The sequence below is a fragment of the Marinactinospora endophytica genome (genome assembly GCF_054780875.1).
This window is the reverse complement of sequence record NZ_BAAGVM010000014.1, coordinates 167841-218588: the sequence shown is the minus strand read 5'-3', so window position 1 is coordinate 218588 and position 50748 is coordinate 167841. Positions and strand designations below refer to the sequence as shown.

34 protein-coding genes and 1 pseudogene (1 of these 35 cut by a window edge) are annotated in these 50748 nt (G+C 72.9%); 27 read left to right on the top strand and 8 right to left on the bottom strand.

Annotated features, from left to right (window positions below; translation table 11 throughout):
* The first annotated feature begins 435 nt into the window (after positions 1–435).
* The 6 genes and pseudogenes from ACYVHU_RS23425 (at position 436) to ACYVHU_RS23400 (ending at position 7147) form a co-directional block, all read left to right on the top strand.
* On the top strand, positions 436–1776 hold the full coding sequence (locus tag ACYVHU_RS23425; protein ID WP_498949512.1) for an NsdA family TPR-like regulatory protein: 1341 nt from the start codon (positions 436–438) through the stop codon (positions 1774–1776).
* 479 nt (positions 1777–2255) lie between these two features.
* Positions 2256–2834: a hypothetical protein gene (locus ACYVHU_RS23420; protein ID WP_144390012.1), complete on the top strand. Its 579-nt coding sequence runs from the start codon at positions 2256–2258 to the stop codon at positions 2832–2834.
* A gap of 27 nt (positions 2835–2861) precedes the next feature.
* Positions 2862–3504 (top strand): annotated as a pseudogene (locus tag ACYVHU_RS23415) (transposase).
* A gap of 268 nt (positions 3505–3772) precedes the next feature.
* Positions 3773–5047, top strand: coding sequence for a 3-phosphoshikimate 1-carboxyvinyltransferase (gene aroA, locus ACYVHU_RS23410; RefSeq protein ID WP_498949510.1), 1275 nt, complete (start codon positions 3773–3775; stop codon positions 5045–5047).
* Positions 5048–5592: 545 nt separating this feature from the next.
* Positions 5593–6384 carry a 2,3-dihydro-2,3-dihydroxybenzoate dehydrogenase gene (locus ACYVHU_RS23405; protein ID WP_078760968.1) on the top strand — a complete coding sequence of 264 codons (792 nt, stop codon included), beginning with the start codon at positions 5593–5595 and terminating at the stop codon, positions 6382–6384.
* Between the two features lie 94 nt (positions 6385–6478).
* The gene (locus ACYVHU_RS23400) at positions 6479–7147 is read left to right on the top strand and encodes an isochorismatase family protein (protein ID WP_078760844.1); all 669 of its coding nucleotides are present in this window, start codon (positions 6479–6481) and stop codon (positions 7145–7147) included.
* Between the two features lie 754 nt (positions 7148–7901).
* On the opposite strand, the gene ACYVHU_RS23395 is transcribed toward ACYVHU_RS23400, so the two are convergent.
* Positions 7902–9554, bottom strand: coding sequence for a (2,3-dihydroxybenzoyl)adenylate synthase (locus ACYVHU_RS23395; protein ID WP_432940123.1), 1653 nt, complete (start codon positions 9552–9554; stop codon positions 7902–7904).
* 129 nt (positions 9555–9683) lie between these two features.
* On the opposite strand from ACYVHU_RS23395, the gene ACYVHU_RS23390 reads away from it, so the two are divergent.
* From ACYVHU_RS23390 to ACYVHU_RS23315, 16 genes are all read left to right on the top strand, one after another.
* A complete protein-coding gene (locus ACYVHU_RS23390) occupies positions 9684–16211 on the top strand; it encodes an amino acid adenylation domain-containing protein (RefSeq protein ID WP_498949507.1) in 6528 nt (2175 codons plus the stop codon).
* Positions 16212–16289: 78 nt separating this feature from the next.
* Positions 16290–21776 (top strand): non-ribosomal peptide synthetase, encoded by a 5487-nt coding sequence (locus ACYVHU_RS23385; protein WP_432940126.1) that lies wholly within the window; start codon positions 16290–16292, stop codon positions 21774–21776.
* Positions 21773–22918: a saccharopine dehydrogenase NADP-binding domain-containing protein gene (locus ACYVHU_RS23380; RefSeq protein ID WP_078760847.1), complete on the top strand. Its 1146-nt coding sequence runs from the start codon at positions 21773–21775 to the stop codon at positions 22916–22918. The genes ACYVHU_RS23385 and ACYVHU_RS23380 overlap by 4 nt, the downstream gene beginning before the upstream one ends.
* On the top strand, positions 22915–24042 hold the full coding sequence (locus tag ACYVHU_RS23375; RefSeq protein ID WP_078760848.1) for a Gfo/Idh/MocA family oxidoreductase: 1128 nt from the start codon (positions 22915–22917) through the stop codon (positions 24040–24042). The genes ACYVHU_RS23380 and ACYVHU_RS23375 overlap by 4 nt, the downstream gene beginning before the upstream one ends.
* Entirely contained in the window at positions 24039–24824 is a 786-nt protein-coding gene (locus tag ACYVHU_RS23370; protein WP_078760849.1) for a thioesterase II family protein, read from the top strand. Before ACYVHU_RS23375 ends, ACYVHU_RS23370 begins: the two co-directional genes overlap by 4 nt.
* A gap of 27 nt (positions 24825–24851) precedes the next feature.
* Positions 24852–25586: a class I SAM-dependent methyltransferase gene (locus ACYVHU_RS23365; protein WP_498949514.1), complete on the top strand. Its 735-nt coding sequence runs from the start codon at positions 24852–24854 to the stop codon at positions 25584–25586.
* Positions 25583–27421 (top strand): ABC transporter ATP-binding protein, encoded by a 1839-nt coding sequence (locus ACYVHU_RS23360; RefSeq protein WP_078760851.1) that lies wholly within the window; start codon positions 25583–25585, stop codon positions 27419–27421. The genes ACYVHU_RS23365 and ACYVHU_RS23360 overlap by 4 nt, the downstream gene beginning before the upstream one ends.
* Positions 27418–29157 (top strand): ABC transporter ATP-binding protein, encoded by a 1740-nt coding sequence (locus ACYVHU_RS23355; RefSeq protein WP_078760852.1) that lies wholly within the window; start codon positions 27418–27420, stop codon positions 29155–29157. Before ACYVHU_RS23360 ends, ACYVHU_RS23355 begins: the two co-directional genes overlap by 4 nt.
* A 78-nt stretch (positions 29158–29235) precedes the next feature.
* Positions 29236–30465, top strand: coding sequence for a cytochrome P450 (locus tag ACYVHU_RS23350; protein WP_078760853.1), 1230 nt, complete (start codon positions 29236–29238; stop codon positions 30463–30465).
* Positions 30462–30686, top strand: a complete 225-nt coding sequence (locus ACYVHU_RS23345) for a ferredoxin (protein WP_235000826.1) — start codon at positions 30462–30464, stop codon at positions 30684–30686. Before ACYVHU_RS23350 ends, ACYVHU_RS23345 begins: the two co-directional genes overlap by 4 nt.
* Before the next feature lie 46 nt (positions 30687–30732).
* Positions 30733–32244, top strand: coding sequence for an ABC transporter substrate-binding protein (locus tag ACYVHU_RS23340; RefSeq protein WP_078760854.1), 1512 nt, complete (start codon positions 30733–30735; stop codon positions 32242–32244).
* A gap of 74 nt (positions 32245–32318) precedes the next feature.
* Positions 32319–33254, top strand: a complete 936-nt coding sequence (locus tag ACYVHU_RS23335) for an ABC transporter permease (protein WP_235000827.1) — start codon at positions 32319–32321, stop codon at positions 33252–33254.
* Positions 33251–34045 carry an ABC transporter permease subunit gene (locus ACYVHU_RS23330; RefSeq protein ID WP_078760856.1) on the top strand — a complete coding sequence of 265 codons (795 nt, stop codon included), beginning with the start codon at positions 33251–33253 and terminating at the stop codon, positions 34043–34045. Before ACYVHU_RS23335 ends, ACYVHU_RS23330 begins: the two co-directional genes overlap by 4 nt.
* 49 nt (positions 34046–34094) lie before the next feature.
* Positions 34095–35582 (top strand): ABC transporter ATP-binding protein, encoded by a 1488-nt coding sequence (locus ACYVHU_RS23325; RefSeq protein WP_235000828.1) that lies wholly within the window; start codon positions 34095–34097, stop codon positions 35580–35582.
* The gene (locus tag ACYVHU_RS23320) at positions 35575–36318 is read left to right on the top strand and encodes a class I SAM-dependent methyltransferase (protein WP_078760858.1); all 744 of its coding nucleotides are present in this window, start codon (positions 35575–35577) and stop codon (positions 36316–36318) included. Before ACYVHU_RS23325 ends, ACYVHU_RS23320 begins: the two co-directional genes overlap by 8 nt.
* 208 nt (positions 36319–36526) lie before the next feature.
* Positions 36527–37471 carry a DUF2382 domain-containing protein gene (locus ACYVHU_RS23315; protein WP_498949504.1) on the top strand — a complete coding sequence of 315 codons (945 nt, stop codon included), beginning with the start codon at positions 36527–36529 and terminating at the stop codon, positions 37469–37471.
* Here ACYVHU_RS23315 and ACYVHU_RS23310 read toward each other — a convergent pair.
* Positions 37438–38127, bottom strand: a complete 690-nt coding sequence (locus tag ACYVHU_RS23310) for a MerR family transcriptional regulator (RefSeq protein ID WP_078760860.1) — start codon at positions 38125–38127, stop codon at positions 37438–37440. The two genes, ACYVHU_RS23315 and ACYVHU_RS23310, sit on opposite strands and share 34 nt — an antisense overlap.
* 277 nt (positions 38128–38404) lie before the next feature.
* The gene (locus tag ACYVHU_RS23305; RefSeq protein ID WP_235000829.1) at positions 38405–39169 is read right to left on the bottom strand and encodes a ZIP family metal transporter; all 765 of its coding nucleotides are present in this window, start codon (positions 39167–39169) and stop codon (positions 38405–38407) included.
* A 227-nt stretch (positions 39170–39396) separates the two neighbouring features.
* Here ACYVHU_RS23305 and ACYVHU_RS23300 point away from each other — a divergent pair, with 227 nt between their 5' ends.
* Positions 39397–40578 (top strand): GTP-binding protein, encoded by a 1182-nt coding sequence (locus ACYVHU_RS23300; protein WP_432940141.1) that lies wholly within the window; start codon positions 39397–39399, stop codon positions 40576–40578.
* 36 nt (positions 40579–40614) lie between these two features.
* Here the strand turns inward: ACYVHU_RS23300 and ACYVHU_RS23295 are convergent, their stop codons facing one another.
* Positions 40615–41181 carry a TetR/AcrR family transcriptional regulator gene (locus tag ACYVHU_RS23295; protein WP_159457230.1) on the bottom strand — a complete coding sequence of 189 codons (567 nt, stop codon included), beginning with the start codon at positions 41179–41181 and terminating at the stop codon, positions 40615–40617.
* Between the two features lie 82 nt (positions 41182–41263).
* Between ACYVHU_RS23295 and ACYVHU_RS23290 the strand changes: the two genes are divergently transcribed.
* Complete coding sequence (locus ACYVHU_RS23290) at positions 41264–44383, top strand: bifunctional cytochrome P450/NADPH--P450 reductase (RefSeq protein WP_498949502.1); 3120 nt, start codon at positions 41264–41266, stop codon at positions 44381–44383.
* A gap of 447 nt (positions 44384–44830) precedes the next feature.
* Here the strand turns inward: ACYVHU_RS23290 and ACYVHU_RS23285 are convergent, their stop codons facing one another.
* The 3 genes from ACYVHU_RS23285 to ACYVHU_RS23275 are packed head-to-tail and all read right to left on the bottom strand — an operon-like array spanning position 44831 to position 48279.
* Positions 44831–45559 carry a hypothetical protein gene (locus ACYVHU_RS23285; protein WP_200813554.1) on the bottom strand — a complete coding sequence of 243 codons (729 nt, stop codon included), beginning with the start codon at positions 45557–45559 and terminating at the stop codon, positions 44831–44833.
* Positions 45560–45613: 54 nt separating this feature from the next.
* Positions 45614–46516: a 5'-methylthioadenosine/S-adenosylhomocysteine nucleosidase gene (locus ACYVHU_RS23280; protein WP_078760864.1), complete on the bottom strand. Its 903-nt coding sequence runs from the start codon at positions 46514–46516 to the stop codon at positions 45614–45616.
* The gene (locus tag ACYVHU_RS23275; RefSeq protein WP_144390014.1) at positions 46513–48279 is read right to left on the bottom strand and encodes an AbeC-like domain-containing protein; all 1767 of its coding nucleotides are present in this window, start codon (positions 48277–48279) and stop codon (positions 46513–46515) included. Before ACYVHU_RS23275 ends, ACYVHU_RS23280 begins: the two co-directional genes overlap by 4 nt.
* 127 nt (positions 48280–48406) lie before the next feature.
* On the opposite strand from ACYVHU_RS23275, the gene ACYVHU_RS23270 reads away from it, so the two are divergent.
* On the top strand, positions 48407–49087 hold the full coding sequence (locus ACYVHU_RS23270; RefSeq protein ID WP_235000831.1) for an NUDIX hydrolase: 681 nt from the start codon (positions 48407–48409) through the stop codon (positions 49085–49087).
* 92 nt (positions 49088–49179) lie between these two features.
* Here ACYVHU_RS23270 and ACYVHU_RS23265 read toward each other — a convergent pair whose 3' ends face one another.
* Positions 49180–49401, bottom strand: a complete 222-nt coding sequence (locus ACYVHU_RS23265) for a TetR/AcrR family transcriptional regulator C-terminal domain-containing protein (protein ID WP_498949500.1) — start codon at positions 49399–49401, stop codon at positions 49180–49182.
* A 51-nt stretch (positions 49402–49452) separates the two neighbouring features.
* Here ACYVHU_RS23265 and ACYVHU_RS23260 point away from each other — a divergent pair, with 51 nt between their 5' ends.
* Both ACYVHU_RS23260 and ACYVHU_RS23255 read left to right on the top strand, forming a co-directional pair.
* Entirely contained in the window at positions 49453–49632 is a 180-nt protein-coding gene (locus ACYVHU_RS23260) for a hypothetical protein (protein ID WP_498949498.1), read from the top strand.
* 174 nt (positions 49633–49806) lie between these two features.
* On the top strand, positions 49807–50748 hold the 5' portion of the coding sequence (locus tag ACYVHU_RS23255) for a phospholipase D-like domain-containing protein (protein WP_498949497.1). It continues 297 nt past the right edge of the window; 942 of the gene's 1239 nt are visible here — the first part of the coding sequence; its start codon is at positions 49807–49809; its stop codon lies beyond the right edge, outside the window.

Here is a 50748-nt window from a genome sequence, read left to right as displayed (position 1 = left end):
ATCCGGTTTCGTCGCGCCGCTCATCGGGCCGTCTCCTCCAGCATGGCGCGCAGCCGCTCCAGGGTCGGGGCGGTCAGGGACTGGCCGGGGCCGCGCGCGCACCACGAGACGCCGTCGCGGTGGATCACCCAGGCAGGGAAAGCGTCCTGGAGAAGCCGGGTGGTGAGGGCAGGAGGGCGACCGGGCATTCCCGCGAGTTGATCTGCGCAGGGCCGGGCAGGCCCTCGGGAAGGGGGTTCCATCATCGTCTCCTTGGCGTCCTTCGCGCTGACAAGGCCGTAGCCGCCCCCGGGGACAGGGGCACCGGCTGCGGCGGCCCCGTAGGGCTTGCCTCAGGGCCTGTGACCAGTACAGGGCAAACGGCGACCCGCGGGCAGGAGGGTGTGCTATCGAACCTGTTGAACGTGTTGAACGGTTGCCAGAGCGGAGCCCCCCATGCCGCGCACGCCGAACACCCGGCTCGCCTCACTTCTTGCCGAGGCCGAGCTGACCTACGACGCGCTCGCGCGCGCGGTGAACCGGGTGGGTGCCGAGGCCGGACTCGACCTCCGCTACGACCGGACATCGGTCGCGCACTGGCTGTCCGGCGTCCGGCCACGTGGCCAGGTACCGAATGCCATCGCCGAAGCACTCGCCCGACAGTTGCGCCGTCCACTCACACCGACGGACACTGGATTCGCCGTACCTCCTTCTCTTGACGAGATCGGGCTGAATTGGCGCGGTGACGTTGTGGCCTCGTTGGCGGAGCTGGGGAGAGCAGAGATGGACGTGAGCCGTCGAACCGTCCTTCGTCACAGCGTGTACTCCCTGGCCGCCCTGGTCGCCATCCCGAACTGGCAGGAGATCGCGGATCGGTCCCAACACGCCCCTAAGGCCACGCTCGGGCGTGTCGGCCCCGGAGAGATCGAGGCCGTCTCGACGATGGCCGAGGCGTTCTCCACCCTCGACGACAAGTTCGGCGGTGGGCACGCCCGCGCAGCCATGGCCGCCTACATCACCAACGACCTCACCCGGTGGCTGCGGGCCGACGCCTCACCCGAGAACCGGGCGCGGCTGCACGCCGCCGCCGCTGAGTTCCTCTACCTCGCCGGCTTCATGGCCTGGGACGACGAAGCCCACGGTCTCGCGGAGCGCTACTACCTTCAGGCGCTCGGCCTCGCCGCAGAGGCCGGCGACCCGCTGACCTACGCCACGGTGCTGCGTGGCATGAGCATCCAGGCCAGCGCCCTCGGCCACCACGGCGAGGCACTGCACCTCGTGGAAGCCGCCGAGTCCGCGGCGAAGAGCGCCGCGCAGCCACGGATGCGCGCCTTCCTGGCCGGCCAGAGGGCCGTGGCCCAGGCCGCGCTCGGCGATCGCCGTTCCGCCGTCGCCTCCCTCGGCGAGGCGGAACGCGACCTGGAGTCGGCCACCAGCCCGGCCGAGACCTTCGGGTCCTACCACCACGCGGCTTTCTCCTTCCAGGAGGCCCACCTGCGTGCCCACCTCGGCGATGTCGATGGCGCGGTGAAGGCCATGACCGTGTCGAACAGGTGCCGCCCGGCACAAGAACGACGGTCCCGCGCGTTGTCGACGGCGCTCCTGGGCGACTACCGGTTCCGGGCCGGTCACCTGGAAGCGGCCTGCCAGACGTGGCATGACTTCCTCGATGACTACCCGTACCTGTCGTCGGGGCGCGCCGACACCGCCCTGGGCAGGATCCGGCGCAGCGTGAAACGGCACCCGGGCAACGCCGCCGCGGCGGCCCTGTCCCGCAGGATGGACGGCCTGGTGTAGACCAGGGGTGACCTGTCTGGAACCGAATTGCGCTGGGGCATCCTGTGCGCCGTCGGAGCGCTACAAGTGCCACGTCGCCATCGGTGCCAACACCGGCACCTCTGCTGCCGACCAGATCGCGCTCTCGGTGCAACGTGCCGACAACAACTGTCCTGGCGTCACTGAGTCTTGGTGTGTTGGCTTACAACTCAACGATGACTCTGTGGCTGCCGGCCTCGCCACAGACAATGATGCGAACCTGACCCCGCTGTGCATCGGCGCAACGTTGGACCGGAGCAAACCCGCCAACTCCGGGGCCGACGAGTTCATGTACGGCGTTCCCGGCAGCTGGGCAACAGGCAACTCGTCGATCAGGCCCCGACAAATGGGAGGATCGGGATGACGTCATCGAGCGTCAGGTGCTCCTGAGCCTGTTGACCACTGAAATCCAGGCCGACGCCCTCACGCGGGTGTCGGCCTCCTCAAGGAGAAGCCGCCTGATGAAGGACCTGATTTGCAATCTGCTCGTGGGCCTGGCCAAGGTGCTTCTGGGCTTGGCGTTGTTCGTTTCTACCGTGCTCATCGGCGGCGCCGTGGTCTTCAGGATCATGAAGTACTTCCATTTCGGTTGCGCAGGGCCATGGACAGGTGCGGCGCCACATGAAATGGCTTGCGACAATATGGGATACGTGATTCCCGTCTTGTCCATAGGGCTCCTGAGCGGTCTGTTCGCCATCACCTCTTACGTCGTCATCCTGCGGCGGATCCGCAGCCGACCGAGCAGGAAAGCGACCCTCGATCTGCTTGCCGGAATGCTCGTCACACTTCTCGGGATGGTGCTGTTCGCCGCCGCGTTCTTCCTCGGCGGTGTAGCGACCGTACACATCACGGAATACTTCGATATCGGGTGTGTGGGGCCATGGGCAGGAGCGGCGCCGATCGACGTCTCTTGTACTCAAGACGACTACATCCGGCCCATCGCGCTCGGTGGACTCGCCGCCGGATTGATCACTGTCATCACTTACGCCCTGGCCCTTCGACGGCTCCGCGACAACGGAGGACATGAAAAGGAGAGCTAGGGATTCTCCCGCGACCGCCATTCTCGGCTGAGTGCTCTCGGCCGGGACGATGTGATCACGGCGTCGGAGCCGTCCTGGACAGCCCCGTTCACGTGTGCCTTCGGCAAGCCGGTGACCACGCTGCGAGGCGACAGAGCGGACATGGTCGGTAAGGGGCGACCGTGGGGCCTGGTCCTTGGATCAGCCCCGCAAGCGGTTCACCAAGGATGCCGTGTTCATCGTGGACGGCGCCCTGGTGCCCACTCGTGACCACACCGGCGCTGAGCAGCCGAAGAACTACCGCTACTCCGCGAACCACCAGATCGTCATCGACGCCGGTACCCGGCTCGTCGTCGTGGTCGGCCGCCCGCTTCCCGGCGATCGCGGTGACGGCAAAGCCGGGGAGGAGTCCAGGGTCAAGGCCGCCGTCGGCAACACCAGGACGATCGCCGATGGCGACCACCCGGGCACTGGCCCCGTGATGCCTCACCACCGCCGCAATGGCGAGGAGCCTCCGGCTGGAAGCAGGCACCCGACAAGTCCCACCAAGCAGGTCCAGGCCCGCATCGAGCACGCATTCACCCGCATGAAGACCGGGAAGGTCCTCCGCGACCGTCGCCTCAAAGGCGACGGAGTCCACCACGCCATGCGCGGCATCGCCGGCCTGTACAACCTCACTCTCGCCGGATGAACGAGCAGGACACACGGCGGCCGAGCACAGCCGATGCAGCGGGCCTCCGGCAGCGCCTTCCGGGTGTTCACGGCCCACCCCAGGTCCTACGGGCGGGACTCGGCCCGGCCGCCGGGGCGTGGCGCCGGGCGGCGTCCCTGCCCGCAACGGGGCAGGGACGCCGCCTCCTCGGGATCTCCCGTGACCTATCCAGGCGAAACCCCGCTGTGGACGGCGGAGGATCGTTAGCGTGGGGACCGTCGGATCGTCGTGAGGGGAGAGGGCGGTCATGGGCCGGCTGAGGGTGAGCGGGATCCGTGAGGTCAAAGGCGTGGTCCCGGTGCCGGGGGACAAGTCGGTGTCGCATCGGGCGCTGATCCTGTCCTCCCTCGCGGAGGGCGTCAGCACGATCAGCGGGCTGTCCGGCGGGGAGGACGTCGCCGCCACCCGTCGCGCCCTGGTCCGGATGGGCGCGGACATCACGGTGGACGGCGCGCTGGTGCGGGTCGAGGGCGGAGTGCGCGAACCCGACGACGTGCTCGACTGCGGTAACGCCGGGACGGGCATCCGCCTCCTGGCGGGGATGTGCGCGGGCATCGACGGGGTGAGCGTGCTGACCGGCGACCGGTACCTGCGCCGCCGCCCCATGGACCGGATCGCGGTGCCACTGCGGCGGATGGGGGCCCACGTCGACGGCAGGGAGAACGGCAGGGTCGCCCCGCTGGTGGTGCGCGGGGGCGGCCTGCGCGGCATCACCTACGCCTCCCCGGTGGCCTCGGCCCAGGTCAAGTCCAGTCTCCTGCTGGCCGGCCTGTCCGCGCAGGGGTCCACCACGGTGATCGAACCCCATCCGACCCGTCGCCACACCGAGGAGATGCTCACCGCCTTCGGCGTCCGGGTCGAGGTGCGGGAGGAGCGGGTGACCGTCCATCCCGGGCCGCTCACGGCCACCGACGTCGCCGTGCCGGGAGATCCGTCGCAGGCGGCGTTCTGGGTGGTGGCCGGCCTGCTCGGCGGCGAGGTCGAGGTCCCGGGCCTGTACCTGGGGCATGGCCGTGCCGGGTTCCTCGACGTGCTGTCGCGGATGGGGGCCGACCTGGACGTGGACCCCGCGACGGGGACGGTGCGGGCGCGCGCGTCCAGGCTGCGCGGGGCCGACCTGGAGGCGTCCCATGTTCCCGGCGTGGTGGACGAGATCCCGATCCTGGCCGTGGCCGCCGCCGCGGCCGAGGGGTCCACGATCATCTCCGGCGCGGCGGAGCTACGGGTCAAGGAGTCCGACCGGATCGCCTCCACGGTGGCGATGCTGCGCGCCTTCGGGGTGGCGGCCGAGGAACGCCCTGACGGGATGGTGATCCACGGCCGTCCGGCGTTCACCCCGGCCGAGGTGGACTCCCGCGGCGACCACCGCATCGCGATGGCCGCCGCGGTGGCCGCCATCGCCCGCGCCGAGGGCGACACCGCGATCGCGGGGTGGGAGGCGGTGGCCACCTCCTATCCCGGCTTCGCCGAGGACCTGGTGGGCGTGGCCGGGGCGGGGGCGTGCGCCCCGGCCGACGGCTAAGACCCGTTCGGGCGACCGTGACCGCGGCGTTCTCGCCCCCGGCCCCGCGTGAGGTGGCACGGCCATGACGGTGGGCGCCGAAGGCGGGGACGTCGAGGGGTGCGCGCTTCCCTTCGCCCGGGGCGGGGTCCTTGTCGGTTCCGATCCGGTCGCCGGGGCCGCGTGTCGTCTGGCCGTGGCGTATGGACCCCGCCGCTTCGGGGCGATCGTCCCGCTCTCAACGGCCGGGGACCGTCCCGGTGACCGGCGTCCTTTGGCGGGTCGCCGCCCCGTGGCTCCGTCGCGGGGCGGCCCGTCTCGGATGTCCGGATCTCTGAGTCGTTCGGCGCGTGGGCGGGGACGGCCGCCGTCGCGGGGTCCATCGAGGGGCGGACGTCACCGCCTCCCGGGATCGGGGCCGTGACCGTTATCGCCGGGGATCCCGTCCCGAGAGGATCGGTGGGCGCCATCGCCGAGGGCCGACGGAGTGTCGCCTTGACGGTAAATATTGAAAATGATTATCTTTGTCGCGTTTTGGTGGTGAGTGAGGGGCGGTGCCGTCCGCGATGGGCGAGCAGGTGGAAGAGCCCGGCGCGCGCCAGGTCGCGCTGGTGACCGGCGCCTGTGGTGGGATCGGCGCGGCCGTCGTCCGCGGTCTCGTCGCGCGCGGTGCGGCCGTGGCGGCCCTCGACCGCGACGGCCACGGCGTCCGGGAGCTCGCCGCCTCCCTCGCTGAGGAGGGCGCCGAGGTGCTGCCCTTTTCCGTCGACGTCGCCGACCGCGTCGCCGTCGAGGAGGCCGTGGCCCGGGCGGAGGCGCAGGCCGGCCCCCTGACCTCGGCCGTCAACGTGGCCGGCATCCTGTCGCCGGGTTCGGCCCTGGAACCGGCCGAGGACGCCTGGCGCACCGCCTTCGAGGTCAACACCCTCGGCGTGGTCAACGTCTCCACCGCCGTGGCCCGACGGATGGTCCCGCGCCGCTCGGGGGCGATCGTCACGGTCGGTTCCGACGCCGCCCGCATCGCCCGCATCGACATGGCGGCCTACGCCGCGACCAAGGCCGCGGCGGCGCGCTTCACCATGTGCCTCGGCCTGGAACTGGCCCCCCACGGCGTCAGATGCAACGTCGTCTCGCCGGGCTCGACCGACACCCCGATGCGGCGGCTGCTGTGGGGCGACGACGGCGGCGCCGGTTCCGTCGCCGGCGCCCCCGAACGCTTCCGGGTGGGCATCCCCCTGGGGCGTATCGCCGACCCCGCCGACATCGCCGCCGCGGTCCTGTTCCTCCTCTCCCCGCAGGCGCGCCACATCACCATGCACGACCTGCACGTCGACGGGGGAGTGGGGCTCGGCCTCTGACGGGAGGCGAGCGGCTGAAGCACCCCCGGTCCCACCGCCGTGCCGGACCGCGGCGTCCACGGTCCGCGACCGTACCCATCGATGGAAGGAACCCATGACACCCCGATCAGGGAGCGATCACTCGTCGGCGCTGCCGGGCATCGCCGCCTACCCCATGCCCGCCGAGGACGACATCCCGGCCCCACGTGTCGGATGGAGCATCGACACCGACAGGTGCGCGCTCCTGGTCCACGACATGCAGAACTACTTCCTCAACGCCTTCCAGCGCGACGCCGAGCCGATCCCGGAGCTGACCGCCAACATCGCCGCGCTGCTGGAGGGCAGCGCCCGCCACGGGGTGCCACGGATCTACACCGTACAGCCGGGCTCCCAGGAACCGGCCCGGCGCGGCCTGCTGCGTGATTTCTGGGGCGAGGGGCTGCGCGACGAGGCCGCCCACACCTCCATCCCGCAGGAGCTGGCGCCGGCGCCGGAAGACACCGTGCTGGCCAAGCACCGCTACAGCGCCTTCGCGCGCAGCGACCTCCAGGGCGTGCTGCGCCGCATGGGACGCGACCAGCTGGTCATCTGCGGTGTCTACGCCCACATCGGCGTGCTCATGACGGCCTGTGACGCTTTCATGCGCGACATCGAGACGTTCGTCGTGGCCGACGCGGTCGCCGACTTCTCCGCGGAGGACCACGCGATGGCGCTGTCCTATGCCGCGCGCCGCTGTGCCGTCCCGATGAGCACCCGCGCGGCGCTGGCCGCCCTCGACGGCTGACGCAGAGCAGGCCCGTCCACGGCGGGCCACGCGCGGCGGCGGCCCGGTTCCGCCTCCTCGGGAACCGGGCCGCCGTCGCGTCACCGTGTCGTGCCTTCCGACCGGATCCACGTCCCCGAGGCGCGGCGCGGGTCTCGGGCGGGGCCGCCGGCCCTGGCGGGAGACCCGTCCCACCGTCTCGGGCGAGGGGCGTGCCGGGCGTGCCGCCGGCCGTGCCGTGGACCGTTCGGGCGAGCGGCCCCGCCCACGCTCGACCGCGACCGTATGGTTCCCCATCGTCGGGCCGAGGGAGCGGTGAGGGCGCCGTTGCGGCGGCTCCGGCGCGACCCCGCCGACCACAACGGTTCCCGGCTCGTCACAGGGCCGCGCCGGACGGGTCCGGCCCGCCGTCTGCCCTCGGCACCGCCGCCGTTCCCCTCGCCGCTCACGCCCGGACGCGGGGACCGGTGGCGCCGGCTCTCCCGGAGGCACGCCTCGGGCGCGTCCACCGGCGCCGCCGTCCGCCCGCGTGTCGCCCCGCGCGGCGGCGCCATCGCGATCACCGCGCCGGCCGCCCCCGCCACGCCACCCGCGCCGATCCGGCGCGGCCGACCAGGGGCGGTGACCCGCCCGTGGCCGGCGTTCTTCCCGGTGGGGCTCCTCGCCTCCTCCCGGCCGGGGTCCCCGTGGACGTCTCACAGGGGCGGCCGGTCGTGTCAGGTGACCGGCCACCCTCCCGCCCCGGGGGCGAGGGGAGGCGCGGATCAGGCCCGCCTCACCCCGCGCCGGCCGTGGGGGAGGGGACCGTCGGCGTGAGGCCGGCGACGTCGGCGCGCAGCCGCCTCTTGTCGACCTTGCCGATCCCGGTCAGGGGCAATTTGGGGACCGCGCGCACCTCGTCGGGAACCTTGAACGCCGCCAGGCCGCGCTCCAGCAGCAGCCGGCGCACCTCGGAGCGTGAGGGGCAGGGCGCGTCGGTCTCCAGGAACGCCACCGAGCGTTCGCCCAGCTGCGGATCCGGCACGCCCACCAGCGCGGCGGCGCGCACGTCGGGCAGCGCGAGCAGGTGCTCCTCGACCTCGATGGCCGCGATCTTCTCCCCGGCCCGGTTGACCTGGTCCTTGATCCGGCCCACCACGACGAGGTCGCCGCGCGCCGTGCGCACCACGAGGTCGCCGGTGCGGTAGAAGCCGTCGGGGGTGAAGGAGAGGCGGTCGTGTTCCGGCGCCCGGTAGTAGCCGCGCAGGGTGTAGGGGCCGCGGGTCAGCAGTTCGCCGAGGTGTCCCGGCGGGACCGGACGGCCCTCCTCGTCGACGACGAGGATCTCGTCGGCGGGGGAGAGCGGGCGGCCCTGGGTCGTACAGACGACCTCCTCGGGGTCGTCCAGACGGGTGTAGTTGTTCAGCCCCTCGGCCATGCCGAACACCTGTTGGAGCCGGCAGCCCAGTTCCGGCCCGACCCGCCGCGCGGTCGCGTCGTCCAGCCGGGAGCCGCCGACCTGGAGGACCCGCAGGCTGCTCAGATCGCGGGAGGTGCGGCGGGCCTCGTCGAGCCAGTGGGGGACCAGCGACGGGACGAGCGCGGTGATCGTCACCCCCTCGGCCTCGACCAAGGTGAAGGCCGTGGTGGGGCTGGGGTCGGGGCACAGCACCACCGTCCCGCCGGCGGCGAGGGTACCGACGATCCCCGGCGAGACCATCGTGAAGTTGTGCGTGACCGGCAGGACGGCGAGGTAGACCGTGTGCTCGTCCAGGGCGCAGACCTCGGCCGAGGCGCGGGCGTTGTAGTCGTAGTCGGCGTGGGTGCGCGGGATGAGCTTGGGCGTGCCCGTGGTGCCGCCCGACAGCAGTAGCAGGGCGGGGTCACCGGGCGCGGCTCCGCTCGTGACCGCGGGGGCCTCGGCGCCCGCCCGCTCCAGCGCGGCCAGGGAGTGCCCCCCACCGGGGCCGGGGTCGCCCGCGACGACGAGGTGGCGTAGCGACGGGCAGGCGCGCGCCACCTCGCCCGCGCCCGTCCGGGGGTCGTTGCGTCCGCGCCCCTGGGCGACGACGTGCGCGGTGGCGCCGGACAGCCGGGCCAGCGCGGTCAGCTCGGTCGTGCCCAGGGAGGGCAGGGCCAGGATCGGCAGCGCGCCGATCCGCAGCAGGGCGAAGAGCGTGACCACGTACTCCTCGCGGTTGGGGAGCTGGAGCAGCACCCGGTCGCCCCGGTGGATCGGGAGCCCGGCCAGCCCGGCGGCCAGCCGGCCGGCGCGCTCGTCGAGGTCGGCGTAGCTCAGCCGTCCGGATGCCGAGACCAGCGCCGTGCGGTCGCCGTGCTCGGCGGCGCGCTCCCGGAGCAGGTCGTCCAGGGTGCGGTCACGCCAGTAGCCGGCGCGCCGGTATCCGGCCGCGGTCTCCTCGGGCCAGCCGATCACGTCGCTTCTCATGCATATCTCCCGATTCTTCGCGAATCCGGCTCGACTGGGACAAGCCGGCAGTGCTATACATGATGCCGCATAATGAAAACGGTTATCAGTTTCATTTTCGTGAGTGGCGTGCGCTGAGGGGAGTGGGCGGTGTCGGGTCAGGGACGGGCTTTCGCCGGAGAGGTCCGCGCGAGGGTCGCGGAGATCATCGGCATGGACGACTTCGCCGACGGCGACGACCTCTTCGACCACGGTCTGGACTCCCTCGGCCTGATCCGGCTCGCCGGGACATGGCGCGAGCAGGGGGCCGAGATCACCTTCGCGGACCTCGCGGCCGAGCCCACCGTCCGGGCCTGGACCGAACTGCTGGAGACCGCCCCCGCCCCGGCCCCGGCCACCACGCGGACGCCGGCCGAGGACGAGCCGTTCGAACTGGCCACGATGCAGCACGCCTACTGGATCGGCCGCCAGGACGAGCAGCCGCTGGGCGGGGTCGCCGCGCACTTCTACACCGAGTTCGACGGCCACGGGGTGGAGCCCGCCCGGCTCACCGCCGCCGTCGCCGCGGTCGTCGAACGCCACCCCATGCTGCGCGCGCGCTTCCTCGACGACGGGCGTCAGCGGATCGTCCCGCCGGGCGGCCCGGTTCCCGTCACCGTCCACGACCTGCGCGACCTGCCGGCCGCGGCGGTGCGAGAACGCCTCGACGCGATCCGGGACGACGCCACCCACCGGCGCATGGACGTCGCCTCGGGGCGGGTCCTCGACGTCGCGCTGTCCCTGCTGCCGGACGGGGCGACACGGCTGCACGTCGACCTCGACATGATCGTGGCCGACGCGCTCAGCCTGCGTGTCCTGCTCGACGACCTCGTGGCCGCCTACGACGGGCGCCCCCTGCCGCCCCTGGAGTACGGCTTCGCCCGCTACCTGGCCGAACGGGCCTCACGCGACACCGCGGCCAGGCAACGCGACCGCGCCTGGTGGCACGGGCGGCTGGGCGACCTGCCCGCCCCGCCCGAGCTGCCCACCGTGATCGACGCCTCCCGGCCCACCCCCGCCGGCTCGGAGTACGCCCGCTCCACCCGCCTGCACCACCGGCTCGACCCCGAACGGGCGCGCCGGCTGACCGAACGCGCCCGCGCCGCAGGCGTCACCCCCGCCGCCGCGCTGGCCGCCGCCTTCGCCGAGGCGCTGGGCGGCTGGAGCGGCGCGCCCCGCTTCCTGCTCAACCTGCCCCTGTTCGACCGCGCGCCCCTGCACCCCGACATCGACCAGGTCATCGGCGACTTCAGCGGGTCGGTGCTGCTGGCCGCCGACGTCGAGGGCGACCTCCCCTTCACCGAGCGGGCCGAACGGATCCAGCGCGAGTTGCACCAGGCCATCGGCCACGGCGCCTACAGCGGTGTCGAGGTGCTGCGCGACCTCGCCCGCGCCGCGGGCGGTACCCCCGTCCTGGCCCCCGTCGTCTACACCAGCGCGATCGGCCTGGGCCCCCTGTTCACCCGCGCCGTGCAGGAGTGCTTCGGCCGGCCCACCTGGATCATCTCCCAGGGGCCGCAGGTGTGGCTGGACGCCCAGGTGACCGAGTTGGACGGCGGCCTGCTGCTCAACTGGGACGCGCGCGAGAAGGTCTTCGCCCCGGGGGTCCTGGAATCGGCGTTCGCCGCCTACCGCGACCTCGTCGACGCGCTCGTGGACGACCCCGACACCTGGCGGCGGCCCTTCACCACGCCGGGCCGTCCCGAGATCGTCGGCGCGTCCTCCCCGCTCCCGCAGGCGCGTCCGCTGCACGGGAGGTTCTTCTCCCACGCCCGCCGCGCCCCCGACGCCACCGCGCTGGTCGCCTCGGACGGCACCACCCTGTCCTACGGGGAGCTCGCCGCGCGGGCCCTGCGCGTCGCCGGCGCCGTCGCGGCGCGGCTGCCGGTGGGCGGCACCGTCGCGGTCGACCTGCCCAGGGGCTTCGACCAGGTCGCCGCGGTGCTGGGGGTCCTGGCCGCCGGATGCGCCTACCTTCCGGTGGGCCGGGAGCAGCCTCCCGCGCGCCGCGCGCGCGTCATCGGCGTCGGGGGCGCCGGACTCGTCCTGGCCCAAGACGCCCACGCCCCCGGCGAGGGGGACGACGCGCCGCCGGTCCTCGCCGTCGCCGACGCCCTGGCCGCCCCGCCCCTGGCCGCCCCCCGCGACACCGACCCCGACGCGGTGGCCTACGTGCTCTTCACCTCCGGGTCCACGGGGGTGCCCAAGGGGGTGGAGGTGGCGCACCGGGCCGCCGCCCACACCATCGACGTGCTCGCCGAGATCGTCGGGTTCGGCGCGTCCGACCGCACGCTCGCCCTCGCCGAACCCGACTTCGACATGTCGGTCTACGACCTGTTCGCGCCGCTGTCGGCCGGTGGCGCCGCGGTCCTCGTCGAGGGCGACGCCCGCCGCGACGCCACCCGATGGGCCGACACGGCCGCGCGCGGCGGCGTGACGATCCTCAACTGTGTCCCCGCGCTGCTCGACCTGCTGCTGTCGGCGGCCGAGGCCGACATGGCGCCGATGCCGCCGCTGCGCGCGGTCCTGCTCGGCGGCGACCGGGTCGGCGTGGACCTGCCCGGCCGGCTGGGCGCGCTCGCCCCCGGCTGCCGCTTCCTCGCCCTGGGCGGCATGACCGAGGCCGCCATCCACTCCACCCTCCAAGAGGTGGAGCGGGTCGACCCCGCGTGGCGCTCGATCCCGTGGGGACGGCCGTTGCCGGGGGTGGCCTGCCGGGTCGTGGACGCGCGCGAGCGCGACCGCCCCGACCACGCCGTGGGGGAGCTGTGGGTCGGCGGCGCCGGACTGGCCCTCGGCTACCGCGGCGACCCCGACACGACCGCCGACCGGTTCGTCGTGCGCGACGGACGGCGCTGGTACCGCACGGGCGATCTGGTCCGCCGCCTGCCCGACGGGACGCTGGACTTCCTCGGCCGCGCCGACCACCAGGTCAAGGTCCGCGGCGTGCGCGTCGAGCTCGGCGAGGTCGAGGCCGCCCTGACCGCCCACCCCGACATCGCCGGCGCGGTCGCGCTGGTGCTGCCCGACCCCGCGCCGCGCCTGGTGGCGGCCGTCACCGCGGCCCCCGACGCCACGGGCGACCCGGCCGCCGCGGCGGCCGGCCACGCCGGTTCCCTGCTGCCCGCGTCGATGCTGCCCGAGCGGATCGTCACCCTGCCCGAGATCCCCCTGACCGCCAACGGCAAGCCCGACCGCGCCGCCGTCGTCCGCGCGGTGCGCGCCCGCGCGGACGCGGCCACCACCCCCTCGGCGGCGCCCTCCGGCCCGGTCGAGGCCGCCGTCGCCCGGGTGTGGGCTGACCTGCTCGGCCGGTCGCGGGTGGGGCGCGACGACGACTTCTTCGCTCTGGGCGGCGATTCACTGCTGGCCACGCGGGTGGTCGCGGCGCTGCGGGAGGAGGGCTACGCCGACGCCGGCGTCGGCCGCCTGTTCGCCTCCCCCGTCCTGCGCGACTTCGCCGCCGCCCTCGCCCCCCAGGTCGAGGGCCGGCGCGCGGCCCGGGTCGAACCGGACCCCGACCACGCCCACGACCCGTTCCCGCCCACCGAGGTGCAGCGCGCCTACCTGACCGGGCGCAGCCCCGAACTCCCGCTCGGCGGCGTCGGCACCCACCACTACACCGAGTTCGACGGCGCCGAGGTGGACCTGGACCGGCTGGAACACGCCTGGAACGTCCTGGTCCGCCGGCACGGGATGCTGCGGGCGGTCTTCGACGACGACGGCCGCCAGCGCGTCCTGCCCGAGGTGCCCCACGTCCGTATCCCCGTCACCGAGGCGGGGCCCGGCGACCCCGACCACGCCCTGGCCGCGCTGCGCGAGGAGATGGCCCACCGCGTCTTCGAGCCCGGCCGCTGGCCCCTGTTCGACCTGCGCGCCGTCCGCTACGTCCGCGACGGCGTCGAGCGCACCCGCCTGGGGGTCGGCCTGGACTACCTCGTCCTGGACGCGCTGAGCATCATGACGCTCTACACCGAGCTGGGCCGCCTCTACACCGACCCCGACACCGTCCTCGACCCGATCGACGTGACCTTCCGCGACTACGTCACCCAGGTCCACGACGACCCCGCGGCCGTGGAGCGCGCCCGCGACTACTGGCGCGAGCGCGCCGTGCAACTGCCGCCGCCGCCCGCCCTGCCCCTGGCCACCGACCCCGCGACGGTCGCCACCCCCCGCTTCACCCGGCGCAGCGCCCGCCTGGACCCCGGGCAGTGGCGCGCCCTCACCGACCTCGCCCGCGGCGCCGGGATCACCCCGTCGACCCTGCTGCTCGCCTGCTACGCCGAGGTCCTGGGAGCCTGGAGCGGGCAGACCGCCCTGAGCCTGACCCTCACCCTGTTCAACCGCCACGACACCCACCCCCACATCTCCCGGGTCCTGGGCGACTTCACCTCGCTGTCGCTGACCTCCTACCGGCGCGACCCCGGCGAGAAGCTGCTGGACGCCACCCGCTCCCTGCAACGGCGCATCGGCCGCGACCTCGACCACCGCGAGGCGTCGGCCCCCTGGGTGCTGCGCGACCTCGCCCAGCGCACCGGCGTCGCCCACACCGGCGTCCCCGTCGTCTTCACCAGCTCCCTCGGCCTGGGCGGCGACGTCTCCATGGACCTTCCGCCCGCCTTCCCCGAACGGGTCTGGGGACTGTCGCAGTCGCCCCAGGTCCACCTCGACAACCAGGTCCTGGAGATCGCGGGGGGCCTCCAGGTCTACTGGGACGCGGTGGAGGAGCTGTTCCGCCCCGACGTCCTCGACGCCATGTTCGCCGCCTACCTGGAGACGCTGCGCCACCTGGCGCGCACCGGCCGGATCGCGGCGCCACCGGACCTCCTGCCCGCCCGGCAGCGCGAGGAGCGCCGGCAGGCCAACGCCACGAGGGGGCCGGCCCCCCGCGGCCTGCTGCACGACGCGGTGTTCGCCCGCGCCGACCAGCGCGCCACCCGCCCCGCCGTCATCACCGACGACGGTGAGCTCACCCACGGTGAACTGGTCGAACGCGCCCTGCGCATGGCCGCGGGCCTGCGCCGCGCCGGCGTGGAGCCCGGCCAGGCCGTCGCGATCGGCCTGCCCAAGGGCGCCGACCAGGTCTGCGCCGTCCTGGGCGCGCTGGCGGCCGGGGCCGTCTACGTCCCGGTGGGACCCGACCAGCCCGCGCGCCGGCGCGAGCGCATCCACCGCGCCGCGGGCGTCGTGCTGGCCATCGCCGAGGAGGCGACGTCGCCCGGCACCGTCACCCCCGCGCGGCTGCTGAGCGAACCCCCGCTGGAGGCGCCGGTCCGGCGCGACCCCGACGACACCGCCTACGTCATCTTCACCTCGGGCTCCAGCGGGGAGCCCAAGGGGGTGGAGGTCACCCACGCGGCGGCCCTCAACACCGTCACCGACATCAACGAACGTTACGGCGTCGGCCCCGACGACCGGGTGTTCGCCCTGTCCGCGCTCGACTTCGACCTCTCCGTCTACGACCTGTTCGGCCTGCTCGGCGCGGGGGGCGCGCTCGTGCTGCCCGGCGAGGAGGAGCGCAGGGACGCCGCCAGATGGCGCGACCTGGCCGAACGGCACCGGGTGACCGTCTGGAACACCGTGCCCGCCCTGCTCGACATGCTGCTGCTCGCCGCCCAGGACGGCCCCGTTCCCCCGGACCTGCGCCTGGCCCTGGTCTCCGGCGACTGGGTGGGCACCGACCTGGCGCCGCGGCTGCGCGAGGCCACCGGCGGGCGCGTCCGCCTCGTCGCGCTGGGCGGGGCCACCGAGGCGGCGATCTGGTCCAACGCCTTCGACGGGGGGCACGCCCCCGAGGGGTGGCCCTCGGTCCCCTATGGGCGCCCGTTGCGCAACCAGCGCTACCGCGTCGTCGATCCGCACGGCCGCGACTGCCCCGAGTGGGTGCCCGGAGAACTGTGGATCGGCGGCGCCGGGGTGGCCCTGGGCTACCGGGGCGACCCCGACCGCACCGCCGACAGGTTCGTGACCGACGAGGGGGTGCGCTGGTACCGCACCGGCGACCTGGGCCGCTACCGGCCGGGGGCCCTGCTGGAGTTCCTCGGCCGCGCCGACCGGCAGGTCAAGATCGGCGGTCACCGCCTGGAACCGGGCGAGGTGGAGGCCGCGCTGGAGGACCACCCGGCCGTGCGCCGGGCCGCCGTGGTCGCCTCGGGTCCGCGCGAGGCGCGTCGCCTCGTCGCCTTCGTCGTCGCGCGCGGGGACGACGTCGCCCCCGGCGACCTCGCCGCGCACCTGGCCGACCGGGTTCCGGCCCACGCCGTCCCCGCGCTGATCCACGTCCTGGCGGAATTGCCGCTCACCGCCAACGGCAAGGTCGACCTCGCCGCGCTCACCGAACGCGCCGGCGCGGCCGGCCCGCTCCCCCCGACCGCCGCGGCACCGCTGGGCGACGACGTCGAACGCGAGATCGCGCGGGTGTGGAGCGAGCTGGTCGGGGTGCCGGTCGCCGACCGCGAGGCCAACTTCTTCACGCTGGGCGGCACCAGCCTGCTGGCCATCCGGATGATCACCACCGTGCGCGCCGTCCTCGGCGTGGAGGTCCCCACCCGTTCCTTCCTGGCCGCCCCCACCCTCGCCGCGCTCGCCGCCAGGGTCCGCGGCGCCGGAGGCGACCGGGGGGAGACCGGCGTGATCTGACCCTCCGCCCCACCCACGTCCCACCATCCCCGACGGCCCCCGGCCGCCCGCAGAAACCAGGAAGAAGAGGCGAAGCACGTGTCCGCCATCGACGACTCCACCGGCACACTCCCCGCGCTGCTGGCCGACCTGCGCGCCGACGGCGTCCACCTCTGGGAGGACGAGGGACGGATCCGGTTCCGCGCCCCCACCGGCACGCTCACCGAGGAGCGCCGCGCGCTGCTGCGCGCCCACCGCGACGAGATCCTCGCCCTGCTCCGGGCCGAGGCCCGGCCCCGGCTGACCCCCGACCCCGCCGCGCGCCACGAGCCGTTCCCGCTCACCGACGTCCAGGGCGCCTACCTCGTCGGCCGCGGGACGGCCTACGACTACGGCGGCGTGGCCTGCCACGCCTACGCCGAGCTGGAGTTCGACGACCTGGACCCCGAACGGCTCCGCCGCGCCTGGGCCGCCCTGGTGGAACGCCACGACATGCTGCGCGTCGTCGTCGCGGCCGAGGGCCACCAAAGCGTCCTGCCCGAAGCCCCCGGCGAGGCCCTGACCGTCACCGACGTGCGCGGCAGCGATACCACCGTCCACGTCGAGCGCGCCCGCGAACGGCTGCGCGACCTCGTCCCCGACCCGGGCACCTGGCCGCTGGTGCGCCTCCACCTCACCCGCGGCGACGACCGCAGTGTCCTGCACCTGTCGGTGGACCTGCTCGCCGCCGACTACGCGAGCGTGCGGATGCTCCTCGACGAGCTCGCCGCCCTCTACGCCGACCCCGACCACCCGCTGCCGCCCATCGGCGCGACCTTCCGCGACTACGTGCTGGCCCAGCGCGCCCTCAAGGACGGTCCCGGCTACCACCGCGACCGCGCCTACTGGATGGAGCGGATCGAGGACCTGCCCCCCGCCCCCGAACTGCCGCTGCGCGAGCGCGCCATCGACGCGCCCGCCCGCTTCACCCGCCACCGGGCCGCCCTGTCCGCCGCCGAATGGCGGGCCCTGCGCTCCCGGGCCGCCGAACACGGGCTCACCCCCTCGGCGGTCGCGCTGGCGGCCTACGCCGAGACGATCACGCGCTGGAGCCGCCGACCCGACTTCACGCTCAACCTCCCGGTGGCGCGGCGGCTGCCGCTGCACGAGGACGTCGACCGGATCGTCGGCGACTTCACCACCGTCACCCTGCTCGCGGTGCGCTCGGGTGACGGCGCGACCTTCGCCGAGCGCGCCCGGACCCGGCAGGGCCGGCTGATCGAGGACCTCGACCACGCCCTGTACTCGGGGGGCGAGGTGCTCGCCGAGCTGTCGCGCCGCCGCGACGAGCCCGCCGTGCTCATGCCGGTGGTCTTCACCGGCGCGATCGGCGCCGAGGAGCCCGACGCAGCGGGCGGGTCGTGGGCCTCCCGCGAGGTCCACGGCGTCAGCCAGACCCCGCAGGTGTGGGTGGACTGCCAGGTCTCCCTGGAAGAGGGCGGGCTCGGCGTGCGCTGGGACGTGCGCGAGGAGGTTCTGCCCGAGGGGGTCGCCGCCGACGCCTTCGCCGCCTACGTCGACCTGCTGCGCCGCCTCGCCGGCTCCGCCGACGTCTGGGAGGACGCCGACCCGGTCCGCGTCCCGCGCCACCAGCTCGACCTGCGCGCCGAGGTCAACGCGACCGCCGGCCCGCTGCCCGGCGGCCTGCTGCACGAGGGGGCCCTCGACGCCGCGCTGCGCACCCCCGACGCTCCCGCCGTCATCACCCCCGAGGGGACGACCAGCCACGGCGAGCTGTGGGCCCGCGCGGCCGCGGTCGCCGCCGTGCTCGCCGAGCGCGGCTGCCGTCCCGGCGACCGCGTGGCCATCGTCATGGACAAGGGGGTGGAGCAGGTCGTCGCCGCCTACGCCGTCCTGCTCGCCGGCGCCGCCTACGTTCCCATCGACATCGCCCAGCCGGCCCACCGGCGCCGCGTCATCCTCGCCGACGCCGGCATCCGCCACGTCCTCACCCAGTCCTGGCTCACCGGGATCGACGACTGGGCCGACACCGCCGAGCCGATCGCCGTGGACGCCGTTCCCGCCGGGCCGGCCCTCACCGCGCGGCCGCCGCGCGCCGCCGCGCCCGGCGACCTCGCCTACGTCATCTACACCTCCGGGTCCACCGGTGTGCCCAAGGGGGTGATGATCTCCCACCGGGCGGCCCTCAACACCGTCGCCGACGTCAACCGGCGCTTCGAGGTCGGACCCGGCGACCGGATCCTGGGGTTGGCCTCCCTCGGCTTCGACCTGTCGGTCTACGACCTGTTCGGCCCCCCGGCCGCGGGGGGAGCCCTCGTGCTGCCCTCCGCCGAGCGGCGCGGCGACCCCTCGCACTGGGCCGAGCTGGTCGCCGACCACGGCGTCACCCTGTGGAACTCCGTCCCCGCCCAGATGCAGATGCTGGACGACTACCTGGCCTCGGCGGGTGACGCGGACCTGCCCACGCTGCGCCTGGCCCTGCTGTCGGGCGACTGGATCCCGGTCACGCTGCCCGACCGCATCCGCGCCCGCGTCCCCGGCCTGTCGCTGGTGAGCCTGGGCGGCGCGACCGAGGCGGCCATCTGGTCCATCCACCACCCCATCGGCGAGGTGGACCCGGCCTGGCCGAGCATCCCCTACGGCCGTCCCCTCGCCAACCAGACCTTCCACGTCCTGGACGAGCGGATGAACGACCGCCCCGACTGGGTCGTCGGCGAGCTCTACATCGGCGGGGCCGGGGTGGCGCTGGGCTACCTCGGTGATGAGGCCAGGACCGCCGAACGGTTCGTCACCCACCCCCGCACCGGGGAGCGCCTGTACCGCACCGGTGACCTGGGCCGCTACCGGCCCGGCGGCGACATCGAGTTCCTGGGCCGGGAGGACTCCCAGGTCAAGGTCCGCGGCCACCGCATCGAGCTCGCCGAGATCGAGGCGGCGCTGCTGGCCCACCCGGGCGCGGCCGCCGCGGCGGTCCTCGCGGTGGGCGACCGCGACTCCCGCAGGCTCGGGGCGTTCGTCGAGACCGCGCGCCGCGACCACCCCGCCGAGGACACCACGGCCCCGGCCGCCCGCGCCCGCGCGGCGGCCGAGACGGCCACCGCGGGACTGGACCGCGCCGACCTGGGCGTCTTCCTCGACGCGATGGACGAGGCCGCGCTGGCCGCGATCACCCGCACCCTCACCGGCGCGGGCCTGTTCGCCGAGGGGGCATCCCACACCCGCGCGGAGGTCGCCGCGGCCCTGCGCGCCGACCGCCGCCACCACCGCCTCGTCCGGCGCTGGCTGGACGCCCTGCTGCGCGCCGGACGCCTCGGCGAGCAGGACGGCCGGCTCGCCGGGCTGCGCCCGGTCGGCGAGGAGGAGGCGCGGCGGGCCTGGGAACGGCTGGCCGAGCTGGAACGGCGCGTGGACTACGGCACCGAGGTCCTCGACTACATGCGCGCCTGCGCCGAGCACCTGCCCGAACTGCTCAGCGGCGAACTCGACGTGCGCACGCTGCTGTTCCCCGGCGCCGGCCTGGACACCGCCGGCGCGGCCTACCGCGACAACCTCGCCATCCGCCACCTCAACGCCGCCGCGGCGGCGGCGCTGCGCGAGGTCGCCGCGGCGCGCACCGGCGAGGAGCCGCTGCGGGTCCTGGAGATCGGCGCCGGCGTGGGCGGCAGCACCGCCGAGATCGTCCCGGCGCTGGCCGGGCACGACGTCGAGTACCTGTTCACCGACATCTCGCCGTTCTTCCTCACCGAGGCACGCGAACAGTTCGCGGCCTTCCCCTGGGTCTCCTACGGGCTGTTCGACGTCAACCGCGACATCGGCGACCAGGGGCACGCCCCCAACTCCTTCGACGTGGTCGTCGCCGCCAACGTCGTGCACAACGCCATCGACGCCGACGCGGCCCTGCGCCGCCTCCGCGAGCTGCTCGTCCCCGGCGGCCACCTCGTCCTCATCGAGACGACCCGGGAGCACAACCCGTCCCTGCTCGTCTCCATGGAGTTCCTCGACGGATTGGACGGCGGCCACCACGACGCGCGGGCCGCCGCCGACCAGACCTTCCTCACCCGCGAGCAGTGGGCCGCCGCGCTCGCCGGCGCCGGGGCCGTCACCGACCTGGTCCTGCCCGGCGACGACGACGGCCTGGCCCGCACCGGGCAGAGCCTCTACCTGGCCCGGTTCAAGACCGACCGGCAACCGCTCACGGCCGGCGAACTGGCCCGCCACGTCGCGGCCCGGCTGCCCGACTACATGGTCCCGGCCCAGTGGCGGATCCTCGACGCGCTCCCGTTGACCGGCAACGGCAAGGTGGACCGCGCCGCGCTGGCGGCGGCCCTGCCGCGCGAGGACACCCCGACCGCCGTCGCGGCCCTGCCCGCCGAGCCCGCCGACGACCTGGAACGCGCCCTGGCCGACCTGTGGGCCGGCCTGCTGGAGCGCGAGCACGTCGGCCGCGACGACGACTTCTTCGCCCTGGGCGGGGACTCGCTGCTGGTCGCGCGCATGGTGGGCCGGCTGGGCGAGGCCGTCCCGGGCGTCGGCGACATCGAGTGGGAGGTGGTGCTGCGCCACATGCTGCGCCGTCCCACCGTGGCGGGCCTGGCCGCCTACCTGCGTGACCGCGCCACCCCGCACCGCGGCGCGGACGCCGCGCCGGCCGGCCCCTACGTGGCGCTCAACGGTCCGGGCGGCGGCACGGTGACGGCGCTCGTCCACGCCGGGACCGGGACGCTGGTCCCCTACCGGGCGCTGATCACCGAGATCCGGCGCAGGTCGGCCGGCGCCACGACCCTGGCCGGACTGGAACTGCCCGATGTGCCGGTGTTCTTGGAGGCCGATCCCGCCACCGTCATCACCCGGTGGGCGGCCGACTACGCCCACGCGCTGCTGGAACAGGGCGGGCGGCGCTTCCACGTGGTCGGCTACTGTCTGGGCGGGCTGGTGGCGACCGAGGTCGCGCGCACCCTCGCCGAGGCCGGCGCCGAGGTCGCCTCGCTCACCGCGATCAGCACCCACCGCCCGCCCTTCCGCCTCGACGACGAGCTGATCTCGGAGTACGCCTTCGCGGTCATGATGGGCATCGACCCGGTGGCCGTGGGCTTCCCCGCCGACGAGAACCGGGTCTCGGCCGCCTCCGATGTGCTGCTGGAACGGACCCCCGGCCTGCTGCCCGACGGCGCCATCGGCGAACTGACCGGCGAGTACGCCGACGTCGCCGCCTGCTTCCGGGCCCTGGCCGAGGTTCCCCGTGACGTCCGCGTCGAGCGCATGTGCGCGGCCGTTCCGCCCTCGGCGGGCACCTACGAGCCCGAGGCGCTGCACGAGCTGTTCCGCATCTTCCGCCAGAGCGTCTTCGCGATCTCGCGCTATGAGCCCGAGCCCTACGCCGGCGACATCACCTTCCTGCGGCACAGCGGCGCCTACCCCTTCCCCGGCAACAAGGAGAGCGTCACCGACTACTGGGAGCGGCTCGTCCTGGGCGACCTGCGCATCGTCGACGTGGCCGGCGACCACTTCAGCTGCCTGTCCGTCCCCTACGCGCCGGGCGTCGTCAAGCTGCTCGACGAGATCACCGGAGGGGACCTCACCCGATGACCCCCCTCCCCGACACCCCCCTGGTCGGCGTCACCGGGGCCTCGGGCGCCGTCGGCACGGCCGCGGCCCGCTTCCTGCGCGGGCTCGGCCACGCCCGGCTGCGCCTGGGCGGACGCCGCCACGCCCCCCTGGCGGACCTGGCCCGGGAACTGGGGCCGGGCGCCGAAGCGGTCACCGTGGACGTCGAGGACCCCGCGGCGTTGGCGTCCTTCGCCGCGGGCTGCGCGGTGGTGCTCAACTGCGCCGGCCCCTCCTACCGCATCGTCGACCGGGTGGCCCGCGCCGCGCTGGACGCCGGCGCGCACTATGTCGACGTCACCGGGGACGCCCCCGTGCGCCGGCGTTTCGACGCCGACCCGCCGCGCCCGGGACGCGCGGTCGTGCTGTCGGCCGGGGTGCTGCCCGGCCTGTCGGCGCTGCTGCCGCGCTGGGCGGCGCTGCGCGGCCCCGGGCTGCGCAGCGTCGTGGCCTACTGCGGCGGCCTGGAACGGTGCACCCCGGCGGCGGCCGGCGACCTCCTGCTCTCCCTGCCCGGCGCCGACCCGGCCGCCGTGTTCGGCGAGCCGCTGGCCGCCTGGCGCGACGGGCGGCGCGTGTCCCGGGCGCTTCGGGCCGTCGACGAGGCCCAGCCGCCCTTCTTCCCCGCGCCGGCCTTCGTCCAACCCTTCCTGACCGACGAGGCCGCCCGCCTGGCCGCCTCCCTCGGCCTGGCGGAGCTGGAGTGGTACAACGTCCACCCCGGCCCGCGCGCCCGCTCGGTGCTGACCGCCGTGGCCGGGCGGCCGGAGGCGGCCACGGCGCGGACCGCCGAACGGCTGCGCGCGGCGGCCGACCTCGACCTGGCCGGGCGCGTCCCCTACTACCTGCTGGTCCTGCTGCTGACCGACCGGCAGGCGCGCGAGCGCGCGCTGGTGGTGCGACTGTCCGACAGCTATCGCATGACCGGGCGGGTCGGCGCGGTCACGGCCGACGCCGTGCTGCGCGGCGGGATCGGGGCCGGCGTCCACGACGCGGCCGAGGTCGTGGACCCCGACGCGACCGTGCGGCTGCTGTTCGCCGACGCGGAGGCGGGGACCCTGCGCGTGGTCGAAGGGGTGGCCGCGGCGGGGGAGGCGGCCGGGGCCGAGGAGGGGACGCTGTGACCGGCCCGTCCCGACGCCCCCTGCGCACCGTCGTGTGCGGTACCGGGTTCGGCCGCTTCTACGCCGAGGCGGTGCGCTCCCTGCCCGGGGAGTTCGAACTGGTCGCGATCCTGGCCCGGGGCGGGGAACACTCGCGCGCCTACGCCCGGCGCCTGGGCGTCCCCCTGTACACCTCGGTCGAGGAGCTGCCGGAGGGGGTCGACGTCGCCTGCGTGGTCGTGGGCGCGGCCGTCTCCGGGGGGCCGGGCAGCGAACTGGCCCGCGCCCTGCTGTCCCGCGGCGTCCACGTGCTCCAGGAGCACCCCGTCCACCACGACGAGCTGGCCGCGACCCTGCGCACCGCCCGCGCCCACGGGGTGGTCCACCACCTCAACCCCTTCTACCGCCACGTCGCCCCCATCGCCCGGTTCCTGGCCGCGGCCGCGGAGCTGCGGCGGCGGGGACGGCTGCTGTTCGCCGACGCCACCGCCGCCATCCAGGTGCTCTACCCGCTCCTGGACGTCATGGGCCGGGCGCTGGGCGGGCTGCGCCCCTGGGGCCTGGCCGACCCGGTGGAGCCGCCGGCCGGGGTGGAGGCGCTGGCCGCGACCCCACGTCCCTACCGGACCGTGCAGGGCGTCATCGGCGGCGTCCCGCTGACACTGCGGGTGCAAAACCAGCTCGACCCCTCCGACGGCGACAACCACGCGCTGCTGTGGCACCGCCTGGCCATCGGCGCGGAGGGAGGCGTCCTCACCCTCGCCGACACCCACGGGCCGGTGCTGTGGAACCCCCGGTTGCACGCGCCCCGCGACGCCCACGGGCGGCTGGTCTCGACCGGGCCGGGCACCGAGCACCTGACCGAGCCCAGCGCGACCGTGCTGGAGGGCACCGAGCCGGTGCCCTTCCGCGAGGTGTTCGCCCGGCTGTGGCCCGAGGCGATCGCCCGGGCGCTGCGCGGCCTGGCCGCCGACATCGCCGAAGGCGCCGACCCGCTCGCCCGCGGCCACTACGACCTGGCCGTCTGCCGGATCTGGCACGACGTCACCGGCCGCCTGGGCCGCCCCGAGATCATCCGCCCCACCCCGCCCCGGCCGCTGCGCGCCGCCGAGCTCGCCGGCCCCGCACCGACAGGAACCCCATGACCGCGTCATCGCCCCACCCCTGGCTGCGCCGCTTCCGCCCGGAGCCGGGCGCCCGGCTCCGCCTGGTCTGCCTGCCGCACGCGGGCGGGGGCGCCAACGCCTACCGCTCCTGGGCGGCGCTGCTGCCGTCCGCCGTGGACCTGGTGTGCGCGCAGTACCCGGGACGCGAGGACCGCTTGGGTGAGGAGCCCGTCGACGACATGGCCACCCTCGTCGCGGCCCTCGCCGACGGGCTCGCCCCGCTGCTGGACCGTCCCTACGCCCTTTTCGGCCACAGCATGGGATCGGCCGTCGCCTACGAGCTGGCGCGCGAGCTACGGGCCCGCGGCCACGCGGAGCCACGGCGGCTGTTCGCCTCCGGGCGCATGGCCCCGGGCGACGCGCCGGCCGGCACGGTCCACCTCGCCACCGACGAGGAGATCGTCACCGAACTCGTCCGCCTGGGCGGCACCGAACGCGAGGTGCTGGCCGACCCGGGGATGCGCGCCGTCGTGCTGGGCTGCGTGCGCGCCGACTACCGGCTGATCGAACGCTACCGGCCCTTCCCCGGCGCGCCCCTGTCCTGCCCGGTCAGCGTCTTCACCGGGAACGCCGACCCCGAGGTCGACGCCGGCCGCGCCGCGGGCTGGGCCGGGGTCACCACCGGACGCATGGACGTCCAGGTCTTCCCCGGCGACCACTTCTACCTGGGGCCGGCCCGCGAAGCGGTGGTCCGCGCGCTGCTGCGCAGGCTCGATCCGGCCCTGGCCGCGGCACGCCAGCCGTGGCCCAGCACCCCCTGACCACGCCTTGAACCTTCGGAGGACACCATCACCGCGCCCGACTACTACTCGCCGGCGGCCGAGTTCTTCGACCTCGTCGGCCACCGCCACCTGACCTCCAGCGCGCCTGCGTTGCGGGCCGCGCTGGCCGGCCTGGACACCTCGCACGGTCCCATCGTCGACATCGGCGCCGGCACCGGCCTGGTCACCGCGACCATCGCCGAGACGCTGCCCTCGGCGCGCATCATCTCCGCCGAACCCTCGCCCAACATGCGCGCGATCCTGACCAGCAGGGTCTTCTCAGACCCCGACCTGCGCCGGCGCGTCACCGTGCTGCCCGAGCCCGCCCAGGAGCTCCCGCTGCCCGACTCGATCTCCGCCGCGGTCATCTTCGGCGTCGCCGGACACATCCCCCGGCCCGAGCGGACCGCGCTGTGGCGCCGCCTGGCCGACCGGCTCCCCCCGGGAGGTCCCATCGTGGTCGAACTGATGGGGGTCGACACCCCCCGCACCATCCCCTTCACCCGCATGGTCCGCGAGAGCGTGGGCGAGCAGGTCTACGAGTGGTGGGTCTCCGGCGAGCCCGCCGGCGCCGGCGTCATGCGCTGGCGCACCGAGTGGCGGGTCCACCGCGGCGGCGAGCTGGTGCGCACCGTGGCCGACGAGTACGACTGGGAGACCTTCGGCGTGCAGCGGCTCGCCGAGGAGTCGGGGTTGACCGCCAAGCGCCTGGTCCAGGCGGGGCGCGAGGCCACGCCCGAGATCGGGGTGCTGGTCAAATGACGGATGTGTCGGCCCCACCGGCCAACCGGTCGCCCGGCGGCGGGCCGCGCGGCGCCACGGCGCGGGGGCGGCGCCGTCCCGCCGGACCGCTGGGGGTCCTGCTGCGTCCGGTTCGCGCCCGGGTGCGCGCGGCGGTGGCGCTCCAGGCTCTCGCCGGCGTGCTCGGGCTGTTCCCGCTCATCGCCGTCGCCGAGGTCGCCCGCGCCCTCCTCGCCGCGGGGGGACCCGACGCCGCGCGCGCCTGGACGTGGGCGGCCGTCGCCCTGGTGGCCGCGCTCGCGGCCTCGGCGCTCTCCGCCGTCTCGGTCCTGGTGGGCCACCTCGCTGACAACGACATGCAGCTCGACGTGCGGCGCTCCCTGGCCGACAGGCTGGGCCGGGTCCCGCTCGGCTGGTTCTCCGGCCGCGGGTCGGGCCGGGTCAAGAAGGCGCTGCACGACGACATCGACGAGGTCCACTCCCTGGTGGCGCACACGCTGCCCGACCTGGCCACGGTGGTCACCGTCCCGGCGACGGCCCTGGTCTACCTGGCCGTCGTCGACTGGCGGCTCACCCTCGTCGCGCTCCTTCCCGTCGCGCTCGGCGTCCTCCTGTTCGCCCGCGCCATGTCCGGGTCGATGCGCCGGATGGCCGAGTACGCGGCGGCGATGAGCGACGTCAACACCGCCGCCGTGGAGTTCATCGACGGCATCACCGTGGTCAAGCACTTCGGCGGGCAGCGGCGCGCCCACGAACGCTTCACCCGGGCCGCGGACCGCTTCGCGGACTTCTTCATCGCCTGGTCGCGGTCGACGATGGCCCCCTCGGTGGGCTCCTTCCTGGTGCTGTCGCCCGTCGTCGTCACCGTTGTCGTCGTCGCGGCGGGGGCCGCGACCGCGGCCCTGGGGTGGAACGACCCCTTCGACGTGGTCCCCTTCGCCCTGCTCGCGCCGGCGCTGTGCGCGCCGATGAACGTCATCGGGTCGCGCGTCCAGCAGATCCAGGCCGCCCGGGCCGCGGCCGGCCGGGTCGCCGACCTGCTGGCCGAGCCGGAGCTGCCCGAGGGCGGCGGGGCCTCGCCCGAGGGCGCGCGCGTCGTCTTCTCCGACGTGGCCTTCGCCTACCCCCCGGCCGACGGGCAGGGGTCGGGCGAGGAGGTGCTGCGCGGCGTCGACCTGGTGCTGGAGCCCGGCACCGTCACCGCCCTGGTGGGCCCCTCGGGAGCGGGCAAGACCACCCTGGCCACCCTGCCGGCCCGGTTCCACGACGTCACCGCCGGATCGGTCACCGTCGGCGGCGCCGACGTGCGCGACATCCCCGCCGCCGAGCTCTACCGGAAGGTCGGCTTCGTCTTCCAGGAGGTCCGGCTGCTGCGCGAGTCCATCGCGGCCAACATCGCGCTGGGCCGCCCCGAGGCCACCCGCGCCGAGATCGAGGCCGCCGCCCGGGCCGCCCGTATCGACGAGCGGATCCAACGACTGCCGCGCGGCTACGACTCCGTCGTCGGCGAGGACGCCGAACTCTCCGGCGGCGAGGCCCAGCGCGTGTCCATCGCCCGGGCCCTGCTCGCCGACACCCCCGTGCTCGTCCTCGACGAGCCCACCGCCGCCAGCGACCCCGTGTCGGAGGCCGCCGTCCAGGACGCGCTGAGCGAACTCGCCCGGGGCCGGACCGTCCTGGTCATCGCCCACCGCCTGGCCACGGTCACCGGCGCCGACCGCATCGCGGTCATGGACGGCGGCCGGATCGTGGAGAGCGGCACCCACGACGACCTGCTCGCCCGCGGCGGACGCTACGCCGCCCTGTGGCGGGCCCAGCACGACGCCACCCACGACGGAGGGGGAGACGACCGGTGATCCGCGCCTTCCTGCACGCGATCGGCCCCGAACACGCCCGGCCGGTCCGCACCCGCCTGCTCCTGACCGCGCTGGTCTGCGCCCTCCAAGGCGTGCTGTTCGCGCTGCTCGTCCCCGTCGTGACCACGCTGCTGGGGGAGGGGCCCGCGGCGGCGGCACCCTGGCTGATCGTGCTGCTGGTGGTCACCGTGCTCTACGCGCTGCTGCGCTCGGTCTCGCTCTACCTCAACTTCGAGCTGGGCGGGCGGGTGTCCCGGGCACTGCACCACCGGCTCGGCGCCCATGTGGCGCGCCTGCCCCTGGGGTGGTTCACCGGGGCGCGCCTGGGCGAGCTCAACCGGATGGCCACCGACGGCGTCTCCCGTGCCATGCAGGTCCCCGTGCACATCCTCCCGCCGTTGGCCGACGCGGTGGTCACCCCGGCCGTGGCCGTCCTCGCGCTGCTGGTCTACGACTGGCGGATCGGTGTGGCGGCGGCGGTCTGCGCCCTGCCGCTGTGGGCGGCCTTCCACCACGCGGGCCGGGCCGTGGGCCGCAACGAGGCGGCGCGCGACACCGTCGCCGACGAGGCCGCGGGACGAGTGCTGGAGTACGCCCGGGCCCAGCCGGTCCTGCGCGCCTTCGGCCGGACCACGCGGGGACACGCGCGGTTGGACGAGGCGCTGCGCGCCGAGCACGCCGCCGTCCGCCGCCTCCTGCTCGCGGGGATCCCCGCGCTGACCGGGTACGCCCTCGTGCTGCGGGTCGCGTTCGGTGCGCTGGTGTTCCTCGCGGTCCACCTCGCGCTCGGCGGAACCCCCGACGGGCCGCTCGCGGTGGCGCTGCTCGTCCTGGTCGTCCGTTTCGTCCACCCGCTGTCCAACGCGGCCGACCTCGGTGCCGCGCTGCGCATGGCGGCCGCCGGCCTGGCACGCATCAACGCCGTCTTGGACCTGCGACCGCTGCCCGAGCCCCGGCAGCCGCAGACCCCGCGCGACGCCGGGGTGGAGTTCGACGACGTCCGGTTCCGCTACACCGACGAGGGGCCCGACGTGCTCGACGGCGTCACCTTCCGCGCCGCGCCCGGGACGGTGACCGCCCTGGTCGGCCCCTCGGGGTCCGGCAAGAGCACCGTGGCCCGGCTGCTCGCCCGCTTCCACGACCCCCGGCAGGGGCGGGTCCTCATCGGCGGCGTGGACACCCGCGACCTCGGCAGCGAGGAGGTGTCCCGCCAGGTCGCCATGGTCTTCCAGGACGTCTACCTGTTCGACGCCACCATCGCCGACAACATCCGTGTCGCCGCGCCGCAGGCCACCGCGCAGGACCTGGAGCGGGCGGCCCGCCTCTCCGGCCTCGACGAGGTCGTCGCCACGCTGCCCGACGGCTGGGACACCCGAGTCGGCGAGGGCGGCACGGCCCTGTCGGGCGGGCAGCGCCAGCGCGTCTCCATCGCCCGCGCCCTGCTCAAGGACGCGTCCATCGTCGTCCTGGACGAGGCGACCGCGGCCCTGGACGCCGAGAACGAGGCGATCGTCTCCGCCACGGTGGCCGAACTGGCGCGTGAGCGCACCCTCATCGTCATCGCCCACCGCCCGGCCACCGTGCGCGCCGCCGACCACGTCGTGTTCCTCGACGCGGGCCGGGTCGTGGAGCAGGGCGGTCACGACGAACTGCTCGCCGCCGACGGCCACTACACCGGGTTCCTGCGCGCCCGCGAGCGGGCCCTGGGCTGGCGGCTGTCCGCCGGGCCGGCCTGACCGGCGCCGCGCGGAGGCGTCCGGATCCTTTGGCACTCGACCCTTCGAGAAATTTCAGAGAAGAGAAGAAGAGAGAAGATGACCTCGTCCCCCTCCGCCGAGCCGCGATCCGCCGACGGCCGGCCCGCCTCCTTCCCGATCGGCCGCTCCTGCCCCTTCGCGCCGCCCGACGCCTATGCGGCGATGCGCGAGGAGGCCCCACTGACCAAGGTCGCCATCCCCGGGGGCAAGGAGGCGTGGCTGGTCACCCGCCACGCCGACGTGCGCACCGCGCTGGCCAGCCCCGCGGCCAGCTCCGACGCACGCCACCCCGCCTTCCCCGCCCTCGGCGACGGCGAGCAGGCGGTCGCCGCCGACCTGCGCCCCTTCATCCGGATGGACCCGCCCGACCACACCCGGGTCCGGCGCATGCTCGTCGGCGAGTTCACCGTCAAGCGGGTGCGCGCCATGCGCCCGGCGATCGAGGAGATCTGCGCGGAGCAGGTGGACCACCTGCTCTCGCGGCCCGCGCCGGCCGACCTGGTCGGCGACTACGCCAACCGGGTCTCCACCACGGTGATCTGCCGGCTGCTCGGGGTGCCAACGGCCGACCTGGAGTTCTTCCGGCGCGTCACCACGATCACCGGGGGACGCTCCAGCACCGCCGAACAGGTCGGCGCGGCCCTCGCCGACCTGTTCGCGCTGCTCGACCGCCTCATCGACGACAAGGCCGCCGACCCGCAGGACGACCTGATCAGCCGCCTGGTCACCGGCCCCCTCGCCCGGGGCGAGATCACCCGCAGCTCCCTGCTGTCGCAGATCGGCATCACCCTCAACGCCGGCCACGAGACCTCGCGCAACATGATCCCGCTGGCCGCGCTCACCCTGCTGCGCCACCCCGACCAGCTCGACCTGCTGCGCGCGGACCCCGGCCTGTGGCCGGCCGCGGTCGACGAACTGCTGCGCCTGCTGTCGGTGGCCGACGTCATCCCGCTGCGGGTGGCCACCGAGGACATCGAACTCGACGGGGCGACCATCCCCGCGGGCGACGGCTTCATCGCGCTGCTCGCCGCGGCCGACCACGACCCGCGCGCCTTCGCCGACCCCGGCGAACTCGACATCACCCGATCCGAGCGCCACCACGTCGCGTTCGGGTACGGCGTGCACCAGTGCGTCGGCCAGAACCTGGGGCGCCTGGAGCTGGAGGTGGCGCTGCGGACCCTGTTCGACCGGGTGCCCACCCTGCGCCCGGCCGTTCCCGTCGAGGAACTGCCGCTGCGCTCCGCCTCGGCCATCTTCGGCCTGGAGGAGGTGCCGGTCCGGTGGTGAGCCCGGGGTCCGGCGCCGGAGCGCTGCGGGCGCGCGCCGAGACCGGCGTGTGCGTGGGCGCCGGCCAGTGCGCGCGGGTCGCCCCCGCCCTGTTCGACCAGCACGACGACGGGACGGTCCGCCTCCTGCGCGCCGACGTCCCCGCGGAGGCGCGAGACGACCTGCTCCTCGCCGTCGACCTGTGCCCCTCGGGCGCCCTCGGCGCCGAGGAACCCGCGTGAACCGCCGCGCTCGGCGCGGCACCGAACCTGAAAGGTCCCTTCCCCGATGAGATCGCGAACGATCCTCGCTCTCGGGTGCGCCCTCGTCCTCGCCGCGACCGGCTGCGCGGGCGGCGACACCGCGGCCACCACCGAGGATCCGGTGACACTGCGCTACGCGGCGGTGGGCGCCCCGGCCGCCATGACCCACGACCCCCACGGCAGGGTCGGCAACGAGTCGGACTACCTGCGCTTCGCCATGCTCTACGACGTGCTGACGGTCCCCGACGAACAGGGGGTCGCCCAGCCGCGTCTCGCCCTGTCCTGGGAGGCAGTGGACGGCGACCTCACCCGCTGGCGGATCGCGTTGCGCGACGACGCGGTCTTCTCCGACGGCTCCCCGGTCACCGCCGATGACGTGCTGTTCTCCCTGCGCCGCATCCAGGGCAAGGGGGCCGAGAACAACGGCCGGCTCTCGATGTTCGACCTGGAGTCCTCCCGGGTCACCGGCGAACACGAACTGGAGCTGCGCACCCACCAGCCCTACGCCGAGGTGGGCGGCGCCCTGGCCGCCCTCACCTTCATCGTCCCCGAGGGCACCGGCGAGATCACCGAGCCCGTCCCCGGCTCCGGCCCGTTCGCGCCCGCCGGCGGCGACGACACCACCGCCGTCCTGGAACGCAACGACGCCTGGTGGGGGCAGGCGCCGCGGGTGGAACGCCTGGAGATCACCGCGATGCCCGACCCCGCGGCGCGCGCCGCGGCGGTCGCCTCCGGGCAGGCCGACGTGGCGGGCAGCGTCTCCCCGGTCAGCGCGCAACAGTACGCCGCCGACGAGACGATGCAGGTGGTCACCCGGCCGGCCTCGGTGAACTACCCGCTCGTCATGAACCTGGAGACCGAGCCCTTCGACGACCCGCGGGTACGCGAGGCCGTCAAGCTCGCCCTGGACCGCGAGGAGCTGGTGGAGACCGTCTTCCTCGGCTACGGGACGCCCGGCACCGACGTCGTGTCCCCGGCGGAGGCCGCCGCCCCCGAGCCCCGGCCGGTGGAACGCGACGTCGAACAGGCCCGCGAGCTGCTGGCCGAGGCCGGCCACGAGGACGGCGTCTCCCTCACCCTGCACACCACCACCTCCTACCCGGGCATGGAGGACGCGGCCGTGCTCGCCGCCGAGCAGCTGGGGGAGGCCGGAATCGACGTCACGGTGGACAGCGGCCCGCCCGACACCTACTGGAGCGAGGTGTGGAACGTCGAACCGTTCTACCTCAACAGTCTCGGCGGCAGCGCCTTCGTCGACTTCGCCCGCATGGCGCTGGTCACCGACGGCCCCATCAACGAGACGGGCTGGGCCGAGGAGGAGTGGGACGCCGACCTCGCCGACGCGCTGGCGACGGCCGACGATGAGGAGCGGCGCGCGATGATCGCCGACCTCCAGCAGCGTGTCGCGGAGGAGGGCGGCTACGTCGTGTGGGGGGTCGGCGACGGCATCGACCTCGCGCGCGACGAGGTGAGCGGGCTGCCCACCGGCCTCGGCTTCCAGCGGCTGTTCATCGACCAGGTCGACGTGGCCGGCTGATGGACCTCGGTCCTGTGACCCGCCCCTCCCGCCCCGCCGCTGCCCGGCGGGGCGGGAGGGGACCGGCCGTCGCCGTGGCCGTCGCGCGGACCCTCCTGCTGCTCTTCCTGGTGTCGGTCGCGGTGTTCGCCGCCACCGAGCTGCTTCCCGGCGACGCCGCGACGCAGCGCGCCACCCCCGGCGCCACCGAGGACCAGGTGGCCGACCTGCGCGAACGGCTCGGCCTGGACCAGCCGGCCTGGTGGCGCTATGCCACGTGGGCGGGGGGACTGCTCACCGGGGACGCCGGGGTCTCCCTGGTCAACGGCCGACCGGTCGCCGAGGCCATCGCCCAGCGCGTCCCGGCGACGGCCGTGCTGGTCAGCGGGGCGCTGCTCCTGGCGGCGCCGGCCATGCTCGTGCTCGGCTGGTGGGGCGGTGCCGCCCGGCGCGGGCGGACGGTGGCCGCGGCCGTGCTCACCGGGGGCGCGGCGGTGCCCGCGGTGGTGGTCGCCGGCGGATCGGCCGCGCTGCTGTCGGGGGCGCTGGGCCTGGTCCCTCCGGTCTCGCTGCTGCCACCGGACCGTTCCCCGCTCGCCGTGCCCGAACTGCTGGTGCTGCCCGTGCTCTCCACCGCCGTGCCCACGGCGCTGTTCGGCGCGGGACTGCTGGCGGGCGCGGTCCGCGACACACTCGCCCGCCCTCACGTGGCCGACGCGCACCGCAGGGGCCGCCCGGTGTGGCTGGTGGCCTGCGTCGACGTCGCACCGTTCCTGCTCGCCCCCTTCACGCGGATCCTCGCGATCAGCGCGGGCGGCCTGGTCGCCGCGGCCACGGTCGTGGAGACCCTGTTCGGCTATCCCGGGCTGGGGTCGCTGCTGGTCACCTCCGTGGCGGCGCGCGACCTTCCGGTGATCCAGGCCGGCGCGATGCTGGCGGCCGCGGTGGTGCTGGCCGGCCTGCTCGCCGCCGACCTCGTCGCGGCGGCCACCGACCCCCGCGCCGGCCGGACACAGGCAGGGGCGAGATGAGGGCGCTGGGTGTCGCGGTGGCGGGGGTGTCCCTGCCGCTGCTGTTGGGCGTGGTCCTCCTGGGGGGCGTGCTGGCGCCCCAGGACCCCACCGCGTCGGTGGCCGCCGCCTGGCAGCCGGCCGGGCCGGGGCATCCGCTGGGCACCGACGGGCTGGGCCGTGACGTGTGGTCCCGGGTCCTGGCCGGTGGCCGTGACCTTCTCGTCACCGGGGTGGCCGCGGCCCTGGCCGCCTCCCTGGTGGGCGTGGCGGGCGGGCTCGCCGCGGGGTGGGCCGGCCGGACCTGGGACCGGGTGCTCACCGGTGTGGCCGACCTGCTGCTCGCCGTCCCCACGCTGCTGCTGGCCCTTCTCGCCGCCGTCACCCTGCCGGGCCGGGCCGCGGTCGTCGTGGCCACCGTGTGCGGAGGGGCGCCGTTGACGCTGCGGGTGGTGCGTGACGCGGTCCGTTCCCTGCGGCACAGCGGCTACGTCGAGGCGGCGTTGTGCCGGGGGGAGCGGCCCGTCGCCGTCGTGGTCCGCGAGGTGCTGCCCGTCATGCGCGGGCTCGTCGCCGCGGACCTCGGCCTGCGCCTGGTGGTCGCCCTCCAGATCGCCTCGGCGCTGAACCTGCTGGGGTTCGGTGTCTCCCCGCCGGCCCCGGACTGGGCGCTGATGCTGCGGGAGAACATGCCGGGGATCGCGGCCAACCCGGCGGCGGTGGCCGCCCCCGCCGTCGCCCTCGGCCTGGTGACGGTGGCGTTGGCCCTCGCGGTGCAGACGGTGACGCACCACAGGGGCTCCGATGGGTGAGACGCCGGCCGTCACGGAGACGGCGGGGCGGGGAGAGGCGGGGCGAAACGTGTCGGAAGGACTCGACGTCCGCGGGATCCGGGTGGTGGACGCGGGGGGACGGCCGATCGTGGGGCCGCTGGACCTGCGGGTCCCCCCGGGACGGGTGGTGGCCGTCATGGGGGAGTCGGGCGGTGGAAAGACCAGCGCCGTCCTCGCGGCCCTGGACGCGCTTCCCCCCGGCCTGCGCCGAGCCGGCGGAACCACGTGGTGGAACGGGCGTCCGGTGCCGCCCGGCCGCGCCGCCCGCCGATGGCGCAGGGCCGAGGCCGGTCTGCTCGGCCAGGACCCCGCGGCCGACCTGCACCCGTTGCGGACTGTCGCCGGTCTCGTCGCCGACGGGTTCCCCCGTGGCCGCGACGGTCGCGGCGACGCCGTTGGCCGGGTCCTCGCCGAGCTCGGGTTGGACCCGCGGGAGGTGGCGCACCGCCGCCCCCACCGGCTCTCCGGCGGCCAGGCCCAGCGCGTGGCGCTGGCCCGCGCCATCGTCGGCGATCCACCCCTGCTCGTCCTCGACGAACCGACCAGCGGACTCGACCCCGCCACCGTCGAGCTCGTCGTGGGAGTGCTGCTGCGGCGGCGCACGACGCCGGGGGCGGCGACCCTCGTCGTCACCCACGACCGGGGTTTCGCCGAACGTGTCGCGGACGAGGTGGTGACGGTCGGCGCGCGGCCGGCCCCGCGCCGCGAACCGGCCACCGCGCCACGGCGACGGTCACGCGGCGAGCCGGTGGCGCTGCGGCTCCGCGGTCTCGACGTGGCCCCTCCCGGAGGTGGACCGTCCCTGTTGACCTCGGTCGACCTGGAGATCGGCCGGGGCGAGCTCGTCGCCGTCGTGGGGCCGTCCGGCAGCGGCAAGTCGACGTTGCTGCGGGCCGTCGCCGGACTGCACCCCCCGACGGCCGGCACGGTCGAGGTCGAGGGGCGTGCCCTGCCCGCCCGGGTGTCCGACCGCGACCGCTCGTCGCTGCGCGCGGTCCAGTTCGTCGGACAGGACCCGCTGGGGGCGCTCAACCCGGCCCACCGTGTCGGTGCGGCGCTGGCCCGGCCGGCCCGGGTCCTGCGCGCGCTGCCCGCGGCGCCGGCCCGGCGACAGGCGGAGGAGCTGCTCGCGGAGGTCGGCCTGTCCCCGCAGGTGGCCCGCCGCCGCCCGCGCGGACTCTCGGGCGGGCAGCGGCAACGTGTCGCGATCGCCAGGGCGCTGGCGGCCGGTCCCGCAGTCCTCCTCGCCGACGAGGTGACCTCCGCGCTGGACGCGGTGAACGCGCACGCGGTCCTGGACCTGCTGGAGGACCTGCGCGCGCGCCAGGCCATGGCGGTGCTGTTGGTGACCCACGACGTCACGGTGGCCGCCCGGGCCGACCGCGTGTTCGCGATCGACCCGGAGCACGCCCGGTTGCTCCCCGTCGGCAGCGCCGCGGACGCGGCGGCGCCGGACCGTGACGGCCGGGGACGACGGACACCCGAGAAAGATGAGAAGGAGAACGCCGATGCGTGAGTACCGGGACGACTATGTCCGATCCGGCGAGTACATCGACATCCTGATCGCGCCTTGGTGGCAGCGGTTCGGGCGGGACGTCGCCGAGGCGCTGCGCGGCGTCGACGCGCAGGCCGGCCCCCTGGTCGACATCGGGGCCGGCGGCGGTCAGGGAACGCGGCTGGCCGCCGAGGTCCTGCCGGAGGCCGAGGTGCTCGCGGTCGAACCCTCGCCGTTGTTGCGGGGCGTCCTGCTGTCGCGGGTGGCCGAGCGGCCGGACCTGCGCGAGCGGGTCAGCGTCGTGGCCGAGGACCTGCTCTCGGCCCGCCTTCCCGAGCGGATCTGCGGCGCGCTCGCGATGAACGTGATCGGCCACTTCGACCCTGATGGTCGCGAACGTGTCTGGTCCCTCCTCGCCCGCCGGCTGTCGCCCCGGGGACGGATCGCGCTCAACCTCAGCGAACCCCTCCGGCCCGCGAGGGTGCCCCGCGCCCCCATGGGGGAGGCGCGGGTGGGCCGTGGCCGCTGCGTCGGCTGGGCCGCGGCCGAGCCCTCCGGCCCCGAGAGCGTCACCTGGTACATGGAGTACGAGGTCCACGACGGGCTGGGCGGGGTGCGCACGAGCCGGACCGACTACACCTGGTGGACCCTTGACGAGGCGGGTCTGCGAGCGGAGACGGCCCGCCACGGGTTGGCCGTGTCCGCCTTCGGCCCCGCCGGCGCGGGCTTGTTCGTCCTGTCCCACGGGCGGGGGTGACCACCCGCGCCGTCCCGGGGACGGGTGATCGGCGCCCTCGTGACCAACGGGCGGCCAGGTCATACCAAAGCCCTTTTTCGGAATATGTCAGGAAAAACCCGGGGTCGCGTGGTGAACGCCCGGGTACCACGGCCCACGAGCCGGAACACGGAAAGTGGACCGGTCGTCCGGTGACAGCGACGGGAGAAACGGATCGGGGGCGGTTCTCATGGCGCCGCAGAAGGCAGCGCAGGAGTTCGTCGGTCACAAGCTGCTCGACCGGGAGGGGAACAACGTCGGAAGGATCGAGCAGATCTACTTCGACGACCGCACGGACAAACCCACCTGGGTGTCGGTGCAGACGGGCATGCTGGGCCGCCGGCACAGCCTCGTCCCGTTGCAGGGGGCGCGCGTCAACGAGGGCGACCTGATGGTCCCCTTCGACAAGGAGCGGATCAAAGACGCCCCTGACCTCGACGTCGACCGCCACCTGTCGGTGGAGGAGGAGAATCGTCTCTACCGGCACTACGGGGTGCAGGTCCCCGGGCCCCGGCGTGGCATGCAGGACCAAGGGGACGCCCAGGGGCGGCACGCCGCGGGCGCGGCGGAGGAGACCGGAATGGCCGGCCGCGCCACGGGCGAACATGGAACGGACACCCGCGCCGCCAACGCCCGGGCCATGAACGCCGAAGCGGCCGACGCCCGGACCGCCGAGGCCGACACCCGGAGCGGACGGGGACGCGCCGACGCCATGGCGGATGAGGACATCACCATGGTGCGGTCGGAGGAGCAGGCCCACGTCGGGGTCGAGAGCCGCGAGAGCGGGCGGGCCCACGTGCGCAAGTCCGTCGACACCGAGCACTTCGAACAGGACGTCCCGGTGTCCCATGAGGAGATCCACGTCGAACGGGTGCCCCTCACCGACGAGGACCGGGCCACCGCAGGGAACGCGCAGATCGGCGAGGAGGACGAGGAGATCATCCTGCACGCCGAGCGCGCGGTGGTCGCCAAGGAGACCACGCCGGTCGAGAAGGTGCGCATCTCCAAGGAGAAGGTCACCGACGTCCAACACGTCGAGGGCGAGCTGCGCAAGGAGCACGTCGAGGTGGACCGCGAGGCCGATCACCTGACCGAGGACGACTACCGGGGGCGGCGCCGCCCGCCGGCCGGTTGACCGGCCACCCGAGGGGGCCGGGTCCGTGTCCCGGCCCCGATGCGCGAGCCGATCGGCCGGACTCGGGGGCGTGCGCGGCGGCCGTTCCCAAGGCGCGGTGCGCGGCGTAGCCGTCCAGGGCGGCCGGGGCGCGTAGCCGCAGCGGATCCCGGTGGCGCGGTCCCCGTCCCCGTTCGGCGGGTTCGGCGCGGACCCGACCGGGATCGGCCGTGGCGCGCGGTTCCCCGGCACCGCTCACACGGCGGGGAAGGGGAGCGGGCCCGTCTGAGCAGGGCGACGCCCCGGGCCTTGAGCGGTTCCGCCTCGTCGTAGCGCCGGTATCCGGTGGACCGCTCCCGATGGGGGGCGAGCGGTTCGCGCTTCTCCCAGAGCCGTAGCGCCGAGGTGCGCACCCCGGCGAGGCCGCGACCGTCGCCGATTCCACGGCGGCGGACTCGAACGCGCTGAGCGCCGTCTCGAAGTCGGCCCGTTCGCGCGTCCGGTTCGGCGCGACCGCGATCGACGGCCCCGATCTGCACGGTGCCGGGAAGGCGTCCGCCCCTCAGCCGGTCGGTCAGGGCCGCGGCGCGCGGCCCTTCCCGCAAAGTTCGCGGGGTGGTGTCACGGCCGACGGTGTGCGGGCCGCGAGCGGGCTGTGCCCTCGCGCTCGCCGTCATGACACGACCCCGGCCCACCCCAGGGCGTCGCTCCGCGAGGCGGGGCGAGATGTCAAGATCCTGGTCCCGGAGGACGTCAGGGCGGGGTGGTGCCTCCGGTGGCGCGCCGGCCGCCGTCCCGGTCTCCGGCTGCCAGGGGACGACGCTCGCCCGAGGAGGCGTTGTGGGGCCGCCGTCCTTCCCGCATGTGGACCGGGATGGCCCCTGGCCGCTTCTTCGAGATCGTCTGGACCGGGACGGCGGGGACGGCGGAGCGAGACGGTCGTCCTCTGCCCGGTCAGTGGGACAGCCCGGCCACCACCCACATCAGGGCCGTGCCGGCCAGCGTGCAGGCCAGCGTGGCGCGGTTGGGGTGCGGGCTGTGGGCCTCGGGCAGGATGTCGGAGGTCGCCAGGTAGAGCAGGAACCCGGAGAAGAGGCCCAGGTAGAGCCCCAGCAGGTGGTCGGGGACGGTCAGGACGAGGGTGAGGGAGGCCCCGGCCACCGGGGCGAGGGCGTCGGCGGCGACGAACACCGCCGCGCGGCGCCGGTCGTTGCCGTAGGTCCTGACCAGGGTGTAGGTGTTGAACCCGTCGGCGAAGTCGTGGGCCACCACCGCGACCGCCACGGCCGCCCCCACGCCGCCGCCGATCTGGAAGGCGGCGCCGATCGCCAGCCCGTCCATGAGGCTGTGCAGCACCATCGCGCCCGCCGCGGCCACGCCGATGCCCCGTTCGGGGGCTCCACGGGGCGGGGTGGCGGCGACCGGGTGGGTGTGCGGGGCGTACTCCCCCTCGTGGGCCCGGTGGATGGCCACCGATCGTTCGACGACGTGCACGGCCAGGAAACCGACCGCCGCCGCCAACAGGGCCTGTGGCACCCCGAACAGCTCCCCACCCGCGGTCTCCAGGGCCTCGGGGAGCAGGTCGAAGGCCACCACGCCCAGCATCAGTCCCGCGGCCAGGCCCAGCGCCAGGTGGCGGCGGTCGCCGGCGTGGCGCGCCGTCCAGCCGCCGAGCAGGGTCGTGAGAAAGGCCGCGGCGGCGACGGCGACGGCGATCACGGCTTCCTCCCGTTACGTCGAGGCCGTGGGGCGGGGCCCGTGGAACGCGCCCGGTCCGGCCGGGTGCGCGCGAGTCTAACCAGGTCGGGGCGGCGTCGCCGGTCGGCGTGCGGGGCCGGCGGGAAACGGACGGCCGTCCCCGCGCAGGGGGCTTCCGCGGCCGGGTTCCCCGGCGCCCATCCATCTGTATGATAATGAAAATCGTTTTCATTAGGAGGGTGGGTGGAATGCGACAGGAACGTCCGATGCGGGTGGTGGTCGTGGCCGGCAGGCACCGCGAGGCGCGCGCCCGCACCGTCGACGAGCTGCTCCTGGCCGAGCCCAGGGCGGTCGCCGTCCACCACGATCTCGGGCGGGTCGCCGAGGGAGTGGTCCACCGGATGGTGCGCGACCGCTGGGGCGTGGTCGACGGCGCGCGCGTGGCCGCCGTGCCCTCCTGCGTCTCCTGCACCCTGCGTGAGGACCTGCGGCCCTTCCTGGAAGGGCTCGCCGCGCAGGGGGAGCACCCCCTGTGCGTGGTCGAGCTGGCGGACGCGGTGGAACCCCGGGCTGTGGCCGAGTCGATCTCCGCCTGGGAGGGTGAGGAGGACGCGCGGGGGCGCATCCACCTGGCCGCGGTCTGCACCGCGGTGGAGGCGGGCCTGCTCGCCACCGACCTGGCCGGTGACGCCGCGCCCCGCGGCCGCTCCCCGTGGACGGCCTCCCGTGGGGAGGGCGACACCGTCGCCGAGGTGGTGGCGCGACAGGTCGAGTACCCCACGCTGCTCACGCTGACGGCCCCGCGCGGCGGCCACGCCCTGTGGGAACAGGGGCGCGCGTTGCTGGAACACCTCAACCCCGCGGCCCTGGTGCTGCCCCCGGTGGGGGAGCGGCTGCTGCGCGCCACCCGTGGACGCTTCTCGCCGCGCACGGCCGCCGCGCGCCTGGACCCCGCCTGCGCCCAGTACCCCGCCTCGCGCCGCACCGGGCGGGTGTCCACCATGACGTGGCGTCGAAGGCGCCCCCTGCATCCCGAGCGTCTGCACGCCGCCCTGGAGCGGCTGGCCGAGGCGGCCCCGCGCAGCCGGGGACGGTTCTGGTTGGCCGGACGGCTCGACACGCTGCTGACGTGGGAGGCCGCCGGTGGCGCGCTCGCGATCGGCGCGGCCGGACCGTGGCTGGCCGCGCTGCCCGACACCGCCTGGGCGCTCGTCTCCGCGCAACGCCGCATGTCGGCGCGGGTGGACTGGCATCCCGTCATCGGTGACCGCGGCCAGTGCCTGTCCTTCACCGGGGTCGACCTCGACGCCGGGCGGATCGCGGAGGTCCTGGACTCCTGCCTGCTCACCGACGAGGAGATGGGAGACCCCGGCCACACGCGGCCGGCGGCCCACGACCCCTTCGCCGAGGTGCTCGGCGGCGTCCGCTGACCGTCGCCGTCCGGCCCCGTCCCCGAGGGGCGGGGCTCAGCCGGTGGTACGCCGAAGGCCCGCCACGATGATGTCCACGGCGAGCTCGAAGGTGCGGTCGACGTCCTCGGCGCCGCGCTGGCGGCCCAGCTCGTCCCTGCTCTCGGCCGTGACGAAACCCGAGACGAAGGAGTACAGGGCCTCGCCGGTGGCGGCCAGGTCCTCCTTGGGCACCCCGGCGGCGAGGAGGGTCCGGCACAGCGCGCCCCACATGCCGTCCTCCCTGCCGATCATCTCGGGGTGGACCTGCACGTAGCTCCACAGCGCCGGATGCAGCCGCGCCAGCGAGCGGTAGGTGTGGGCCAGCGCGCGCAGCCGATCCTGCCAGGCCGAGCCGTCGTCGGGAGGCGGTTCCAGCCGCGCGACCACCAGGGAGCAGACCCCTTCGAGCAGCGCGGTCTTGTTCTCCACGTGGTGGTAGAGCGACATCGGGTTGACGCTGAGCTCGGCCGCCAGGCGGCGCATGGTCAGGGCCTCGACCCCGCCCGCGTCGATCAACCGTAGCGCCGTGGTGAGGATCTCCTCCCGCGTCAGGGGCGCTCCCCTGCGCGCATGACTTGCCATACGTCGTATGGTACCGTCTGGCATACGGTGTATGGCTGGAGGGCGCGGAAGATATCCGGCCCTCGGAAACACGAGGAGTCCCATGACGGTCACCGAGATCCCCGCCCCCCGCGGCCTCCCGTTCGTCGGCAACACCTTCCAGATCCCGGCCCACGCCCCCAGCGCCTACTTCAACTCCCTCGCCGCCGCCCACCCCGAGGGGATCTACAGGGTCACGGTGCTCGGCCAGGAGATGCTCCTCGTCTACGACCCCGACCTGGTGGCCGAGGTCTGCGACGAGAGCCGTTTCTACAAGTCGATCGACCCGCCGCTGTCGATCGTCCGCGACTTCGGCGGCGATGGCCTGTTCACCGCCCGCCGCAGCGAACCGGTGTGGGGGCACGCCCACCGCATCCTGATGCCGGCCTTCGGGCAGCGCTCGATGAAGGCCTACTTCCCGCAGATGCTGGAGATCGCCGACCAGCTCGTCGCCTCCTGGCGCCGCCGCCAGGGCGAGGAGATCGACGTCAGCGACGACATGACCCGGCTCACCCTCGACACGATCTCCCTCACCGGCTTCGACTACCGTTTCGACTCCTTCGACTCCCCCGAGCTGCACCCCTTCCTCCAGGCGATGGGCCGGGCCCTCACCGAGGCGATGCTGCGCAGCCGGCGCCCGCCCTTCGTCACCCGGTTCATGAAGCGCCAGGAGCGCGGCTACCGGGCCGACATCGCGACCATGCGGGAGCTGGTCGACGACATCATCCGGCACCGCCGCCAGGAGGGCCGCGCGGGAGGCCGCGACCTGCTCGGCCTCATGATGGAGGCCGCCGACCCCAAGACGGGGGCGCGCCTGTCGGACGAGAACATCCGCAACCAGGTGCTGACCTTCCTCATCGCCGGGCACGAGACCACCAGCGGGCTGCTGTCCTTCGCGGTCTACAACCTGCTGCGCAACCCCCACGTGCTCGCCCGCGCCTACGCCGAGGTCGACCGCCTGCTGCCGGGGGAGGAGCCGCCCACCTACGAGGCGATCATGCGGCTCGACGTGATCCCGCGGATCCTGGACGAGACGCTGCGGATCTGGTCGCCGATCCCGGCCTTCAGCGTCAAGTCCTTCGTTGACACCACGCTGGGCGGCCACCCCGTCCCCAAGGGCCGCAAGGTCGTCGTCCTGCTCCCCTCCCTGCACCGTCACCCCAAGGCGTGGGACAGGCCCGAGGAGTTCGACATCGACCGATGGCTGCCGGAGAACCGCGCCGGCCACCACCCGGCCGGCTACAAGCCGTTCGGTAACGGGCAACGGGCCTGCATCGGCCGGCAGTTCGCCCTCACCGAGGCCCGGCTGGCGCTGGCCCTGGTCCTGCGCTCCTTCGCGATATCCGACCCCCACGCCTACCGGATGCGCACCCGCCAGACCCTCACCCTCAAACCCGAGGGGTTCACCATCAGGGTCCGCGAACGCCGTCCGCACGAGCGGGCGGCCGTCGTGCCGGCCGAACCCGAACCCGAGACCGGCGGCGACGAGGTGACCGTGACCGGCGTCGCCCTCACCGTGGCCTACGGGTCCAATCTGGGCACCGCCGCCGACGTGGCCGAACGCCTGGCCGAACGGGCCGGGCGCTCCGGGTTCACCACGACCCTGACGACCCTGGACGAGCTGGCCGCCGCGCCACCCGGGGAGGGTGTGCTCGCCGTGGTCACCTCGACCTACAACGGCAAGGCGCCCGACAACGCCCAGGACTTCGACGCCCTCGCCGCGCTGCCCTCGATGAAGGGGGTGCGCCTGGCCCTGCTCGGCTGCGGCAACACCCAGTGGCCCACCTACCAGGACTTTCCCCGGCGGGCCTTCGACAAGCTCGTCCGGGCGGGCGCCGAGCCCCTGCTCGAACGCTGCGAGGCCGACACCGACGGCGACTTCGACGGCGCCGTCTCGGAGTGGACCACACGGCTGTGGGCCGCCCTGGCCGCCCACTACGGCACGAGCGCCGCGCAGGAGGGGCCGCGCTACACGATGGAGGTGCTGCCCGAGACCGAGGTCCGGCCCGCCGTCGTCTCCGCGAACGCCGTCCCCCTGACCGTGGTCGCCAACGAGGAGCTCACCGGTGACCCCGAGGGCCTGTGGGACTTCGAGCTGGAGGCCCCCCGGCCCGGCGTGCGCTCCATCGTGGCCGAGTTGCCCGAAGGGACCGCCTACACCGCCGGCGACCACCTCGCCGTCTTCGCCAAGAACGACCCCACGGCGGTGGAGCGGGCGCTGCGCCTGCTGCGGATTCCCCGCGAACAGGTGGTGCGGCTGCGCGCTGAGGGGAGCAGCCACCTGCCATTGGACACGCCGGTGACGGCGGGACTGCTGCTGAGCGAGTTCGTGGAGTTGCAGGAGACGGCCACCCGCGCCGACCTGGAGACCCTGGCCGCGCACACCGCGTGCCCCTGGACGCGGGGGGAGCTGGCCCGGCTGGACTACGTCGAGGACGTCTTGACCCCCCGTGTGTCGGTGCTCACCCTGCTCGAACGCTTCCCCGCGATCGAGTTGCCGCTGCCGGTCTTCCTGGAGATGGCCGGACCGATCCGGCCGCGCTACTACTCGATCTCCTCCTCCGCGCTGGCCGACCCCGGACGGGTGCGCATCACCGTGGGCCTGGTCGAGGGGCCGGCCCTTTCGGGTGCCGGCCACTACCGGGGGACCTGTTCGGCCTACCTGGCCGGTCTGCGCCCCGGCGACGTCTTCTACGGCTACGTCCGGGTCCCGGCGCCGGCCTTCCGGCTGCCCGCCGATCCCGCGACGCCGCTGCTCCTCATCGGGCCCGGAACCGGGTTCGCCCCGTTGCGCGGATTCCTGGAGGAACGCTTCCTGACCGGCGCCTCCGGCCGGGTCGAGGTGTTCTGCGGCTGCCGCCACCCCGAGCACGACTGGCTGTACCGCCGGGAGCTGGAGGAGTGGGAGCGCGCCGGGGTGGCCCGGGTCCACACCGCCTTCTCGGCCGTGGAGGGGCACCCCCACCGCTTCGTCCAGGACGCGCTCGCCGCTAAGGCCGACGTCGTGGGCGACCTGCTCGACCAGGGCGCGCACGTCTACGTCTGCGGCGACGGGGTGCGCATGGCCCCCGCGGTCCGCCGGACCCTCGCCCGCATCCACCACGACCGTACCGGCGGGGACGGTGAGGCCTGGATGCGCCGCCTGGAGGCCGAGGGCCGCTACCACCAGGACATCTTCGCCTGACGGCTAGAGAGCGTCTTGAGCTGCGTTCATGATTCGGAACCACTAGGTCGCGATGGACGCCGATGCCTGCTTTGTCACCGCCAGCAGACCGCTGTCCGGCAACCGTAGCCGGGCATGGGACTTCGGTGCGAAGACCGTTGTCGGCCCCTCTTGAAGATTGCCGACGGCAACTACCAGGGGGGCCGGCCTGGTTGTTCCGTACTACCACCGACGCCAGAACAAGAACAGAAACAAGAACCCGCCTTCCTGGCAGGAGAAGCGCAACGCCTTGTATCGCTGATTCTGCGCGGATGAAGAGCAGGAAGTTTTTGTGGGATTTTTCAACTCAGGGGGACGGGGTTTCCCTTGCTATATTCGGCTCACCGCCCGCGCAGCCTCATTATCGTCGGATGATGAGGTAAACGAGTAGGCCATCCATTATGTCCCGGAGTGTTTACGGGAAACTGTCTAAAGTGACCTGTCTTCTTGAGAAGGCGGAGGTGAGGGGTGAACAGAGGCTTCATGTGGGCCGTAGGGTGCCCCATCGTCCAGAGGGCGGCTTGCCTCCCAGGCTCTAGAAAATAAATGTAAAGCAAAGTCGTACATTAGGCTGGGTCGTTGCGTGTAAACGCAAGGTGAGTTTCTGCCGTGTTCAGATGGCCTGTAGAAGGTTATGTAGGCGGCCTCGTCTGTTGCGATCACTCGACACATGTTTGGGAGATCGTAGAAGCGGATAGCGGTGTTCTTTGTTTTGCGAGCGATCTCGGATAGGTATGTTAAATTCGCGTTCACTTGCTCGGCGAGTAACCCTGGCCGGAACCCTGGGTCGATTTTCTGGATTTCTTCCTCTCTCTTTGTTAGCCATGATTCTGGACCGCCTTCTGGATCAGGCAAGAGGATTCGAGTGCTCTCCAGTCGTCCCGCTGACTTCGTCCATAACGAAACGAAGGTGTCACGTGTCAGCGCATTTCCTCGACCGGCCATCACCCATAACCAGCGTGCGTTGTTAAGATCGAGGGCTAGATCCCGTTCGGCTTCTCGCTGCTGGTCGTAGACATAGTGGATGCCTAGTCCGGTCAAACCTGCCAGTCGAGCTACGATTCTGCGGCGGATTCCTCTGGAGAACAGCCAGCCGAGGGTGACGGTGAGCGCTGTAGCTATGATGGAGCTCAACACACCGATAATGAATTCGTTCATTCCTACCTCCTCCTGGAGGCAGGGGTTCCTCCCCTGCCCCTGGCAGCTTAGAATCTAGATAAGGTAGGGAATGAGTGCCTTCAGTGTCGCCGCGGCATTAATTGCTGCTACTTTATGGTGGTCATCGTTCTTTGTGGCGTCTGCTTTATCTGAGATTCCACGCACGACTAGCCATTCGGGTGCGCCGCTGCTGATTGCGGAGTTTTCTTGAGAAAACTGAGTGATCGCTCCAGCCTCCATATCCACTGCGAGAATTTTGTCGTTATAGGAGGTCAGATATTTCTTGATCCATCCCCTATCGTCTGTCACGACTGCTTCTCCGGAGCCGATCGGACCAGTGAAGACGCGAAATTTTCCTGTCGCTGTAGTGAGGGTGGCTGGCTCTTCGTGATCGGTGAAGAAAGCGTTCACCGAATGCAGTATGCTTGCAGGGGATTCCCGTTCTTCACCGCGGGGCTGTACGCCTTCATGGCTCTCCCTTCGTAGGTCGTAGTAAACGACTCGTGTGGCAACCACAACATCGCCGACGGCGACACTGCTGTGGATGCCTCCCCCAATCCCGACGAGTGCCGTGATCTTAGGAGAAAAGCACCTGCGGAGATTCTCCAATGCACCCATTGCTGCTCTTTGTCCTTGGGAAAGTGCTCGGATTACGGCTACCCTAGCTACACCCTCCCCTGTGTCTATTTCTCCTTTATAGAAGCGTAGCGGTCCGACCTTCTGAGATCTGCGGGGGATTCCCAATTCGCTAACGACTGCGGCGGCTTCCTCTGCGAGTATGGTGACTATGCCGATATGACACTCCTCTTCCATTCTGTTGGGAAAATTAATTCGGCTGTGATCGTGTGATTCTCCTATTGATGCGCCGTCTCCCACGGCTGAACTGTATACCTGTGTGGTTCCGCTTAGGTTCATGATTCCGCTATTAGTGATCTCGCGAATATTCTCGCTTTTCATTTGTTCTCCGTGTCCTGGCTTTGGTTGCCCTGGTCGTCAGGTTTCCCTGAAGATTCATTACGGGTGCGAGAGTTACGGCCAATCGCGGAGTTGTTTACTTCTGTCTTGCCGCCCATGTTCAAGACTCCGCTGTTGATAATGTTGACGGCCTGCTTCTTGAAGGTGGACGTGTCCACCTCGTGTGTCTCCAAAAATTCTTCAGTGGCTTTCAGAATCCACTGTTCGATGATCTTCATTTGGTCGAAGATCACATCATGATCCCGTTGGGAGATCTCAAGCCAGTCTTGAGAGGCGTTCTCGCGAATGCTTATCCTGGGACCTATATGGATGCCCCGACGTGGTCGGATCGAGCGGTCCTTCCTGGACCAAAGAGCGCAGATTAGGAAAATGGGTGCTTGGATGAGTCGAGGGGTTCGCCGGATTGTGCTCGGGAGCCCCACCACCTCTCGTAAGGCCGAGCGGGCGACTGCGAGCTTGCCGTGCTCTGCGTAGGCATCAATTTTCCGGTGATCGTCGAGGGTTCGGGTTAGAGCGCAAGAAGAAAATTCCAGGCTTAGAGTCCGGCTTTTGATGCTTACTCGCAGGAAAACCGTCGTGATTAACTCGGCCTCTGCGTAAGGGGCCGTGATCACAAGGAAATGGTCGGCTTTTTCATCGGGGTTGTCGATTATTTCCGCAAGACGGTCTGGGGTCAGTGGTTCTGTCAGGAGGCTACGGTCTTTCGAAACGTCGGTTTCGGCAACGTAGACCCGGTCGGTGACTTGTAAACCGCGCATGCGGCCGCTGCCGGTTCCACTGTCGAGCCCTTTTATTGTTGTCCGAAGATGATCGACTAGTTCATGTGCATTGAATGGGAGAGAGTTATGTCTCCTCTGTGTCATCCCTTCGTTTCCGGGGCGAAGTAATTGTACGGTCAAGGGTGGGATCCAGCGGTGTACCAGTTCACCACTGCCGATGAAGGGGGAGCGGAGGTCATTCTCTTCAGGTGAGAGAAACCTGATTTCCTCATACTCTTCTCCCCCTCTTCCTTCAGGTCGGCGATAGACGGTGCAGCCGTGGAATTGCTGGGCGTCCACTGCCCTCTCGCGAGAAGTTAGGGAAGAAGGGCGTAGCGTTGGATTCGCATGTATGTGATTCAGCAAGAGCTGCCGTATAGCTCCGATGGTAGCGGCTAGCATTACTACGCCGAATAGGATCGATATGAGGCCGGGAAGGGCGCTCTCTAGCGATTCGTTGAGCAGGCGGGACGCTATCCAGGGAAATATAGATGTGGCTGCTCCGGCGCCAAGTGAAGCTTTCAGCCACCGGATTCTTTTGCGTAGCCTTGTTGAATCGTTCCACCTTCCATTCTTCCGGGTCCGCTCTTGCCATTCCTCTGCGGTCAGGGTCACTTTCAAACGGATGATCTCTGGAGCGGTACGCAATATGAACAAGAGCAGAGAGCAGAGGATGAAACCCGTTGCTGCCAGTGTGGCGGCGAGGCGGTGGCCGAGGGACCAAGTAAGAAGGAGGATTCCGGGAACCGCGGCCAAGAGCGTGGTTTCCAGCGCCCATGCGTGCCACGCGTGCCTCAGGACTGGCACCAGGTCGAAACCGTAAGAGGGAGCGACCCGGCGATAGGGGGCGTTGTGCACCTTGCGGATAACAAGATCACGAAAAGGACGGTCAACGTAGGTGCCCGCGCATAGATGGCGGGTCACTGCGGTCTCTCCTGACTGGGAGACCGCTTCTTCTGTGGTCGGCGTCGCTTGGGTGTCGCTCATGAACTCCCCAACACCTCACTGGTTAAGGTCGCCTTGACTTTAAGTGGGTTTGAGGTTCTGGTCAAGCTGACCTTTAGATTGAGGGATGATGAGTGCTACAAGAAGGACAATTGGCCATAAAGAGCCCATGTCGGTCACGGTGGACTTGGTGATCTTTACGATCCGTGACGATGTGCTTCAGGTGCTTCTGGTCGAACGGGGGAACGAGCCTTTCGCGGGCTGTTGGGCTCTGCCGGGCGGCTACATGAGAAGTAACGAGACCCTAGATGGGGCCGCGCGGCGCGAGCTGTACGAGGAGACGGGAGTCGATGTTGGCCGGCTTCACCTGGAACAGTTGAGGGCTTACGGTGACCCTGGCCGTGATCCACGAGGAAGAGTCGTTACCGTGGCTTACCTGGCGCTCGGTCCCGATCTTCCTGCTCCGGTCGCGGGTACAGATGCCAGATCTGCGCGCTGGACTGCTGTCGCGAGCGCCCTTGACTCAGGAATGGAGTTGGCCTTCGACCACGCGGTGATCCTTGCTGATGCGTTGGAAGGGGCGAGGAGGCGTCTGGAGTACACGACGGTTGCGGCGGCTTTCTGTGTGGAGCCCTTCACTGTCAGTGAGTTGCGCCGTGTGTATGAGATCATTTGGGGCTTCCCTCTGGACCCGAGTAATTTCCGTCGCAAGGTGACCCGAACGGAGGGATTCCTCGAAGCGACAGGAGAACGCCGGATGCTCGAGTCGGGGCGTCCTGCAGCGCTCTACCGCAGGGGGGGCGCAGAGGCCCTCGTTCCTCCCCTCCTGCGCCACTTCAGCGATGGCTGACTTAATGACACCTAGTGGTCTTTGATCTGTGGCGATAGGGGCGAGTCCGCTGTGATGTCGCTTAGCGCTATGGCGAGTGCTCCGCCCCGGGGTCAGTGGCCGGGGCCGTCGTCCAGGGGGAGGACGGCGGCCAGGCCGTCCAGGACCCGGTCGAGCTGCCAGGTGAACACGGCGTCGCGGTCGGGGTGGCGCTCGGCCTCCTCCACCATGTGGGCGAAGCACGGGTGCTCGCCCGAGGCGAGGATCCGGCGCAGGTGGGACAGCGCCGCGGGGGCCGGGGAGACGTCGCCGGAGCCGGACCAGGCGCGTGTCATCGGGGAGGTGCTGGGCCGGCCGGTGCGCTTCGAGGAGATCCCCCGGAACGGGTGCGCGAGCTGCTGCGCGAGGAGGACCGGCCGCCGCACGCCGCCGAGGAGATGGTGTCCGCCTACGCGCGGCCGGCGGCCCTGCCCGCCGCCACCACGACGGCCGTCCAGGAGATCACCGGGGCGCCGGCGCGGACCTTCCGGCAGTGGGTGGCCGACCACCTGGACGCGTTCCGCTGACCCCGGACCCGGCGGGTCCGGGTCCGGCGGAAACGCGGCGGTTCACCGGGTTCCCTCCGTCTTTGCGTAGGGTGGTTGCGCCCCGCCATGGGGCCCGCGCCGTCACGTCCGCGTTTCGTGGGTCCGGGCCGTCGACGGTGCCCGCCCTTGCAACCGGCTGGAGGAGACGACGCAATGCCGCGACGCAGCACCGTCATGACCCTGCTCAAACGCGCCCTGCTCGCCGTGGTCGCTGCGGAGGTGGCGGTGGTCGCCACGCTCATCGCGATCGACAGCTGGCGCAAACGGGTCCGCCCCAAGCGCACGAGCTTCCCCCGCTCCGCGCCCAAGGAGATGCCCGTGGGGGAGACGACGGTCACCGTCTACGCCTACGGCGAGGACCTCTACCGCGACATGCTCGACGCGATCCGCTCCGCGCGGCACCGCATCATGTTCGAGGTGTTCATCTTCAAGGGCGACGCCGTGGGACGGGAGTTCAAACGCGCCCTGATCGAGGCCGCGGAGCGGGGCGTGGAGGTGCACGTCATCTACGACGGGTTCGCCAACCTCGTCGTGCCCCGCTCCTTCTTCCGCTTCCCGCCCTCGGTGCACGTCCTCCGCTACCCGGCGTTCCGCCCCGGGGTGCTGCTGCTCAACGTGCGCAAGTCCGGGCGCGACCACCGCAAGATCCTGGTGGTCGACGGCGAGATCGGCTTCATCGGCGGCTACAACGTGGGCCAGGCCTACGCCACGGAGTGGCGCGACACCCACCTGCGCCTGCGGGGTCCCGCGGTGTGGGAGTTGCAGAACGCGTTCTGCGACTTCTGGAACGCCAACCGCGGGCCGGGACGCCCCCGCCTCGACGACATGGGCACCGAGCACTGGGACGCCCGGATCCGCACCCACCGCAACGTCCCCGAACAGCTCATCTACCCGATCCGGGCCATGTACCTGGAGGCCATCGACAAGGCCAAGGACCACATCTACATCACCCAGGCCTACTTCATCCCCGACCAGGCGATCCTGCGCGCGCTCCTCGCCGCCGCGCGTCGGGGGGTGGACGTGCGGGTCCTGATGCCGCGCAACTCCAACCACGTCGTGGCCGACTGGCTGTCGCGCGGTCTCTACGCCACCCTG

What these genes read in the sequence shown, in the direction of transcription:
- ACYVHU_RS23330 (WP_078760856.1), top strand. Translation starts at nt 33,251, where the DNA reads ATGAGGGCGCTGGGTGTCGCGGTGGCGGGGGTGTCCCTGCCGCTGCTG.
- ACYVHU_RS23420 (WP_144390012.1), top strand. Translation starts at nt 2,256, where the DNA reads ATGAAGGACCTGATTTGCAATCTGCTCGTGGGCCTGGCCAAGGTGCTT.
- ACYVHU_RS23265 (WP_498949500.1), bottom strand. Translation starts at nt 49,401, where the DNA reads ATGACACGCGCCTGGTCCGGCTCCGGCGACGTCTCCCCGGCCCCCGCG.
- ACYVHU_RS23280 (WP_078760864.1), bottom strand. Translation starts at nt 46,516, where the DNA reads ATGAAAAGCGAGAATATTCGCGAGATCACTAATAGCGGAATCATGAAC.
- ACYVHU_RS23310 (WP_078760860.1), bottom strand. Translation starts at nt 38,127, where the DNA reads ATGACGGCGAGCGCGAGGGCACAGCCCGCTCGCGGCCCGCACACCGTC.
- ACYVHU_RS23360 (WP_078760851.1), top strand. Translation starts at nt 25,583, where the DNA reads ATGACGGATGTGTCGGCCCCACCGGCCAACCGGTCGCCCGGCGGCGGG.
- ACYVHU_RS23295 (WP_159457230.1), bottom strand. Translation starts at nt 41,181, where the DNA reads ATGGCAAGTCATGCGCGCAGGGGAGCGCCCCTGACGCGGGAGGAGATC.
- ACYVHU_RS23315 (WP_498949504.1), top strand. Translation starts at nt 36,527, where the DNA reads ATGGCGCCGCAGAAGGCAGCGCAGGAGTTCGTCGGTCACAAGCTGCTC.
- ACYVHU_RS23405 (WP_078760968.1), top strand. Translation starts at nt 5,593, where the DNA reads ATGGGCGAGCAGGTGGAAGAGCCCGGCGCGCGCCAGGTCGCGCTGGTG.
- ACYVHU_RS23400 (WP_078760844.1), top strand. Translation starts at nt 6,479, where the DNA reads ATGACACCCCGATCAGGGAGCGATCACTCGTCGGCGCTGCCGGGCATC.
- ACYVHU_RS23275 (WP_144390014.1), bottom strand. Translation starts at nt 48,279, where the DNA reads ATGAGCGACACCCAAGCGACGCCGACCACAGAAGAAGCGGTCTCCCAG.
- ACYVHU_RS23320 (WP_078760858.1), top strand. Translation starts at nt 35,575, where the DNA reads ATGCGTGAGTACCGGGACGACTATGTCCGATCCGGCGAGTACATCGAC.
- ACYVHU_RS23340 (WP_078760854.1), top strand. Translation starts at nt 30,733, where the DNA reads ATGAGATCGCGAACGATCCTCGCTCTCGGGTGCGCCCTCGTCCTCGCC.
- ACYVHU_RS23300 (WP_432940141.1), top strand. Translation starts at nt 39,397, where the DNA reads ATGCGACAGGAACGTCCGATGCGGGTGGTGGTCGTGGCCGGCAGGCAC.
- aroA (WP_498949510.1), top strand. Translation starts at nt 3,773, where the DNA reads ATGGGCCGGCTGAGGGTGAGCGGGATCCGTGAGGTCAAAGGCGTGGTC.
- ACYVHU_RS23270 (WP_235000831.1), top strand. Translation starts at nt 48,407, where the DNA reads ATGTCGGTCACGGTGGACTTGGTGATCTTTACGATCCGTGACGATGTG.
- ACYVHU_RS23425 (WP_498949512.1), top strand. Translation starts at nt 436, where the DNA reads ATGCCGCGCACGCCGAACACCCGGCTCGCCTCACTTCTTGCCGAGGCC.
- ACYVHU_RS23290 (WP_498949502.1), top strand. Translation starts at nt 41,264, where the DNA reads ATGACGGTCACCGAGATCCCCGCCCCCCGCGGCCTCCCGTTCGTCGGC.
- ACYVHU_RS23285 (WP_200813554.1), bottom strand. Translation starts at nt 45,559, where the DNA reads ATGAACGAATTCATTATCGGTGTGTTGAGCTCCATCATAGCTACAGCG.
- ACYVHU_RS23370 (WP_078760849.1), top strand. Translation starts at nt 24,039, where the DNA reads ATGACCGCGTCATCGCCCCACCCCTGGCTGCGCCGCTTCCGCCCGGAG.
- ACYVHU_RS23395 (WP_432940123.1), bottom strand. Translation starts at nt 9,554, where the DNA reads ATGAGAAGCGACGTGATCGGCTGGCCCGAGGAGACCGCGGCCGGATAC.
- ACYVHU_RS23350 (WP_078760853.1), top strand. Translation starts at nt 29,236, where the DNA reads ATGACCTCGTCCCCCTCCGCCGAGCCGCGATCCGCCGACGGCCGGCCC.
- ACYVHU_RS23380 (WP_078760847.1), top strand. Translation starts at nt 21,773, where the DNA reads ATGACCCCCCTCCCCGACACCCCCCTGGTCGGCGTCACCGGGGCCTCG.